This window comes from Streptococcus parasanguinis (genome assembly GCF_001074805.1).
GTDB classification, from domain to species: domain Bacteria; phylum Bacillota; class Bacilli; order Lactobacillales; family Streptococcaceae; genus Streptococcus; species Streptococcus parasanguinis_A.
Genome location: NZ_JUPI01000125.1, coordinates 1 through 43662 on the forward strand (window position 1 = coordinate 1; position 43662 = coordinate 43662).

Below are 43662 nucleotides of genomic sequence, written 5' to 3' on the forward strand. Positions count from 1 at the left end.
GGAGGTGGGACGACGAAATCGAATTCTAACGAATTACCGATTTCTGTCCCACTCTCTTTTTTATTTTTGTTTCAATTCTGTTCGCAGGGCTTCTTGTTGCTCTTTTGTCAGATGAACGCCCTTACTTGCAACAATCTGGCTAGAGACTTTGTTAGCAAATCTTAAGGCTTGCGTCATATCTAAACCTTCTAAACGAGCGGATATAAAGGCTCCCACATGGCTATCTCCAGCACCTACTGTATCGACAACTTCTGTTGGAAAACCGTCTGCTTCATACCAGTTGCCATCATAGGCAACCGCTCCGTTTTCACCCAAGGTGACAATGACTAATTGTCCCGTTCTCTGATACAAGTGTTCGATGGCTGGCTGGATCTCTCTACACCCTGAAAAAGCCAGTGCTTCAGTCTCATTAACATGGAGAATTGGATGCAGATCATAAATTGCTTCCAGTCGATCCTTTGGAATCAAGAGTCCACGTGGCCCAGGTGCGAAAACCACCTGGCCCTCTAGTTGCGAAACAGACTGGACCAATGCAAGACCAGTTGGCTCCTCGACTTCAAGGCCACACAAGTAGATGTAATCAAACCGATCTGTCTCAACCTCTTTTAGCCACTCTGCTTGGAAGCTATACTCCACTCCGTGGTCCGATAAGAAGGTCCTCTCACCATCAGACTCTACAAAGCAGTAACAGCAACCATTGGCCCCTTCTAATGAGATGCTAGAGGAAATCCCTAATTGTTTCAATTCTCTCCGAATAAAATCACCATATATTCCAGAACCGACTGGCGAGACAAACTGGTAGGGTTGCGACAAAAAATGAAGGATATTAACGACATTAAAGGCACAACCTCCCACAGACCATTGCTGGTGATCAATATGGGCATCTCCTTCACGACTCGGCAAACGATCCAAGTAAATCATCACATCACAAACTGTAGAACCAATAATTAAGGCAGCTGTCATCTTTTTCTCCTTACTTTGCCTTCTATTATACCAGAGGAAAGATAAAAAACAACCAACCCCATGTGGAGTGGTTGCTTCTCTTTTTAGTCACGATAAACAGGTTGAGGGCCAAAGGTTTGGGAAACCGGCATGATTTCAATCCGATTGACATTGACATGCTTGGGCTGTTGGATCAACCAAGCTACGGTGTTGGCAATGTCTTCAGGCTGAATGGCATGGGCACCTCGATAGAGGGCCTCTACCCGTTTTTCGTCTCCTTTAAAGCGAATAGAAGAGAACTCTGTCCCTTCGCAAAGACCAGGTTCAATATTGCTGACACGAATCTTCTTGCCAGCTAGATCCGCCCGAAGATTGAGGGAGAATTGCTTGACAAAAGCCTTGGATGCCCCGTAAACATTGGCCCCTGGATAAGGCACAGTCCCTGCTGTAGAGCCCAAATTGATAATATAGCCATCATTTCGTTCCACCATCTGGGGCAAGATTTTCCTTGTCAGATAGGTCAGGCCGACAATATTGGTCTGAATCATGGTCAGCCAGTCTGCAATCTCTGCTTCATAAGCTGGGGCGAGGCCTAGAGCTAAGCCAGCATTATTGACCAAAACATCCACTCTCTCCCAAGCTTTTGGCAAACTGGCAAGTGCATGATCTACCTGAGAAAGATCCGTCACATCCATTTGCAGGGGATAAAAGGCTTCTCCCAACTCTTCTTGAAGGGCCTGTAATTTATCGATGCGTCTAGCTGACCCGATCACACGGTATCCATCTGCTACTAAGCGACGGCAAATCGCTTGACCAAAGCCAGCTGAAGCTCCTGTTACTAAAATCGTTTCTGACATGTCATTACCTCCATGGATTGTAAAAACGTCCCTGATTGACAAAGATCAGGACAATACTCAAGACCAGAACAGCTAAGGCTGATAGAATCATCCCATAATCTTTCATTTCCATGGCTTGATGAGAATACCAGGTCCGCTTTTTATTTTTACCAAAGCGACGCAGTTCCATGGCTGTAGAAATACTGTCAATTCGTTCAAGTGAGCTAAAGATTAAGGGGGAGATAATTTGCAAATTGCCTTTGATCCGCTGGATCAGCTTGGCCTTTTTGGACAACTCTACCCCTCTGGCTTCCTGAGACAATTTAATCGTTTGATATTCTTCTTGTACGTCAGGAATGTAACGCAGAGTCAAGCTAACAGAATAGGCAATCTTGTAGGATACGCCAATTTGGTTGAGGCTTGAAGCAAACTGACTAGGATGGGTCGTCATCAAAAAAATCAAGGCTAGAGGTATGGTACAGACATACTTAAGAGCTAGATTAAAAAGATAAAAGAGTTCCTGCAAGGTGATACTATAGGAGCCCCACCCCTTCATCAGTACTGTCTTTGCCCCGTAAATCTCTACACCATACTGGGGGGCAAAGAGATAGACCATGACAACATTTAACAGTGCAAAAACAAAAGCAAATGCAAGTACAAATGAAATATCTCGAAATCGAATACGAGCTGTAGAGAATAAAAGCAAGGCGCCCACACCAATTCCTAGAAGGAGCCGGGTATCATAACTCAACATGGCCGCAAGAGATACAAAAAGAAGAAAGAGTAACTTACTCGCACCTGAAAGGCGATGAAGAAAACTCGTCCCCTCATGGTAGCCGACTAATCGATGCTTCATGACCTACTCCTTTCTGTTGCATATAAAACTGCGTTAGAGCCAAGGGATCCATTCCTAATCGATTGGCTAAGGCAAAAATCGAAGTCTCTTTGAGATTAGCCTCTTGTAAAATATCCGGATGAGTGAACAGCTCTGCAGGTGAGAGATCTGCTAGAATTTGCCCATCTGATACTACAAGGGCACGATCAGAATAATCCAACATCAGTTGCATATCATGGGTAATCATGACAATGGTATGGCCTTTTTCTTGCAAGCTATCTAGAAATTCCATGATTTCAGTGTAATTGCGCTGGTCCTGACCTGCTGTCGGCTCATCCAAGACCAAAATTTCTGGTCCTAAAACTAGTATCGAGGCGATGGTCACCCGTTTCTTTTGCCCATATGAGAGAGCAGAAATCGGCCATTTACGAAACTCATAGAGACCACAAGTTTTCAGCACTTGATAGACACGCTCTTTGATATCTTCTTCCGATACCCCCCGCAAGCGCAAACCTAGAGCGACTTCGTCAAAAATCATATTGGTCGAAATCATTTGATTGGGGTTTTGCAGGACATAGCCGACTCGCTCAGCCCGTTCCTTGACACTCTCCTGCTTGATATCTTCGCCTCTAGAGGTGTATTGCCCTTCTGTGGTAATGAATCCACAGATGGCTTTCGCAAGAGTTGATTTCCCTGCTCCATTCTTCCCGACAATCGCTAAGCGCTGCCCTTTCGGAATCGTGAGGGATATATCTTTTAAGATCGGATGATTTTCTTGATAGGCAAAGGAAATCTGCTCCAACTTCAATAGTTCTTCCGTCTCACCAGTTTTAGTAAAGGTCGCTTCTGGAATGGAACGATTCACACCAGTAAGTTCGATATCTTCTAGACGATCTAGATGCTCCAATTGATCGATATCCTGACCAAGCTGGCGAAGAGTTGTTAAATAAAGAGGTTCTCGAATCCCATTTTCAGCTAGCAGTGTCGTCCTCAACAACTCATCTGGTTGACCATTATAGAGAACTTGTCCTTGATTGATCAAGATAACCCGATCAACAGGACGGTAGAGTACATCCTCTAAGCGGTGTTCGATAATAATGGTGGTCGTCCCCTGTTCTTCATGAATCTGATCAATCAGATCAATAATATCCTGACCCGACTTGGGATCTAGATTAGCCAGTGGCTCATCAAAAAGGAGGATCGGACTTTCGTCAATCAGTACACCTGCTAAGCTCACTCGCTGTTTTTGCCCACCGGACAAATCTTGTGGCCGATGATCCAAGAGCTTCATCAAATCTAAGCGTTCTGCCCAACTCTGCACACGCTCTTTCATCGTTCCCAGATCCACCATGTCATTTTCAAGGGCAAAAGCCAAGTCTTCTGCGACACTCAAACCGATAAACTGGCCGTCTGTATCTTGCAAAACCGTACTGACCAAATGAGATTTCTCATAAATACTGAGATCAAAGGCTTCTTTCCCCTGAATGAGGAATTGTCCACTACTGGTTCCCTTATAGATATTGGGGATAATCCCATTTAAGCACTGGCCAATGGTTGACTTCCCAGAACCAGATGGCCCAACAATCAGAACCTTTTCCCCCTTATAAATGGTTAAGTTGAGATTTTTTAAAGTTGGCTCAGACTGTGCCTTGTATTGGAAGGAAAAATCCTTCAGTTCAATCATTGCTTCTTTCATTTAGTTTGCCTTTTCCCAAAAGAGCGCAAATTGGATGGCCAAATCCGCGATTCGATCCTTGCTATCTAAATCCTCATGACTAGATAAGGTTCGGATATCCCATTTTTCTTCCGAGAGGTGGTCTGCTGCGTAGAAGAAATGGCAGAGCTCAAAGCCCCTATAAGCTGCTAAGGCTGCCACTGCCGAACATTCCATATCCACACAGATGGCTCCTGCTTCCTTTCGTCGCTTCATCTTGTCGATGGTTTCCCGGTAGGGTGCATCTGTCGTCCACACTTTTCCTGACTGATAAGAAACCTTGTGACTGTCCAGAAAGGCTTGGAAGAGAGGGAGGGTTTTCTTGTTTACTTCCACTTCATCACTAGCCGGAAGATAGTGGTAGCTGGTCCCTTCATCACGAAGAGCTGCTGTTGGAATGATGATGGAGGTCGCTTCAATATCCCTGTCCAAAACCCCACAAGTCCCAAAAAGAACGAGTTTTTCCATCCCAAATTGAATCAAATCCTCAATAATTCCCACACAGGAAGCTGCCCCAACGGGCGCATTAAAGGCAGCGATCTGTTGGTCTCCGATAGTGATCCCATAAACGAAAACTTCAAAGTTGGCCATGGAGGTTCTTGTGATGACCTCATGTTCATAATTTTCAAGGAGGCGCGCAAAAGTTACTCTTGAAAAGCAAGAGATGACTACTTTGGGAAATCCTTCAATTGGTTTGTGTAAGTCTTGTGGATTAATAATAGCCTGTCGGTTGGCGTCAAATTCTTCTAACAACATCTCGGGCACCTCATTCATTCTATTTCTAGTTCTCTATTATAGCACAATTAGCCTGCTCGATGGTTTTTGCTCAAAAGAAGAAACATAAAAAAGAACTGCTCCCAGACGTTAGATTTTTCGGATCAAACGTCGGAAGGACAGTTCACTGCAATATTTTTTACTTATTCTCCAATTGTGCTAATTCTAGCAAGCGTTCTTTGGACAATTTTTTGATTTCAATTTGACTAGCATCAAGCAGCTGGAATTCATCTGGCTCTAAGGCCTCCAGTAAGTCCTTCAGAGCAAGAGAACCAATTGGATGGTAATTTTCTGGCTTATCCGGATCTCCCTCGATCGCTACCAATAGCACCCGCCAATCAATGATACCCGCTAAGCCCACGATTTCTACATATTCTGCAGGAACATGTGGCACCCGTGGCAAGACTGTATCCGTATCTTCTGTCAAGCTATAGCTGGCTAAGAAGGCTCCTGTCTCCTCCTGTTGGTAAAAACGGACTTGACTGAAATAAGCTGCACTATATTGAATCTTCTTGATAAAGGCGGAGTAGGCTTCTAGGGGATGGACATGGTTCAAGACTTCCTGCACTGTATCCCGATCCAAATAGACCGGATGAGCGAAGCCTTGTACTTCAAACTCTTTTAGATCTTTTTCCTTGGTCAAATTCCCCAGCGTTTCTAGGATAACGACTTCATAATCAAAATGGAAAATAGAATCTGGAGTATAGCTCACGCCGTCGCTAGCCACAATCTCCGTTCCCAACACTTCTGCTAAACGACTGATCCAGCGCAGGGCCAACTGCCAATCTTCTTCTATCGCAAAAGAGGGCACCTGAATTTGATAGGACTCTTCCTTATCAAAATAGCGTAACTGCAGAGGAAGACCACTCTTTCTATACACGATACAGTTCAAGCCTTCAAAATCATTTAAGGGACGATGAAGAGTAGCAGGATCATAGTTGTAGGTTGTCAACCCTTCCACCAATTTAAGAACTTCCTGTGCTGCGAGTACTTTCTGATAGCCAAATAAGCTCTTTTTATTTTTGATTGAAAACACGATACTCATTTGTTTTCTCCTTTGTGAAATCGCTTACCTAAAGTATAGCACAATTTTCAATCAATTTCCATATAAAAACAGCCTGAGCTTTCAGACTGTTTGTTTCCATTATGCAGGTGCTCCATCAAGCGTCTCACCGATAAGGGCCAAACGCTCAGCAACCTCTGCTTGTGACAAGTTGTGTTCTTCTACATAGCGATTGCGAGGGTGAACCCGGCACTCATGTGAGCAGCCACGGAGGTACTTGTCTTCGTTTTCTTCTGAGGTCAAGATGCGACGGTTACAGAAAGGATTTCCACAGTTGACATAGCGTTCGCATGGTGTTCCATCAAACCAGTCTTTTCCGACAACGCTTGGATCGACATGGTTGACATCGACTGCAATCCGCTCGTCAAAGACGTACATTTTCCCATCCCACAGTTCGCCTTGAACTTCTGGGTCTTTCCCGTAAGTGGCGATTCCGCCATGCAATTGACCGACATCTTTGTAGCCCTCACGCACCATCCAGCCTGAGAATTTCTCACAGCGGACTCCACCAGTACAGTAGACGACAACACGCTTGTCCATGAATTTTTCCTTGTTATCACGAACCCATTGTGGCAATTCACGGAAGTTGCGGATGTCAGGACGAATAGCGCCACGGAAGTGACCAAGATCGTACTCGTAGTCATTCCGAGTATCAAGGACAACGGTATCTTCGTCGAGAAGAGCTTCTTTAAACTCTTTTGGTGACAAGTAAGCACCTGTTGTTTCAAGAGGATTGATATCGTTATCGAAGTTATCATCTTCTAAACCAAGGTGGACAATCTCTTTCTTATAACGTACAAACATCTTCTTGAAAGCTTGCTCTTCTTCCTCATCAATCTTGAACCAGAGGTCTTCCATCCCTGGAAGGCTGTGAACGTAGTCCATGTATTTTTGCGTTGTTTCGTAGTCACCAGATACGGTTCCGTTAATCCCTTCATCAGCGACTAGGATACGACCTTTAAGGCCGATTGATTTACAGAAGGCCAAGTGATCAGCCGCAAATTGTTCTGCGTTTTCGATGGGAACATATTTATAATAAAGTAATACACGAATAGGTTTTGCCATGTCATTCTCTTTTCTAAGATTAAATTATCAGAATTTTTCATTCAACTATACCAGTATACTCTCCCAAGAAAACGAATGCAATTTATTTGACTGAAAAATAAAAGCCTGGGTTTCCAGACTTTTACACGACGACACCAAGGTTCCAACTTTCCTACTCTTCCTTTTCCATCTGATCCAGATAGGCTTCATAGCGTTTTTTCTCAACTTTTGCAAGGAGCATTACAAGGGTATTCATCCCCCATACAATCGGAAGATTCAGTAAAAAGGTAATAGGAAGTACTAGTAAGAATTTTGAATGGAAGGGATTGGCCTGATAGACAGCCTGGTTTAATTGAAAATTTTGAGCCCAGATGAACAAGGAGAGAATTGAGGTTACTGCTACAATTCCCGTCGCATTTAGATAGCTATAACTGATAAATCTCACACCCAATCGTTGACAACGAACAGAGTAATACAATCCTGAGACGATGAGTAAGGCTACCACCATGATTGGACTGAGCCCCACCTTAGATGTAAAAATGGATCCCACACTAAAAACAGTTAAGGCAAGGAAAAGAAAACCAGCCGTCTCAGCACCAGCCTTATTAGCTAAGCCTTCTTCTCGTTCATCTATGATTTGTTTGTTCAGCAATTGTAATCTCATTGCTTTCTCCTTATTCTTCATCCTCTAACTCTGCCTCGATCTTCTCTTGTTTTTTCCGATTGATAAGAGCAAGTGGTTTTTCAAGCAGATCTGTCAGGATGGCAAAAACGATGATTTCTAATAAAATTTTGATCAGATACTTGGGACTCAAGATAAAGCTCGTTGCCTCTCGTTTTCCAATCACATCCATGGCTATCATCAGCACAGCAAAGACTAGACCTGACCCAAGGCGACTCAACCAGCTATCTTTTTCTAACACATCTCGGATATCAATCCCTGAACTGATCCTTCTTAGCAGAGCATAAGCCCCCATGGCAATCAGAAGGAACATCTCAGGGAGATAAGCGACTAGGTCTAAGTCCAGGATACTGGACTTCACAAAGGCAGATAGGGCAATAAAGCAGGTCATGCCAAGTACAAGTTCTCCTGCGATTTTTCCATCAAGTAGCATAGTCCGTTCATCTTTTACAATTGGTTCTTTCTTTTGTTTCATATTCTTCCTCTTTCTATTATTAAAACTGTTACTCCCAGAACAGTTGATCCAGCGTCTTATCCAAGGTCTTACAGATGGCAAGGCAGAGACTGAGGGTTGGGTTATACTTTCCCGCCTCAATCAGACCGATGGTCTGGCGCGTCACTCCAATGGCATCTGCAAGATCCCCCTGGGTCATATCATGCTCGACCCGGGCCATTTTTAATTTGAGATTTTTCGCCACAGGCTTTTCCTTTCTTATTTTTATAGCTCTATTATACACTATATTTTCTATTTTGCAATATATATCTTGCATTTTGTAAAAAATATTTTTGATAAACAAAAAAAGCCTGATTTCCCAGGCTTTATTCGTTACTTCTTCTCTTTTGTTAGAAATGGCTGTAGGAGATATGACAGTCCCCATCCTAATCCAGCACCTAGTAAGACCGTGAAGACAAACCAAGTGATGGTCGTTAGATCTGGTGATACCATCACCCGATTGACATAATCTATTGATTTTCCACGATTCAGTAAAGACATGCGGTAACTTGCTGGATAGAACCACATCATGAGAATAGGTCCTGTCGTCGCAAAGGCAAAAATGACAAAAGACAAGGCATTTCGTAAATTCGAGCGAAAACGATTACTTGAAGCAAGCATCTCTGCAAAACTCCCTGCTATCAAGGCTGGAATAAAGGCACCTGCACCGTGACGCGAAAAGAGGAAGAAGGATCCAATCATACAGCCCACTAGAAAGATGGCGCCAATTGCTTTGATTCTTTCCAAGTAATAGCGGTAGATAGGCCCGCCAATAAGGGCTGAAAAGGCGGGCGCATAAAACATATTTCCTTGGTGATCCACCAGGTTTCCAACTAAGACCCCCAGTCCAATCGCAAGAAAATAGAGGAAGGCGAAGGCTACAACTTGTTTCATCTGATTACCATTTATTCTATTCATAGGACACTGATCCTAACGATGGCTAATTTTCTTGGATAGGAAATCGCCCATAAATTGGACCAGAACGATCAGAATGAGAATCAACAAGGTCGCTACAAAGATGACATCATTGTTAAACATGTTTTTCCCGTAGTTGATGGCTAAGGTTCCTAGTCCTCCTGCACCAACGGCACCCGCCATGGCGGTTTCCCCGATCAAGGAAATGATGGTCACGGTTGTTACACGGATCAAATCTGGAAGCCCTTCACGAAGGTAGACACCGACAATATCCCAGAAAGTTGCCCCACTGGCTTGGGCCGCTTCAATCACGCCTCCATCCAATTCGGACAAGACCACTTGAACTTGGCGAGCAAAGAATGGAAAGACAGCTAGGGACAATGGAACAAGGGCTGCTGTAGGTCCGATGGTATTTTTCAAGAGCAAGTAGGTCAATGGATTAATAAAGGCCAACAAGATAATGAAGGGAATGGCGCGGAACAAAGAAGTAACCTTGTCCAAAATTTGGAAAACGATTCTATTTTCGATGACGCCACCTGGACGGGTCAAGACTAATAAAAGCCCTGTCACCAAACCTAAAAATCCACCAATAATGAAGGAAATAACGGTCATATAAAGGGTCAGGTAAATAGCGGTTCCCCAACCATACTGGCCAGACCACCCTAATTTATAGACATTTGGTAAATATGTTTGAATTAACTGGATCATGCTTTTCTCCCATCTTTCACAATAGTCACGGAAACTCCTGCATTTTCTAACTCAGCTTTGGCCGTTTCCAGATTTTGAGTTTCACCTGATAAGATGACCACCAACTCTCCGACAGGAGTGTGATCAAGGATCTCGATATTCCCAAATAAAATGTTGGCAGATACTTGGTACTGCTTGTAAATATCATTGATGATCGCTGTATCTGTTACAGAACCTGCATACTTGAGATGCGCTAAAATCGAATCATCTGGCAAGTTCTTAACAATAGCTTGTTGGTTGATTTTCACCATGGCTTCATCGATTCCTGTTGCAACAGTGATAAAGTCTTGGGTCAAGCCATTTTTCGGATTGGAGAAGATATCTAAAACAGATCCTTCTTCGATCAGCTCGCCATTTTGCATGACAGCTACTCGGTTCGCTATATCTTTGACAATTTGCATCTCATGGGTGATCAAGACAATAGTTAAGCCTAGTTTTTTGTTCAATTCTTGCAATAAAGCTAGAATTTGTTTGGTCGTCTTTGGATCCAAGGCTGAAGTTGACTCATCTGAGATCAAAATCTTGGGATCGTTGGCAAGGGCACGCGCAATCGCAACACGTTGCTTTTGACCACCAGACAATTGGGCTGGGTAATTTTCTGCACGGTCAGCTAGACCAACTAGTTCCAACAATTTCGCCACTTTCTCATTCTTTTGTTCTTTGTTTAATTTAGAATGCTTGAGGGCGAAAGCCACATTTTCTGCGACAGTCATTTGAGCCATCAAGTTGAAGTGTTGGAAGATCATCCCGATATCCCGACGTTTCTCTCTTAGGGCAGCTGGTTTCAAAGTTACTTCATTTTGGTAGATCACATCTCCATCCACAGTGATGGTTCCGGCGCTAGGCACTTGCAAGAGATTGATCACCCGAACCAAGGTCGATTTTCCGGCTCCGGAATAACCCACAATCCCATAGATATCGCCTTCATTGATCTGAATGGTCACATCTTTGACAGCTTGAATCTGTCGTTTCTTTTGCTGGAAGGTCACATCAATGTGGTCCAGCTGAATCATTGCTTTACTCATAACTTGCTATTAACTCCTTTATCAATTCAATATGGGTGTAATAATCGGCGATTTTCACATTTTCGTCGCCCCCATGATCACGGCTATTGGCATTGCCAATTCCAAAGGCTGCCATCGGCACCTGCAAAGCCTCAAATACCGTATACATTGGTCCTGTTCCCGCTGTTGTTGGAAGAACTGAAACCCCTTCTTTATAGAATTCTTTGGCCAGCCGAATGACATTTAAAATCGATGGGGCACTCATATCACTTCGGTAGCTCATTTCACCGAGAGTGTAGACCAATTCGACCTGATCATAGCCATTTTTCTTCAATTGCTGCTTGATCTTTTCTAAGACATCTTTGGGATCTAGTCCTGGAACCAAGCGCACCTCCATCTTAGCACGCGCCTCTGCTGGAAGAATCGTTTTGACACCTTGACCTTGGTAACCAGAACCAAAACCTTCAATATTCAAAGCTGGTTCAAAATAGAAACGGCGCAAGAATTCTTTCCGGTCTTCCTTCAAGACGGGGAGAGTAAGACCATAGGTTTCTGCAACATCTTCTGGGCCTTTGTTGGCATATTGTTCAATCAAAGCCAGCTCGCGTTCATTGGGTTCTTGAATCTGATCGTAAATCCCATCCACCAAGATTCGACCTTCTTTGTCACGTAGACTTGCAATGGCATTTAACAAATACCAGGAAGCAGAGTCTACGACACCACCATAGCTGGAATGGATATCCACTTCTGCACTCTTCACCACCATATCAAAGGTGACGATCCCTTTGCTACCACCAGAAATTTCCAACTGACCCTGATGATTTCGGGTACCTTGTTCCCAAACTAGGAGGTCTGCCCCACGCAAGTGTTTCTTGTGTTTAGCTAAGTATTTATCCAAGTCAGTCGATGCAGACTCCTCTGCCCCTTCGATGATAAAGGTGATATTGACTGGCAAATCGCCACTTTCACGAATGTATTTTCGAAGAGCTGTGAGACGAGCTGTGATATGTCCCTTGTCATCATCAACCCCTCGACCGTACATGGTCCCGTAATGAACCGATAAGGTAAAAGGATCTCCCGTCCAAGGTTGGTCTCCATCCGCTGGTACTGTATCATAGTGGTTATAAAAGATGATGGTTTTTGCCTCTGGATTTGGGGAGAAAAATTTGGCAATCACAAAAGAGGCTGTGTAGCTATCATCAACTTCGACTTTGGCTCCTGCAGCTGTAAAAATTTCCCCCAAATAGTTGGCCACTTCCTTGAGACCTACTTGTTGAGCAAAGATGGATTTTTTTGAAATCAAGGTTCGCAACACTTCAAAATAATGTTGTGCGACCTCATCATTTTCAAATTTACGAATTTGTTCCGCTTCTGTTGCAAAAGGCATGCATTCCTCCTAATACACGATAAGAGGTAGAGAATTGCTTCTCCACCTCCTTCATACACTTGAGATCGAATCTTAAAAGACTGGTTGGTCCATTCCTTCTGAAGATTCTTCGATCACTTTCTTCACATTGTCTTTGTGATAGGCTTTGATGATTTCTTTGATCGCTTTTGCTTTATCAGATTTTTCCCAATCTTTCTTAGCAGCGATCAAATTGTACCATTGTTTTGAGTTGTTGTCTTTCTTTTCAACATAGATCGCTTTTTTGAAATCAACGCCTGCTTCACGAACGAAGGTATTGTTGATGACAGCAGCATCTACTGATGGAAGAGCAGATGGTGTTTGTGAAGCATCCAATTCAGAGATCTTCAAATCTTTTGAATTTTCTTTGATATTTGATACGTTTGCCAATTGTCCATCTTTGGTATCCAATTTAATCAAACCTGCTGATTGCAAGACATACAAGGCACGGCTTTCATTTGTTGGGTCATTTGGTACAGCGATTGTTCCACCTTTAGGAATTTCTTTGATAGAAGTGTATTTGTTTTTACCGTTTTCTGTACCAGAGTAAAGACGGATTGGAGCGATGTAAGTATCTGCTACTGCAACAAGGGCTTTGTCGTTTTTAGAATTCCAGTTATCCAAGAAGTTGTAGTGTTGGAATGCATTGATATCTACGCTACCATCTTTTACAGCCACGTTTGGTTGTGAGTAATCTGTAAATTGAGTGAATTCCAATTTGATCCCTGTTTTAGCGTCATCCAAGTTCTTTTGAACTTGATCCCAACGAGCTTTTTCAGTGTCGCTCAAAGTCATGACACCCACTTTAACTGTTGTTTCACCATCTTTGCTAGATGATTTTGAAGAACCACATGCTGCAAGAGCAAACGTTGCGATAGCTGCAAGAGCTGTTAAACCAAGAATTTTTTTCAATTTCATTTTAAAATCTCCTTTAAATATATATTATTCTTTAATATCTTTTGCTTCTGGTAGGTAAGAACCACCGAAGTATTTTTTAGACAATTTTTCAAGGGTTCCATTGTCATAGAGTTCCTTGATGCGTTTGTTGACAAATTTTTGAAGGTCTTTATCCTCTTTTGCAATAATTGGATAAACATAAGGTTGTTGGTCGCTTGGAAGCTCAATGACTTTCAAGTTGTCATAGCCTTGATCACGAATGATGGTATCTACAGAAATACGTTCGAAGATCTTGTAATCGGTACGACCATCCGCTAGATTGGCCATGATGGTTTGAATCGTTCCATCTGTGTATTGCAAGTCGGTTGGATTATCTGAATGTTTTTTATTGTAATCTTCTAATTGTTTAGCAGTAGATGTTCCTTGAACAACTTCTGTTTTCTTGCCACCAATATCATCCAAAGATTTAATAGAAGAATCTTTTGGTACGACCAATACTAGTGGATTACGAGCATATGGATTTGGATAGAGGTATTTTTCTTCCCGCTCTTTTGAGTAGCTGATGTTGTTGGCACCGATTTGGAAACGGTCACTATCTAATCCAGCAAAGACTGAAGACCACTCTGTCTTGTTAAAGTTCACTTCGTATTTGTCTGAACCTTTAAAGATTTCACGCAATACTTCGATCTCATAACCAGTTAGCTTGCCGTCTTTTTCTTCATAAGAGAAGGGTTTGGTTGTTCCAACCGTCCCAACTTCAATGGTTTTCTTCCCACTGGCTGATTTGCCAGATGAACATGCTACTAAAGCACTGGTTGCAAGGACTGCAACTAATCCTAAAGCAGAATACTTAATCATTTTTTTTAGATTCATAGGATCTCCTTTTTGGTTTCAGGCACATAAAACGCCATTTTAAAAGTATTTTTTTATTTTATCAAAAAAGCATTCACTTGCCTAATATATATTTTTTATGGAGGTGATAGTTTTTCTTTATCACACTTCTTTTTCTTTAAAATACCGCAATAAAGCTTGCGCATTTTCAACATAATAGGGAACCGACACCTGAAAGGCTGCATCATCGATGGTCATGTGATCATGATGGAGGTCTGGCGCATCCGGATCTCCATTTGAACCGATAAAGGCAAAGACTCCAGGAATTCGTTCTTGGTAAAAGGCGAAGTCTTCTCCAGCTGTAGATGGATTTGCTGGAAGCACCTCAGCCAAGTCTTGTGAAGCTTCCCAAACGACTTTGGTCAATTCCTCATCATTAAAGGTAACAGGCGGGGTCACTCCCCACTCAAAAGCCACATCCACTTCCAGGCTTTTTGCTATATGACGAATGATCGAAATAAAATGTTCCTTCAACTCTCTTTGCACACTCGGATTAAAGGAGCGAATCGTTCCTTCAAAATAGCCTGATTTTGGGAGTACATTCCAGGTTGAACCCACATCTAGATGCGTAATCGATAAAACAGCTGTTTCAAAGGGAGAAATGGTCCGTGAAATTAATAATTGTATATTCTGAACCATGGTTGTGACGGCTGTTACCGTATCAACTCCTAAATCCGGTCTTGCAGCATGGCTACTAACCCCTGTTACAGTGACCTTAAATTTCTCTACCCCTGCCATCATAGCTCCGGCATTCAAAGCAAGTTGTCCTGCTTTTAGCTGAGGCATATTATGAAATCCAATAATTCCTTGAACATCCTCCAACAGTCCTGTTGCTAGAACGTCAGAAGCACCTTCTGAAATTTCTTCTGCTGGTTGAAAGATCAAGCGTATTGTTCCTTCCAGCTGGTCTTCTTTTTCCTTGAGAAGAGCTGCTGCTCCTAGAAGACTGGTTTGATGAAAATCGTGACCACAAGCATGCATGACACCTGGATGTTGACTTTGGTAGGGCAGATTTGTTTGTTCCAAAATTGGAAGGGCATCGATATCTGCACGTAGCGCCACCACTGGTTTACCAGATCCAATTTCTGCAATCAGACCAGTTTTTAATCCACTCTCTAAAATACGAATCCCCAACTCTTCCAAACGTTCCCTTAGAAAGGCGGTTGTCTGGTATTCTTGACCAGACAATTCAGGGTGTTGGTGGATATAGTGGCGAATCTCTGCTAACTCTTCATAAGAAAAAGACACAAGCCTTCATCTCCTTTCAAACTTAAAATTATTTTATCACTAATAGGTGTTTCCGTCTAATTCTTGTTTCTTGGGTTTTGATATAGTTTCAAACTATAGATAAAAGCACTCCTAGATTCACGTTCTAGGAGTGCCAACTTCCGCATTAAGAAAGATTTCCCTCGAATTTTTCCATAAAGCTATCACTATTATAGGCTTTTTCCACTTCCCATTTGCCATCTTTCTTAACAAAGGTCAACTGGTAGTCGTACCGATCCGGCGTCGTCAAGGGGCGATCCGCAAGAGAAGCCATCATTTCCTCTCTATAGGCTTTGTTTTGAGCCTGATTGGCCTCAATGATACTCGAATAATCTTTCCGATGTTCTTGATAGAAGGTCTGCATGTGGTTTAAAATCGTCTTTTCCATGCTGACAGTCTCAGGATTTAGACTAATGACCACCTTGTCCGGGAGATATTGTTTAACCTTATAGGTTAATTTAGCGCGCTTTGCATTTTCCTTTTCATAAGCATCGATAAACTGGGTCACTTCTTCTTCTGGGAATTGGTAATCATGCAATTGACGGGTAAAATCAGCCGCAAATTTCGCACGGAAATCACTGGCTTCCTTTTTCAAATCAGTTCCCAAAACAAAAGCATTATCCTTTTTGACCTTTCGTTGGCCACTAAAGGAAACTTGATTGATGTATTCATCAGCTAGAAGGGTGGAAGCTTCCACCTTGTCCTCATACTGAGAAGAATCCACCGCAAATTTTAGAGGCTTCGTTTTTTTATCAGAGCTATAGGTTTTTCGTTCATACTGCACTTCGTATTTTTTGCCTTTTTCGACTGGGAAGACAATATAGCCGGTTAATTTTTTATCCTGGGCCAACTGATCACTCTTGAGCAATTGGAAGGCTTCCGTTTGGTCATAAATTCCTGACTGCAATTTGACCTTGTTATTCTCCGCATCGTAGATGGTGATATCTGAATCTGACACGTTAATAGATTCTTTAGCAACATTCTTAAATTCTAATTGAAGGGCTAAATAAGTGCCGTCTTCTGAGTCATTGAGGACAGGCGGTTTGATGTATTGTCCTCCTTTTAGGCTCATCTCTACTTGACCGTCAGATGCTGAGCTTTTCGCTGCTTTTTCCGTCTTTGATTGTTGCGAATTTGTCTTTTGAGCAGTGGTGCCACAAGCTACTAGACTCAATGTCGCCACAGCAAATAGGGCCCATTTAAAAATCTTTTTCATCCTTATCTCCTTAAAAAAGTTTTGTTCTATTTTAACATCTTTTTCTATCTATGTATACGCTATATAGTGATAACTCTTCCCTGTCATAAAAAGGCTAAGACCTTCGTCTCAACCTTTTTACTAAAATATGGTTGGTCTTGATTTTACAAGATGCCTTTTTCTTTTTGAATCATGAAATCCTTGAGGGAAATCAAGAGAACTGCAAGGAGGATCATGGCCATCCCTATAAAATCAATGGCAAAGAAATGTTCATCCATAATGATAAAAGAAAAGAAAACTGCTGAAATAGGTTCCATAGCTGCAAGAAGACTTCCTTTAACTGCACCGATCAGACTCGTTCCTTTCAAAAAGATCGTATAGGCAAATATGGTCCCAATCACCACCAAGCCAACTAAGCCCATCAGATTGTCCATGCTATATTGGCCATGAAAGAGTCTTCTTCCTGTGAAGGGAATCATCACAAGTCCTGGAATCAGCATACCGATACCAATCACCAACATACTGCCCCATTTTTGAATTAATTGAATAGGCAGAATAATGTAGAGGGCATAGGCAAAGGCAGAAACCAGTCCCCAAGCTAGCCCTTTAGGAGTGATTGCCAATTGATTGAGTTGACCATGGGTTGCAATGAGAAAGGTCCCTGCGATCGCTAAAACCATCGAAAAGATTTCAGATACTGTCGGAGCTACTCGGTCCTTAACACAAGAATAGGCCAAAACTCCAATGGGGCAGAGATATTGAAAAACAGTTGCCGTACCTGCATTAGTCGCATCAATCGCTTCTAGATAAGTCAATTGGGTCATTAACAACCCTAAAAAAGCAAATAAGAGTAAGGGAAGGTAGGACGAGCGGTCTCTTAGAAAGGCCTTTACTTTTTCCTGGTCTGCTAGATAAGCAAGAAGCAGTAGTACAGCCCCTGAAAACACTAAACGAATCGTTGTCAAACCAATTGCTGTAAATCCATGAGCCAGCAGGTACTGGCCACAGGCTCCTGACAAACCCCAAGCGATCCCAGCAATCAAGGTCATGAGTGTTCCTTTCATCGTCTTTGACATAGTCCCCTCCCAAATCTGTTCCTTACTTTTATTGTATCATAAAAGGCCGAAACGAAACGTTTCAGCCTCATATATTTCATATAAATTTATTCGCTTATTCAGGTTGAACCAAAATCTTGATTTGAGATTTATCTTGTGTTAATTCAATAAATCCTTCTTCAACGATATTTTCCAATTTAATTTTCTTGGTAACCAATTTTTCAGCAGAGAAGTAGCCTTGTTCCATCAATTCCAACACTTTAGGGAAGATATGACGGTAGGCAATAATTCCTTTGAGAGATTTTTCTTGGATAGCGAATTCATTTGGATTGATGCTAGCTTCACGTTCCCAGATAGATACGACCATACATTCCCCGGCTTTATGAACAGCTGCCAAGGCTTGACCTAAAACAACTGGAACCCCAGTAACTTCATAAGAAACATCTGCTCCACCACCTGTTAAACGATGGATGGCTTCGACGATTGTTTCTCCTTCTTCTGGGCGAACAACGATTGCTCCCAATTCTTCCGCTTTCGCTTGGCGTTCAGGAGATAATTCAACCGCATAGATTTTTGATGCTCCTGCTGCACGAAGGGCTTCAACAATCAAAAGACCGATTGGACCCAAGCCAAAGATAACGGCTGTATCCCCAGTTTTCAATGCAGATTGACGAACGGCATAAACAGCCACAGCTGCAGGTTCTGTAAGCGCTGCTTGCTCGTAGCTCAAGCTATCTGGAATCACATGCACAAGATCACCATCAAGCACACAATACTTCGCAAAACCACCATCTGCTGCTAAACCAACAAAGTTCAAGTTTGGATCAAGGTTGTAGTCACCGATTAGGTTATGTTTTGCCAAAATTGGTTCAATCGTCACACGATCCCCAACTTTGACACGAGTCACATCACTTCCGACTTCTACAATTTCACCAGAGAATTCATGTCCCAAAGTAACCGGTGCTTTTTGACCAGAATACACATGTTCTTCAGTTGGGATGAAGATCGGTCCATCCAAATATTCATGCAAGTCCGTCCCACAGATCCCTGTGAACTTAACTGCCACTTTTACTTGATGTGGTTGTACTTCAGGTACTTCCACTTCTTCGATACGAACGTCTTTTGCTGCATGCCAGCGAGCTGCTTTCATAGTAGCCATAGGATAATCTCCTTTATATTTCCATGATTTGCATTTTCCTTTTCAGGAAACTCAACAAATCTATTGTAAGCCTTTTCACAAACTTTGTCAAGAAAAAACTGAAGATGAAAAAAGAGCCGCCCTTCGCCTGCTCCTTCTTACCTCTTCTTGATTCGTGAATTCTCTATTCTCCAGCCCACAATCCAACCAAGGACAAGGAGATAATTTTCAAGCGCACCAATCCCATTGACCGGCAGATGATAGTGAAAATAACTGAAAAGATGATTGGTCCCAATTCCAAACCCACCAATGATCAAGGCCACTAGTACCGTCCGAAGATAAAACCAATCGTATTTGAGATTGACGGCAATCAAGATCACAAGGACTGCCATATTCCAAATCCCAATCTCCCGTTGCCAACCGACAGAAATACCATATCCCGAATGACTTCCCATATAGGATGGAAAGAATAGTTGGAAGATAATCGCTCCAGACATAGCGATAATGACTAGGATAAATAAAACTCTTAAAAATTTGTTCATGTGACTCCTCCTAATGCTAGTTGATATGTAATGGTCTTTCCTATTCTAACACAATTTTATGGATAGTAAAAACCAACCTCTCGGCTGGTTCTTTTTCTATCAATCTTCTTTCAACTTCGCCAATTCTTGGGCAAGTAACTTGAGGGCTACTTGTGGGTTGGCTTGGCCTTTGGTTGCTTTCATAAGAAAGCCTGTGAAGGCCTTGTCCGCATTCCGTTTCCCTGACTTGAAGTCGGCTACGGCTGCTTCATTGTCTGCAAAGACTTGGTGGATGATTGGAATCAAGACTTCTGGATCTGAAATCTGTACCAATCCAGCTTTTTCGACGTATTCACGCGCACCGCCACCGTTTTTCGCCAAGTGAACGAAGACTTTCTTGGCAATCTTAGATGAGATGGTGCCATCTTCAATGATGGCAATCATTTCGACCAAGTTTTCTGGTGTCAATTGGATTTCTTCCAGCGTTTTACCTTCTGCGTTCAAGAATTGAGCCACTTCACCTTGGAGCCAGTTAGACACTTGCTTGGCATCTCCACCAAGGGCTACGGCTGCTTCAAAGAAGTCAGAAGTGACTTTCGTCGCTGTCAATTGGTTGGCATCATAGTCAGACAAGCCAAGCTCTGCCACATAGCGAGCACGGCGGTCTTTTGGAAACTCTGGCAACTCCATGCGTATTTCCTCAATCCACTCATCTGAGATTTCAAACAATGGAAGGTCTGGTTCTGGGAAGTAACGGTAATCCGCTGCCCCTTCTTTGACACGCATAAGAATCGTGCTCTTGTTGGCCTCATCATAACGGCGTGTTTCTTGACGAATGACACCACCTGAACGCAAAATTTTTGCTTGACGCTCCACTTCGTATTCAAGTCCTTTACGCACGTTTGAGAAAGAGTTCAAGTTCTTCAACTCCGTCTTGGTACCAAATTCCTCTTGACCGTATGGGCGAAGAGAAATGTTGGCATCGACCCGCATCGATCCTTCTTCCATCTTGACGTCAGAAATACCTGTGTATTGGATGACTTCTTTCAAAGCTGTCAAATAGGCGTAGGCTTCTTCCGGAGAACGCATATCTGCTTCAGATACGATCTCAATCAATGGAACTCCTTGACGGTTGAGGTCTACATAAGAGAAGCCATCTGTTCCGTGGGTGTTCTTACCAGCATCTTCTTCCAAGTGGGCCCGTTCAATCCCGATTTTCTTGGTTGAGCCGTCTTCCAATTGCACTTCAATCCAACCGTTGTATCCGATTGGCTCATCAAATTGCGAAATTTGGTAAGCTTTTGGATTATCAGGGTAGAAATAGTTCTTACGGTCAAAGTGCATGTGCTGGTGGATATCCATATTCAGGGCCAAAGCAGCCTTGATCCCAGCGTCCACAACACCCTTGTTCAAGACAGGAAGCACCCCTGGGAAAGACCAGTCGATCACATTGGTATTGGCATTTTGCTCGTTCCCAAAGTGAGCAGAGGTTGGTGAGAAAATTTTTGAGTTTGTATTCAATTCAACGTGGACTTCAAGTCCGATGACTGTTTCAAAGTTCATTAATTGTCACCTCCGAAAATAAGGGGTTGTTGCTTGTGGTAATCCGTCATTGCTTCAAAGGCAGCTGCAGCTTGGTAGATGGTTTCTTCAGAATACTTAGGACCAATTAACTGCAAACCAACTGGAAGACCTTGCGCAAAACCTGCAGGAATTGAAATTCCTGGAAGACCTGCCAAGTTAACTGGAATGGTCAACAAGTCCGCCAAGTACATGGCAACAGGATCATGGTTGAGCGAATCCAAATCAAAGGCCACGCTTGGAGCTGTAGGACCAAGGATGAGGTCGTAATCCGCAAAGACTTTTTCAAAGTCTTGGATAATAAGTGTCCGGACCTGACCAGCTTTCTTGTAGTAAGCATCGTAGTAACCAGATGACAAACTAAAAGTACCCAGCATGATACGGCGTTTGACTTCGTCACCAAAACCTTGGCTACGAGTGTTCACGTAGATATCATCCAAGTTCTTGGCATCTTCCGCACGGAAACCATAACGAATCCCGTCAAAACGTTGCAAGTTTGAAGAAGCTTCAGATGAAGCGATGATGTAGTAAACGGCAACCCCATATTTAGAATGTGGAAGGCTGACTTCTTCGACAGTTGCTCCCAACTTTTCAAAGTGTTTCGCAGCATTAAGAATTGTTTCTTTGACTTCTGGGTCGATCCCTTCCCCAAGGTATTCCTTCGGAAGGGCAATCTTCATGCCTTTGATGTCTTGACCAATCTTAGAAGTAAAGTCTGCTACACGAACAGGTGCAGAAGTCGAATCCTTGTCATCTGCACTGGCAATGACATTGAGCAAGAGCGCATTTTCCTTAACGGTTGGAGCAAACGGTCCAATTTGGTCGAGTGAGCTACCAAAGGCAATGAGACCGAAACGAGAAACTGTTCCATAGGTTGGCTTGAGTCCAACAATCCCATTGAAGGCAGCAGGCTGGCGAATAGAACCACCGGTGTCTGAACCAAGAGACAAACGGACTTGCCCTGAAGCGACAGCTGCAGCAGAACCACTTGAAGATCCACCAGGCACCTTGCTCTGGTCCCAAGCATTCTTGGTTGGCCCATAGTAAGAAGTCTCACCAGATCCACCCATGGCAAATTCGTCCATGTTGGTCTTCCCGATGACAATCATATCTTTGGCTTTCGCATTGGCAACAGCTGTCGCATCAAAGATTGGCTCGTAGTTGTAGAGCATTTTTGATGCCGCAGTCGTCAAGATACCGTCAGTAGAGATGTTATCTTTCACTGCCAATGGAATCCCTGATAGAAGATTATCTGCATTGATTCCTTTTTCGTCAATAGCCTTAGCTTGGGAAAGCGCTGCTTCTTCAGCCACCGTCACAAAGGCATTGACCGCTTCTTCACGCGCCTTGATGTCGTCAAGTGTCGCTTGGGTCAATTCGGTTGCTGAAATTTCCTTAGAGACAAGGAGGTCGTGCAACTCTTCAATGGTTTTATGGTTGAATGACATTAGGCATCTCCTCCATCTTCTAGGATAGCTGGCACCTTGATGTAGTAATTGTCTTTTTCAGGTACATTTTTAAACAAACGGTCGCGGTCAGTGCCTTTTTCAGCGACATCCGGACGCAATACGGTCTTACGATCCGCCATGGTTGTTGTTGGGGCCACATCGGTTGTGTCCACTTCTTCCAACAATTCCACCATGTCGACAATCTTCGACAAGGTTGTCGCAAACTCAGCTGTCTCTTCTGGAGAGAATTTCAATTTTGAAAGATTGGCAACGTGGGTTACCTCTTCTTGCGTAATTTTCATCTTGCTTCCTTTCGTGAATTGATGATTTTTCAATACCCTCTATTTTACCATAATTTAGCTCAATTTGCTTGCCTTAGAAAAAATCTGTAGGACTTTTTTGTCGCTACAGATTCTTCATTTTATATTGCTTTTTCGCCTAATTGTCCCATCTCTATTAGAGTTTCTTTCCAGAGTTCCTGGACATGAGATGCGAGGTAGCAAGAAGCCAAGTCATAAGAAGCCTGATGAAATGGTGCAAGGTCTCTTTCAAAGAGCTGGACCAGCTTGTCTGCCAACTCTTTCACCAATTGTTCTTCGGGCACTGTCTCGCTATAAGGTACCAAAAAGCCATTTTCACCCTCTTTTATAAAAGTTGGATTGCCATAACGAGCATCAAAGCCGAGCAAGGCTAACCCTGCTCCAGCCGCCTCCATCAAGGTCAATCCAAAGGTCTCCCACTGAGAAGTGGTGAGGTAGGCTTGGTAGCAAGGATAAATCTGCTTAAGATCCGCATGACCACGTAGATGAATAAAGTCTTGCGCTTCAAGCTCCTGAATCAGGTGTCGCAAGTTGTCCGCTTCGCCACCTTTCCCATAAATATCAAGCTGAAGGGCTGGGAGTCGTTTCTGTGCTTGAGCCACTACTCGAATGGCCAAATCGATGCGTTTTCTTGGATCCAAACGGGAAGCTGTGATCACACTAAAGGGAGGTCTATCTCCTTGTGATTCCGTCAATTCTTCTAGATGCCCCACTGGAATACTATAGATCGGAATTCCTTGGCAACCTTGTTTGGCAAGTGTCTGCTCCAAGACTTCTTTTTGAAGTTCCGTCGCCGTGATGAAGTAATCGAAGCGTTTGGCATACTTGAACACATAATAGTACTCATAGTTGAGATGGCCATTTTCAAATTCATGCTCCGAATGAAACACCATGGCGAGCTTGGAAGGATTATCTTTCTCCAACAAAGGGCGGGCAAAATCCATGCGCGAAGCCCGATCAAGCAGAATCAGATCCCCTTCTTTGAGCGAAAGTTTCGACAGAAAACGCCTCATCACTTCTGTATGGTTGGTCAAAATCTCAGGCCCCAGTTTATAGAGCCAGCTTCCACCTAACTTCAATTCTTCAAAGGCGATACTTCCATCTTGATTGTGATAGGTCCGTCTGACAACACTACTATACTGAAAATACTCTGTAGCAAGTTTACAAGCTCCATAATACTCTCGCTTGATCATATTTCCAGATAAAAGATAATCCACATAGCGGACACAGTCTGGATGATAGGGGTCCAGATGAAAGGTCAGTGCGTTTCTATCCGCAAATTGATAGCGAATAGCTTCTTCTGTTTTTTCAACAACATCTAGACGAGTCAGTTGAAACTCCATTTGCAAGGCCCCCACCGTCTTTTGAGGGACTGTAGTCTGTTGATCTGAAAAAGCTAAATGAGCAAAAAGCAACTCCTCATCCCGATGCCCCAAAGAGAGGTAATAGGCCAATTTTTCTGGAGTGGGCCAAGTGGTAAAGACAAACTTCGCTGTCGCTCCTAGAATCCGGAGCATCTTTGCCCGAGAGGCTTGTGCAACATCGACCCCATTGGGTTCAAATCCCACTAACAGATTAAAGGTATAAATGGTCATGCTGTTCCTCCCTCTAATCGCTTAAAGATCTCTTTCAGAGCATCTTTTTCTGGCAGTTCCAAGATCCGCACTTGCTCTCTTAACATTTCTTTGAAGGCCTCTGGATGCTGGAGCAATATTTCTAGTTGCTGTTTCATTTCTTCGACTGTATCGGTAATCGTGCTCAATTCTTTATAGGCTTCCTGGTGCACCGTGCTCTTTAAACCAAACAAGACTAGCCCATTTTCAAGAGCACGTATACTACTGTTCATCACTTCTTCCCCTTGGTTGCAATCCAGATAAATAGAGCATCTAGCTAATAAACTCTCATAATTTCCCAGCGAAACCCCTGGATAGAGGCGTACATTTGGTCGAGCCGCTAAATCTGTTAATTTCGGACCCATAGCTGTCAAAGCAGCAATGTGAAAGGTCACTTGTGGGAATTGATGGACCAGGCTAGATAAGCCTTCGACCTCTTGAGAAGCCGTCATGACCAGGGCTTCTGGTTGAAAACTATCCTGCTCCACGTCTACTAGCCCCGACAGAGCCGTGATTCCGTCTTTTTTCTCACTCAAAAGGCCATCTTCTACCAACAAAATCTGGCCAACCTGCTCTTTGATCTCATCTAGAGCATGAGCTTCACGAGCACAGTAGGCTAGTCGCTCCTTTGGTATCTCTTTCACAACATCTAACAATGTTTTATCCATCAAAAGGATGGCTTCATCTTCCGGCAAGACTTGTTTCAGAACAGCTCTTTGTAGCTCTTCCTTACTGGCATACAGGCGATCCCGTCCCTTAGGAGTTTGATGCAAAAAGATCCCTTGCGAAATATAATGAAGCAGGACTTCTTCTTGCTGACGGTTCAAATAAATGTCTAAATAAGGTTGACCAGCATCAGTAAGGAGACTTTGCTTGCTTCTCCAGCCATAGCGGTTGTAAACATCAATGGATACGATCTCTTCTCCCCGACCAAACCACTCCACTCTTTCAACCGTTCGTGACAAGATATCCTCTCGCAAAACCACATTGGCACGACGCTCCTCTCCATCAAAAAGATAGGTTGTGATCCCAAGCGTCCAACATTCCCATAATTCTGTAACCTCTAAATCATTGAAAAATAAAGGGTTCCCAACTTTTGATGCCGGGTCTTTTTGGGTAAAAAAGGTCGCCAGACTCTCTGTCTGTTCAGCTACATCTGTTTCCAGATTGGTCACAAACACACGGTAGGGCTGGCCAAGTTTGTCCAACAATTTTCGCAAACGATCCAGCTCTCTGGTCTGCTCTGATGCAATAATGAACATGCTGATCCTTTCTCATCAATAAGTTCTTAGTCCATGGTTTCAACGAAACTGAGGTTGATCACCACGCGCTCATAGGTTTCTGACTCTTGTAAGCCAGCTTCTTCTAGTTTTTCAAGAGCCCGTTTCAACCGCGTTTTATAGATATAGCGGTGCCAGGTCAGATCATAGCCCAACATCCCAAGAAGAGCCAATTTTTCTTGCTTGGCTTCCATCTCATCCAGTACCCGCTTTTCTGTCCAAACCTGGGACAGAGTATCTGAACGACCCACGCGATACCAATAAATACATTTCTCCGTATGGACCACCCGATTGGCTTTTAAGAAGAGCTTGTACATGAGAAAGTTATCTTCAACATTTTTTCCGACCGGAAAACGAAGCCCTTCAAATAGGTTACGCTTATAGAGCTTCATCATAGCACAGGCCCAGGCCATATCTCTGGTCTCCTGAATGGCATCGTGGTCCATAATTGCTCGCCCCTCATAAAGGGTCTCTGAATAATCATCGTCCGTTACCTTGATCAAGTATTTGCTACTACTGTCATCATAGAGGTTATAGTTGGCTACCGAGACATCCGCATCATACTTCTTCAGTTGGCGATAGAGCACTTCTACATAGTCCTCCGTCACCCAGTCATCTGGATCAATAAAGGTGATGTAATCACCAGTCGCTAACTCAATCCCTGTATTGCGAGCAGCAGATAAGCCCCCATTTTCTTGGCGGACGTAGCGGATTCGCGCATCCTTCCTAAAAAATTCTTTGCAGATCTCCTCTGACTGATCTGGCGAACCATCATTGACCAGAATAATTTCCAAATTTGGATAGGTCTGATGGATAACCGTCTCCAAACATTGCCTCAAATAAGCTTCTACATTATAAATAGGAATAATGATACTGACAACTTCATTTGCTTCCATGATTGTCCTCACTTTTCTTTAAATAAGCGCGAATCGCTGTCACCATCTCCTGCACCTGATCATCCCTAAACACCCGATTCTCACCATTCTGCACATGATTGGTTCCCTCAAAAGAAAAAATAGGGACGCCTTGTTGGCTGAGTGTTTGCGTGATTTGATCGACCTCATCATAGGGATTGATATCCAGATACAAATCCAATTTTTCTATAACCTTCCGACTAGTCAAAGGATCAAAGGAAGGGTATAAAAAGAGGTTGGGGTAGCGTTCCAATTGCACCAGGTTAAAACCAAAATGACTATGGGCAAGAACATGAATCGCGACATCTGGCAACTCTTTTAACAACGTCTCCAACTCGTGGATATCTGCTGTATGAGTATAAATAGCCGCATGATAAGGAAAAGTTCCCACTAGATCTTGATAAGTTTGCTTCAAAATCGGTTTTCGAAGCAAAATTTCCTCCCAAGAGAGGGCATAATAAAACCACCATAGATCGCGGAAACGATTGAAACGTTTAGAGGTCCATGGTTTATTATGAGAGGTGTAATGAATGACCGCAGGAATCCCTTGAAAGGCCTCATACCAGTCCAAGTCCCCATAGAGGTACTGGTCCTTATCAGATCCTACTTGTAGATTATAAGTCCAAGGCAATGGATACCAAGCATCTTTGAAATACATATTTAAAATCCCTTGATCTCCATAAACATGCTGATGGTGCTCACGAGTGAGGTCAAAAAGAGCCTCTGTCACTTGGTGCTCTTGCCACCAAGCCTTATCAATCAGCAAAAGTCCAGCATTAAAACCATCTGTCGTTGTCGGCTTATCTACCACTGCACCCAGTCCATAACCTTTTAGATCGACCTCAAATAAAGGCGATAAATCCTGTGTAAAGATCATATCACAATCGAGATAGAGGATTCGCTCTTCTTCCACAATCTCTGGAATAGCGTAACGGAAATAGGTTGCATAGTGAATATGGTCACTTGGAAGCGAAAAGCACTGGAATTGCTCGGGTGATATCCGACAATTGATCACTTCTGAATCCAACTGGCGTAAGCGCTGATTCATGATAGCAAACCACTCAGTTGGTAGATCTTCATTTAAGACATAAATTTTCAACTGGTCCTGATGGGCACACAGTGACTTCATAGCGGTTTCCAACTTTTCCATATAAGACAGATTGGCTGAAAACACGACAGCTTTTTTACTCATAACTTCCCCTTTTTTCTTTCATTAGAATACCATTTTCAAGAGAGGAAAACAATTTCTAAACCCCAAAAAGAGGCCTAGACAAGTGTCTATGACCTCTTTTACATCGGTTTCTTATTTTTGGTCTAATACAGCTAGTGTATCGTCTACCAAACTTGCCCCTAAGACATGCTTGAAGTGATTCAAAGCAAACTGGTGATTTTCAGGAGTGAGCGACGCCACTGCAGGTTCCACAACTTCGATCTGATAACCCAGATTGTAGGCATCAACCGCTGTATGAAGGACACAGATATCGGTCAAGACACCCGTCAAAATAACGGTATCCACATGACGTTCACGAAGGCGGATATCTAGATCCGTCCCTGAAAAAGCAGAATAATGACGTTTGTCCATCCAAAAGACGCGTGGATCCGCTTTGTGCTCCCGATAAAAATCTTCTAAAGGGCCGTACAAATCACGTCCACTAGTCCCAATGATATTATGGGGTGGGAAGAGCTTGCTTTCAGGATGAAAAGGATCGTCTACATCATGCGCATCAATGGCAAAAAAGACATAGGCTCCTTGGTCAAAGGCCAATTGGGTCACCTGAGCAATGCTCTCAGAAATGGCTTGGGCGGGAGCCCCTGCCGTTAGCTTACCTTCATCCGCTACAAAATCAACGGTGTAGTCAATTGAAATTAATGCTTTAGCCATTAGTAATCTCTTTTCTTAATTTCTTCAAAAATATCTGGTATCAACACTTTAAGATAAGTTCCCTTCATTCCAAGAGAACGGCTTTCAATAATGCCAGCCGACTCCAATTTCCGAAGTGCATTGACAATCACAGAACGGGTAATGCCAATCCGATCTGCGATGATAGAAGCAGTCAACTGACCTTCATTGCCTTTCAATTCACTAAGAATGGCAGAAACAGCCCGCAATTCAGAGTATGACAAGGTATTGACAGCCATATTCACCGCTGTGCGACGACGAATATTCTTCTCGTCCTCCTCACGTTGGTAGTTCAGCATTTGAATCCCTACCACGGTACTAGCAATCTCAACCAAGATCAAATCATCATCCGCAAACTGTTTATCATTGCGCCAAATGATTAAGGAACCCAACCGAATCCCAGAAACATGAATAGGCGCAATGGTGGTCAAGCCATCAGGAAATTCAGACTTGGTTTCAACCGGAAAGATACTCAAATCATGGTCCACATCTAAATTAGCTTCTGTATCGTAGACCAAACTAGCCGCCTTGGCATAATCTTCTGGTAGTTTTTTGTTTTGGAAGAAAGCTTCTACCCGGTCATTGTTGGTCTTATAACGCATGAAATAACCAAGGAGGGTTCCCTTACTGTTAATGATACAGGCATTACAGTGAATAATATCCGCCAATTGCTGGGCAATATCATTATAAGGCATCTCAGCCTGCAACTGTTCATCTGTCCGTTTCAAGATGGATGTAATTTTACGTGTCTTTTCTAATAAGTTTGCCATAATAAACCTCGCATATAGTCAGCTCAAGTATATCATATAAGTGTGGGAATTTCAATCAAATTATCTGAAAATTATTTATTTTTTCTACAATTATGCACAATTCAGAAAAATGGCGATGAGATAACATGGATTTTATAAAATGAAACAAAAAAAGATTGAAGACCTTCATCTTCAATCCTTTAGCTAATTAGCGTTTGTATTGTTTCAAGAAACGAGTCATTTTTTCTTGAATTTGAGCCAATTCATCCACACGTGGGAGGTAAACGATCCGGAAGTGATCTGGGTCCTTCCAGTTAAAACCACGGCCATGAACCAAAAGAATCTTTTCTTGCTTCAAGAATTCTAAAACAAATTGTTCATCGTCATCCACACGGTACATATCCCGATCAATCTTAGGGAAGATATACAATCCAGCCTTTGGCTTAACAGCTGAGAGGCCTGGAATCTCATTGATGGCTTTGTAAATAAAGTTCCGTTGTTCGTAGATTCGACCACCTGGAAGCAAGAGTTCATCCACAGATTGATAGCCTCCAAGAGAGGTTTGCACAACATGTTGAGATAAAACATTTGAGCAAAGACGCATATTGGACAACATGTTCAAGCCTTCGATATAGCCCTTCACATGATGCTTCGGACCAGACAGAACCATCCAACCAACACGGAAGCCTGCGATGCGGTGTGATTTGGACAAACCGTTCATGCTGACACAGAAAAGATCAGGCGCTAAGCTTGCAATAGCCGTGTGCTTTTCGCCATCCATGACCAAGCGATCGTAGATTTCATCCGCAAAGATGATCAAGTTATTTTGGCGAGCAATCTCTACAATCTCAAGCAAGATCTCATCTGGATAGAGGGCACCCGTTGGGTTATTCGGGTTGATGACAACGATGGCTTTGGTATTTGAGGTAATTTTCGACTTGATATCCTCGATATCTGGATACCAGTTTGCTTCTTCATCACAAAGATAGTGAACCGCATTCCCACCAGCTAGGCTGACAGCTGCTGTCCAAAGAGGATAGTCCGGCATAGGAACCAAGACTTCATCGCCATTGTCGAGCAGTCCTTGCATGGACATGACGATCAGCTCACTCACTCCATTTCCAAGGTAAATATCATCAATATCCACATTTGGAATTTTTTTCAACTGGCAGTACTGCATGATGGCCTTGCGGGCTGAAAAGATCCCTTTTGAATCTGAATAGCCTTCACTATCACGCGCATTCATGATCAAATCATGGATAACTTCATCTGGAGCTGTAAAACCAAATTCAGCAGGATTCCCTGTATTCAAACGAAGAATTTTTTCTCCATTTGCTCGCATGCGCATGGCTTCTTCCAAGACTGGACCACGAATATCGTAAGCGACATGTTCGAGTTTGCTTGATTTATTATATTCCTTCATATTCTGCCTCGATTCACGAAATTATCTCTATTATACCACTAGTTCAAATAGAGTACAAATTGAGGACTTTAAAAATTCTGTAAAAATATACCAGAAAAGTGAGACTTTACCTTTACATTCTAGCTTAAAAGGAATAAAATATAAGTGTATAAAGAATAGAAAAACTTCTGTTCTATCCATGTTTTCAAGCTATAAGGAGGTAGGGTTATGTCTCAAAAATACGAAAACATCATGGTCGCCGTCGACGGTTCTCATGAAGCGGAATTAGCCTTTGAAAAAGGGGTTAATGTTTCTCTTCGCAACGGCTCTAAATTGACTATTGTCCACGTCATCGATACCCGTGCCCTTCAAAGTGTCTCAACCTTTGATGCTGAAGTCTACGAAGAATTGCAAGAAGAAGCCAATGAATTGCTCAAAGGCTACAAGGAACGTGCTGAAAAAGTCGGGGTTCAAAATATTGCGACTGTTGTAGAAATGGGAAATCCAAAGGTCCTCTTGGCCAATGATATCCCAAGTAAAGAAGGGGTTGACCTTATTATGGTCGGTGCTACTGGACTCAATGCATTCGAACGCTTAATGGTCGGATCCTCCTCAGAATACATCCTTCGCCACGCCAAAGTAGACTTACTAGTGGTGCGCGATAAGGATAAAACCATGTAAGAAAGAAAAAGTTTGGAACCTTTGTTCCAAACTTTTTTAGTTGTCTTTTTTTGCTTCTTTTTGTTTCGCGTGTTTTTCGTAGGCCTTGAGCTGGCGATCGAGTTCTTTTTGGATAGCTGGTTCTGGGGCGTATTTTTCTTCCCAATCATCTGGCTTCAATATCTTGTGAGTCACTGGATCAAAGTGCGCTCTTCCATCTGGGAAAATCTTACCCATATTTGCCCGATGAACAATCTCAAAGACCTCTTCAGGATCCACTCCCATTAGAACAAAGCTACCATAAGTCAGATAGAGGGTATCGATTAAGGCATCGACCTGTCCCACCATGGAAATCTCAGCCGGATGCTTGCTCCGCACCTTATCTGCAGCCTTATCCAAAGCTTCGTGAAGGGCTGCTACCGAGCGATCAAATTCTTCCTCACTTGAGCTAGCTGCTCGAACAAATTCCACCAGTTCCTCTTGCTTGAACATAGTCCGATAAAGGGCATCTTGAGGTTGCCAGACCACTGGTTTCTCCTGGGTTTCCCCATCCATTACACCATGGAAGGTTTTGACCTTATTGAAGTGATCATCCTTAGAAAGAAAGAGTTCTTTCTCTGAGAGAATACCAAAGTGTTGCAGGGCTTTTTGAATGCCATCCTTGCCATTACTAGTCGTGGTATGCTTGGCAATTGCTTTAACACTAGTGGTTCCATTTCCCATCGCAATGGACAAGCCAACTCCCGAAAGCATTTCTAAATCATTATCCGAATCCCCAAAAGCCATCACTTCATCGATGTCAAAGCCAAATTCCTGGCCAACGATGCGGATGCCTTCTAGCTTCGAAATGCCTGGGTTGAGGACGTCTGCTGCAAAGGGGCTGGAACGTGTAAATTTCAGATGTGGAAACTCTTTTTCAATTTTTGCAGTCTCTTCCGGACTCGATAAGATCAGTACTTGGTAGATTGGTTCTTGCGCTAGTGCATAGAGGGTGTCCTGATCCTGTGGGACGACCTTGCTGACAACTTTGTTAAATCCTCGACTGACTGTTCGGGCCATTTTGCGAGGCACAAAGCGACTGGACCAGGTTGAAATAGGACTCATCCCAAAACTCATGATCCGAGAACCAAATACTCCATCCTTTGTCCCAAGAGCAATTTCCTTACGGTGTTCTCGAGCATAGTCGATCAGCTGGTGCAGGCTCTTTTTGTCGATTGGGCTGGTAAACAGTACGCGATCCTTGGTCAAAATATATTGACCATTATAGGTTACTGCAAAGTCAAAGCCATAGCGTTCCATAAAGGGTTTGACAAAGGCAGGTCCCCGCCCTGTCGCAAGGCCTACATAGATTCCTTCTTCCTTCAAAGATTGAATAGCTTTTTCTGTTGATTTTAAGACCGCTCGACTATCATTGACCAGGGTCCCATCGATATCAAAAAAGACTGCTTTTATTTCCATGTCTACTGTTTCTTTCTTTTTATGATAAAATAAATTATATCACATATTCCAAGGAGCTTCACATGTTTAAAAAAATTTTAGCACTTCATACAGGAGGGACTATTTCCATGGCTGCTGATGACTCTGGGGCAGTAATTACTAATGAAATCAATCCCATGACCCAAGTTATTTCTCCAATTGAAGGAATTGAAGTCACCTCTGAGGATATCTTCAATCTACCAAGTCCACAAATGACACCGCATCACATGTTAGCTCTATACCAAAGAATCAAAGAGGCAGCCAGCCACTTCGATGGCATCGTTATTACACACGGGACCGATACGCTGGAAGAAACAGCTTATTTTTTGGATACCATGGAGTTACCTGAAATCTCCGTGGTGATTACAGGAGCCATGCGAAGTTCTAACGAACTTGGAAGTGACGGTGTCTATAATTTCTTAACAGCCCTCCGAGTGGCAGCCAATCCAAAAGCACGTGATAAGGGTGTCTTAGTCGTCATGAACGACGAAATTCATGCGGCCAAGTACGTCACCAAAACCCACACCACCAATGTCAGTACCTTTCAGACACCAACCCACGGCCCTCTGGGGTTGGTCATGAAAAAGGAAATCCTCTTCTTTAAAACAGCTGAGCCACGAGTGCGCTTCGATCTCGATAAAATTGAAGGTTTCGTTCCCATTATCGCTACTTATGCTGGTATGAAAACTGATCTGTTAGATCTACTGGATCACTCAAAAATTGATGGCCTCATTATTGAAGCCTTTGGAGCTGGAAATATCCCTAAAGAAACTGCCCATAAACTCCAAGAATTCATAGATGCCGGACTTCCAATCGCTTTAGTGTCCCGCTGCTTCAACGGGATCGCAGAACCAGTTTACGCGTATGAAGGAGGTGGCGTCCAACTCCATCAAGCCGGTGTCTTTTTCATCAAAGAATTAAATGCCCCCAAAGCTCGCATCAAACTTCTCATCGCCCTCAATGCCGGCCTAAAAGGACAAGAACTCAAAGAATATATCGAAGGGTAAAACAAGATACAAAGCCCGTAAAATGCCAAGTGAAAATAGGAAATTGTCGCCGGGAGCGAAGCTCACAAGAAAATTTATCTTTTTCACACAGCATTTAGGGCGTGTTCAATTCGTGTAACGGCAAGCACTAGGGTGCCTTGCCTACACGACTCACTAACTCCTCAGGTGGATGGTATCTATCCACCTTCGTCCTGTCGCAATTTAACAAGATACAAAGGGCGTTAAATGCAATCTTAAAAGTGAGTAGCGTAGAAACAACACATTTCCACTCTACTCACTTTTTATGATCTAATCTAAATGTTCTTGCTTCTCCAGATAAAGAGAGAGCAAATGCCAGTCTGGGTGTTCTCGCCAATCTGGAGTGGCTACGATCTGGCTAGCGACTTTCCGCGCTTCTTCAAGAATAGGATAATCTTCTACTAAATCGGCTACCTGAAATTCTGGAATTCCTGATTGACGGGTTCCAAAAATTTCACCTGAACCCCGCATTTTCAAATCTTCCTCTGCCAGCACAAACCCATTAGTCGTCTCTGTCATGATTTTCATGCGCTGTTTGCCACTATCTGTTTTAGGATTGGCCACTAGAATAGCATAGGATTGCTTATTTCCCCGACCAACCCGGCCTCGAAGCTGATGGAGTTGGCTAAGGCCAAACCGATCTGCATCCATGATGACCATGACAGTCGCATTAGGCACATTGACTCCTACTTCAATAACGGTTGTGGATACCAAAACATCGACTTGGTGCTCTTTAAAGGCCTGCATAATGGTCTCTTTTTCTTCACTTTTCATCTTTCCATGAAGAAGAGAAACGCGTGCCCGCTGACCAAAGAAGGCTTCTAACTCCTCCTGGAGGGCAAGGGCGTTTTTCAGATCTAGTGCTTCTGACTCCTCAATCAAGGGAGAGATAAAGTAGGCTTGAGAACCTTTTGCGAGCTCTTTTACCAACCATTCGAGGACCACTTCTAACTGCTCATGCTTGACCCAGCGCGTCTTAATTTCCTTGCGTCCCGCAGGCATCTGGTCAATGATGGACACATCCATATCCCCGAAGGCTGTAATGGCCAAGGTCCGAGGAATAGGGGTGGCCGTCATCATCAGGACGTCTGGATTTTGTCCCTTTTCTCGAAGAATACGACGTTGGGAAACCCCAAAACGGTGTTGCTCATCAATAATGACCAAGCCCAGATCTTGGTAGTGAACTCCCTCTTGAATCAAGGCATGTGTCCCCACAATCAGTTGAGCTTTTCCTGATGCTATCTCCTCTAAGACTTCTCGTTTCTCAGCCGCCTTTAATCCTCCCGTCAGAAGAGCAATTGGCAAGTCCGGAAAAAGATTTTGCAAGCTTTCCTTGTGCTGCTCTGCCAAAATCTCCGTCGGAACCATCAAGGCAGCTTGCTTACCAGCGCTTAAAGCTGCATACATGGCAAGACCGGCCACGACTGTCTTCCCGCTTCCCACATCCCCTTGAAGCAAGCGATTCATATGATAAGGAGAGGCCATATCTGTCAAGATTTCATTCAAGCTGTTTTCTTGAGCTTGCGTTAGTTCAAAAGGAAGCTGTTTTTTTCGTTCTGCTAATTTTTCTGTATCCCAGGCCAGGGAAATTCCTTGGCTGGCATCGTGATTTTCTTCTTTTAGCACTTGGAGCTGTAGCTGGAAAAAGAGGAGTTCTTCAAATTTCACCCGGCGAAGGGCTTGCTTGTACTCTGCTAGATTCTTAGGAAAATGCATAGCCTGCACTGCTTGAGAGCGTGACAAGAGTTGATAACGCTCCCGCAAAACTTGGGGCAAATTCTCTTCTAAAAGCTGATCCAAGCCCTGATCGAATGCCATTTTGATCAATTTCACCAGGCTGTTTTGGCTGACTCCTTGCGTCACCCGATAGACTGGCTGCAAATCATCTTCCACTTGAGCCAGGAGCTTCATTCCTGTCAAACTACCTTTTGCCTTGTCCCATTTCCCAAAAATCGCTACTGTTTGCTGAACCTCAATTTTGTCTGCTAAATAGGGCTGGTTGAAAAAATTAACCGCAATCACTTGGTCTCCTTGTTTGATTGAAAAGCGCAAGCGATTTCGTTTGTAACCATAATATTGGACATTGGCCGGCGTTGCTACCACCCCAGAAATGACTGCTTTTTCGCCATCTTCTAGCTCTAAAACATTGCGGGTTTTGAAGTCTTCATACCGAAATGGAAAATACAAGAGTAGATCTTCTAAGGTTTCAATCCCTAATTTTTTAAATTTTTCCGCCGATTTTGGACCGATGCCAGGCAGTACGGATAAGGGTTGGTGTAAATTCATCGCTCCTCCTTTCATCTATAAAAAAGCAGGCCCTTCAGGGAAATCCCACCTGCTTTTTTTATTCTTCACCTGCATAGTCACGAGGAATCCGATCACTCAAGAGACAGACTACTTCATAATTAATGGTACCACGGTAGTCCGCAATCTCTGTTGCCGTAATTTCTTTCTCGCCCTCTCGGCCAATCAGGGTAACCTTGGTTCCCAGAGGTAATTCTTCTGGAAGGCGAACAGTAATCTGGTCCATCGAAACTCGGCCAACAATGGGACAATACTCACCCTTAATTAGCACTTGGAAATTTTGCATCTCTCGGATCCAACCATCCGCATAGCCAATAGGAATCGTTCCAATCCATTGGGCATCTTCCGTCGTATAGGTTGCCCCGTAGCCAATATCTTGACCGGCTTCTAACTGTTTGACATGAACTAACTCACTTATCAAACTCAAGGCTGGCTTGATTTCATAAGGCAAAGCTAGCACCGAACCACTTGGATTCAAGCCATACATGACATCTCCCAGACGAACAGCTGTGAAAATCGTATCTGCATGCCACAAAGAGGTGGCTGAATTACTAGCGTGAACAATCGGAGGAAGGGTTTCAAGTGCAGCCAATACTCCTTTGAAAAAGTGATATTGCGCTTGAAATTTTCGATCATCTGCTTCATCTGCTGTCGCAAAATGAGTAAAGATTCCCTCAATTTCAGCACCAGCTGCTAAGAGAAGGCGTTCAGCTTCTTGAATATCCTCGATTCTACGAAATCCAATCCGCCCCATTCCTGAGTCCACCTTAATATGGACCTTCAATCCTGATAAATCTTCTTCTTCTCCAAGCAATTGATTCAACCAAGCAAGACTAGCCACCGTTAAGCGGATGTCATGCTCTTTGGCCAGACTCACTGTTTCGCTTGGTACCACTCCCAAAATCAAAATAGGGTGTTGCAAACCTACCTCACGGATTTCAAGGGCTTCATCCATATTGGAGACACAAAAGCCATCTACTTTAGCTGCCAATTTCTTCGTCACTGCAACGACCCCATGACCATAGGCGTTGGCCTTTACGACTGCATACTTTAAGGTTTGACCCGGAATATGTTCACTGACTTGTTGCACGTTAAAGGCAATGGCATCCAAATCGACTCTTGCAACAGTTGGTCTATGTTTACTTGCTTTCATTTTCTTCCTCCAAAATGACACTGGTCGAGACTAAGTCTCCCTTGTGACTGATCGAAATCCATACCTTCCCAGAAAAAGGAGACTTGGAAAAATAAGGAGCTCCTTGGGCATCATTTAAAATTTCTAAATCTTGAAAACCAACCGGTCCAATCCCTGTTCCCATTGCCTTTGAAAAGGCTTCTTTAGCAGACCATCGGCCCGTTAAATATTCCATTTTCCGCTTTCCGGACAATTCCTCAAAGCGCGCCCGCTCAGCCTCAGTTAAAACTTTTTCTACAAATCGTGCATTCTTTTGATAGGCTTTTTCAATCGCGGTGATCGATTCAATATCGATCCCATGTCCTTTGATCATCTTGTTTTATCCTTATTTGCTGTCTCAATATCTCTTTACTAACAAAAGAGAAGGGGCCAAAGAATCACTCCTTCCGCCCCTGCCTTTTATTTATTCATCGTTGCAATTTCTTTGACCAAGGCCTGTGTTTTTTCCCAACCCAGGCAAGGGTCTGTGATCGATTGACCATAAACCACCGGTTCATTTTGACGGCCATCTTCTAAGTAAGACTCAATCATGAAACCACGAACTAAGGATGCTAAATCTTTATTCCAAGCACGGTTCATCATGGTTTCTCTCACGATGCGTACTTGCTCTTTAAATTGTTTTCCAGAATTATCATGGTTGGTATCCACCAGGATGAAGGGATGTTGCAAGCCCATTTCGCTATAGCGTTTTGATGCCGCTAGCAAATCTTCATAATGGTAATTTGGAATATTCTTACCACTTGCATCCAAACCTCCGCGAAGGATCGCATGGGCCAAAGGATTTCCTGATGTTTCCACTGCTTGGGCATTGAACAAGAAATTTTGTGGATGTTGGGCCGCATAAATCGCATTAAACATGACGGAAAGATTTCCAGATGTTGGATTCTTCATGCCTGTTGGAGCAGAGATCCCACTAGATACAAAGCGGTGCTCCTGGTCTTCGACTGAGCGCGCTCCAATGGCATGATAAGAAATCAAATCTTCAACATAAGGAAGACTGCCTGAGTAAAGCAATTCATCCGCAGTCGTCAAACCAGTTTCTGTAATCACACGATAGTGAAGATGGCGCACAGCTTTTAAGCCATCGACAAAGCTTGGTGCGGCCTGTGTATCTGGTTGGTGCATCAAGCCTTTGTAGCCATCCCCATTGGTCCGAGGCTTAGCCGTATAGACCCGCATCACAATAAAAATCTGATCTTTCACTTGCTCTTGCAGGTCTGCCAAGCGACGGGCATACTCCATCACCGCTTCTTCATTATCAGAAGAACAAGGCCCGATCACAAGAAGAATCCGTTGGTCTTCTCCTTTGATAATCGCCTCTAACTCTCGATCACGCGCTTCTTTACGCTCCAAGGCTGCACCTTCCAAACGGTACAACGAAGTGATCTCTTGCTCATCAATCTTATTGCTCTTCGTAACGAATACCATACGGCCTCCTTCTACTACCTAGCCCCTTCCTCTCTATGTTTAAGAGGAGATCTTAACCTTTACGTCCGTGACAGTTTTTAAATTTCTTACCTGAACCACAAGGGCACAAATCATTGCGTTTCACTTGTGACAAATCAATTTCTGCTGGAATATCTTGTTGTTGCGCTGCAATATTGCGAGTAGCAGTTGTTGAAATGCTGTGTTCTGTACGTGGACGTTCTTGTTCGTGAATTTGGGCTTTCATCATGAGACGAGTGACATCAAATTCAATTGATCCAATCATATCGTTAAACATACGGAAACTTTCTGATTGGTATTCCACCACTGGGTTATTTTGCGCATACCCACGAAGTCCAACTGCATTTCGCAATTGATCCAAGGCATCGATGTGGTCTGTCCACTTGCTGTCCACCACACGAAGGATCAAGACTTTTTGGAATTCTTGCACAGACTCTTCGTCACGCAATTTCGCTACTTGGCTAGCATAGATTTCTTCTGCACGTGCATACAAGTAATCGATAACTTCCTTGTCAGATTTTCCTTCAATATCGCTTGCAGAAATCGTATCTTCCGGAACCAAATTGTATTTGGCAAAGTTCAGAATCGCTTCAACGCGTTCTTCCTTGCTTGAGTGGCTGGCCCCTTCAACAATCCGTTTGATGGTCCGTTTGATCATGGCCTTGATTTCAGGTGCCAAGTCACGGTTAGCTGTGATAACATCATAGCGTTCAGCGTAGATAATTTCCCGTTGTTCCCGCATCACGTCATCGTATTGAAGGACTTGTTTACGGGTATCGTAGTTGTTTCCTTCAACCCGTTTTTGTGCACCCTCTACTTGACGTGTGAACATATTTGAACGGATCACCGATTCTTCTTCGCTCAACTTGAAGCGATCAAGCACTGCTTTGATACGCTCTGAACCGAAACGACGCATCAACTCATCTTCAAGAGAAAGGTAGAATTGAGATTCACCTGGGTCCCCTTGACGTCCAGAACGTCCACGCAACTGGTTATCAATACGACGGCTTTCGTGACGCTCTGTACCAATCACACAAAGTCCACCAAGTTCACGAACTCCTTCACCGAGCTTGATATCGGTACCACGTCCGGCCATGTTGGTCGCGATGGTAACAGCACCACGTTGACCAGCGTTCATGATGATTTGCGCTTCTTTGTAGTGGTTTTTCGCATTCAAAACTTCGTGAGGGACACCTGCTTGAACCAACAATTGAGAAAGGTAATCACTGGTTTCAACGGCAACGGTACCTACGAGGACTGGTTGACCTTTTTCATGACGAGACTTGACATCTTCCACAACAGCCTTGAATTTTGATTTCAAGCTTGGGTAGAGAAGGTCTGGATGGTCAATACGAGCAATCGGACGGTTGGTTGGAATTGGAATCACGCGAATGTTATAAATTTCACGGAATTCTTCTTCTTCAGTTTTCCCTGTCCCTGTCATCCCTGACAACTTCTTGTACATACGGAAGAGGTTTTGGTAAGTAATCGATGCAGATGTTTTGGTTTCTTCTTGAACTGGAACACCTTCTTTGGCTTCGATCGCTTGGTGAAGACCATCAGAATAACGACGACCTTCCATGGTCCGACCAGTAAATTGGTCGACGATCAAGATTTCTTGATCTTCGCTGACCACATAGTCGATATCCAAAATCATGATGTAGTTGGCACGAAGGGCGTTGTCGATAAAGTGAGTCAAAGCTACGTTTTCAATATCGTACAAGTTTTCAAGATTAAAGTAGCTTTCTGCTTTATCGATTCCTGAATCAGACAAACCGATGGTTTTAGATGGGACATCGATAATGTAATCGTCCTCTGTCAAGGTCTTCACATAAGCATCCGCCATGTGATAGAGCTGGCTCGTATCAGAAGCTGTCTGACCAGAAACGATCAACGGAGTACGGGCTTCGTCAATCAAGATGGAGTCTACCTCATCGACCAAGGCATAGTTCAATGGACGTTGAACCATGTTTTCTGCACGCACAACCATGTTGTCACGCAAGTAGTCAAAACCAATCTCTGAGTTGGTTGAGTAAGTGATATCACAGAGGTAAGCTTCTTTTTTCTCAGCTGGAGATTTTGCTGCAAGGTTGATCCCTACTGAAAGGCCAAGCCATGAGTATAGTTCTCCCATCTCTGTTGCATCCCGCTCTGTCAAGTATTCATTGACGGTGACAACGTGCACCCCTTTGCCAGACAAGGCATTCAAGTATACCGGCATGGTTGCTGTCAGGGTTTTTCCTTCCCCTGTACGCATCTCTGGTACGTCACCATGGTGAAGGACGATTCCCCCCATGACCTGAACCTTGTATGGGAACAAACCAAGAACCCGTTTTGCAGCTTCACGAACAACTGCAAAAGCCTCGTACAAGAGATCATCCAAAGACTCACCATCTTGGTAGCGTTGCTTAAACTCAACTGTTTTCGCTTTTAATTCGTCATCCGTCAAAGCTGCCATTTGGTCTTCATAAGAAAAGACCTTGTCAGCCATTTTTTCAAGGCGTTTGATTTCGCCTCGATCATTTTCAATAATTGTTTTTAATAAATTTGCCATTTTTTTCCTTACTTTGAATTTTTCAAAATCTAAAATGTTCTTTTTATTCTAGCATTTTTTAAACATTTTTTCAAGATCAAGGCTGTATCTTACAAGACTTTCGAGTGGTTTTTTTCGTGTGAGAAAATCTAAAAAGATGCCTGCTCAAGCAGACATCTTTTCTATATACGGTGTTTATTCAGACAAATGGTAAGAATAGCTTGCCACAACCACTTCTTCATGCCAACGAAGTGCATACTTCAATTTCAAACTCATTTGGTTGTGGAGAATATTTTGCCAATGTTTTTTAGGAATAAATTGAGGGACTAAGACTGTAACGGTGTTGCCTTTTTCCTTGGCCTCCTCAGCTACTTTTGAGACAAATTCAACTGTTGGCTGGATAATATCCCGGTAACTCGTCATGACATTTTCAAAGCGAATATGAGGGAAATAATGCTTAAATTCTTCCGCCACTTCCGCATCTTTAACCTTGGTTTCTTCCGTTGAGACGTGCATAGCTATAACATCGTTTCCTAGGCTATTTGCATAACTCATAGCTCCCACACTTACCTGAGTGACATTCCCAACAAGGACAATCACGGTATTGCCCGCATAACTTGTCTTTTCAATCTTACCACCCAAGCGCAATTGAGCCGCAACTTTATCATAGTGATTACGGATACTCAAGAACATCCAAAGCAAGAGACCAATAATAGGGAAGAAGGGCCAGATCTCACGCAAACGGAATAATAAGAGGATCAAGACAATCCCATAACAGATGGCTGCCCCCAGGATATTGGCAAGGGAATACTTAAGAAATCCTTTTTGATATTGGCGTTTCCAGTGGATCACCATCCCTGTTTGAGAAAGGGCAAAAGGAATGAAGACCCCAATGGTATACAGCGGAATCAAGCTTTCTGTTTGCCCATCAAAGATCAAGAGCAAGACGATGGCACCAATCGCCAAGGTCAAAATCCCATTAGAATAGCCCAGACGATCCCCTTTTTCCATATACATGTGTGGCATGTATTTATTTTTAGCCATGTTAAAGGCCAACATTGGAAAGGCTGAGAAACCGGTATTAGCTGCAACTGCCAAGATCAAGGCTGTTGATAATTGGAAGACGTAAAAGAAGGCTTGACCGACTGGAGAATTCCCTAAGATGGCTTGGGCCATTTGGGCTAGAGTTGTTACCCCTTTAGCCGGAACGACACCCACCCAGTAATTGAGGAAGGTAATCCCTGCAAACATGATCCCCAAAATCAAAGCCATAATGGTCAAGGTAGAGGCTGCATTCTTTGCTTTTGGTTTCTTAAAGAAAGGAACCGAATTGGAGATGGCTTCAACCCCTGTTAGGGAAGCGGATCCACTCGTAAAGGCCCGCAATAAGAGAATGACACTAACCCCTGAAATGGTTTGACCCACATGAGCAGTTGCATTATAGGCCAAGTGACCCGTCAAAATTTGGATCACACCATAGCCGATCAAGGCAATGGTACTGACAATGAAAAGGTAGACCGGAATCATCAACGATGTCGCTGATTCGCGTAGCCCCCGAAGGTTCATCAGCATCAAAATCAAGACCAATAAAATGGAAATGTGAAGATTATAAGGATGAAGAGATGGAATCGCTGACGTGATGGCATCTGCACCGGAAGACACAGATACTGCTACTGTCAGCATGTAGTCAACCAAGAGACTACCACCAGCGATCAAACCCGCTTTGGGAGACAAGTTCTCCGTAGTCACCATATAGGCCCCTCCCCCTTGAGGGTAGGCATGAATGACCTGGCGATAAGAAATCGTTAAACTGGCTAGGAGAACCAGGACCACAATCCCAATCGGAATGGACCACCAAATGGCTCCCGCTGAAACAGTCATCAAGACCAGGATAACTTGCTCTGGACCGTAGGCGATAGAAGAAAGCGCGTCACTAGAGAGCATGGCCAAGGCCTGCATTTTCCCAAGCAATCCGCCTTCACCTTCTGCACCAGATTTCAACGGACGGCCAATAAACCATTTTTTCAATGTTGAAAACATAAAAAACTCCTTGAAAAAAGATCATGAGGCCGGGAATTCCCTGCCTCTTTTTCATAAAACAGGGGTTATTCTACTCCTTTTTTTCAAGACTGTCAACTAAAATTGTGAAATTTTCGTAAAGCTTTCATTGTGTTCATTCATTCAAGCTCTCTTAGATCAGCCAGCTTCTTTTCAAATTGATCCAAGCAAAAAACGAGGCTGGGACAAAAATCCTAACCTCTCAATTATTTTTGGATTGTCGAACAAGACGCAGTGGTTGAGTGGGCTCTACTACGCTGATTTCATCAGCTTATACAGCTCTACTCAACTGTGCGGAGGTGGGACGACGAAATCGAATTCTAACGAATGACCGATTTCTGTCC

Annotated in this window: 40 protein-coding genes; 2 read left to right on the forward strand and 38 right to left on the reverse strand. The window is 43.3% G+C overall.

Going from position 1 to position 43662, the window contains the following annotated elements; all coding sequences use genetic code 11:
- Window positions 1-60: 60 nt before the first annotated feature.
- From ADI76_RS08710 to ADI76_RS08860, 31 genes are all read right to left on the reverse strand, one after another.
- On the reverse strand, window positions 61-963 hold the full coding sequence (locus ADI76_RS08710; RefSeq protein ID WP_049507094.1) for a carbohydrate kinase family protein: 903 nt from the start codon (window positions 961-963) through the stop codon (window positions 61-63).
- 83 nt (window positions 964-1046) lie between these two features.
- Complete coding sequence (locus ADI76_RS08715) at window positions 1047-1799, reverse strand: SDR family oxidoreductase (protein ID WP_049507096.1); 753 nt, start codon at window positions 1797-1799, stop codon at window positions 1047-1049.
- A gap of 4 nt (window positions 1800-1803) precedes the next feature.
- On the reverse strand, window positions 1804-2634 hold the full coding sequence (locus ADI76_RS08720; RefSeq protein ID WP_049507098.1) for an energy-coupling factor transporter transmembrane component T family protein: 831 nt from the start codon (window positions 2632-2634) through the stop codon (window positions 1804-1806).
- Complete coding sequence (locus ADI76_RS08725; protein ID WP_049507100.1) at window positions 2606-4309, reverse strand: ABC transporter ATP-binding protein; 1704 nt, start codon at window positions 4307-4309, stop codon at window positions 2606-2608. The genes ADI76_RS08720 and ADI76_RS08725 overlap by 29 nt, the downstream gene beginning before the upstream one ends.
- Window positions 4310-5083, reverse strand: a complete 774-nt coding sequence (locus ADI76_RS08730) for a nucleoside phosphorylase (protein ID WP_049515856.1) — start codon at window positions 5081-5083, stop codon at window positions 4310-4312. It abuts the gene before it with no gap.
- Window positions 5084-5240: 157 nt separating this feature from the next.
- On the reverse strand, window positions 5241-6146 hold the full coding sequence (locus ADI76_RS08735; protein WP_049515858.1) for a DUF4299 family protein: 906 nt from the start codon (window positions 6144-6146) through the stop codon (window positions 5241-5243).
- Between the two features lie 99 nt (window positions 6147-6245).
- Complete coding sequence (locus ADI76_RS08740; protein ID WP_023918940.1) at window positions 6246-7229, reverse strand: rhodanese-related sulfurtransferase; 984 nt, start codon at window positions 7227-7229, stop codon at window positions 6246-6248.
- Between the two features lie 151 nt (window positions 7230-7380).
- Window positions 7381-7872 (reverse strand): DUF6773 family protein, encoded by a 492-nt coding sequence (locus ADI76_RS08745; RefSeq protein ID WP_049515861.1) that lies wholly within the window; start codon window positions 7870-7872, stop codon window positions 7381-7383.
- Window positions 7873-7882: 10 nt separating this feature from the next.
- Window positions 7883-8365, reverse strand: coding sequence for a DUF6773 family protein (locus ADI76_RS08750; RefSeq protein WP_049492393.1), 483 nt, complete (start codon window positions 8363-8365; stop codon window positions 7883-7885).
- 28 nt (window positions 8366-8393) lie between these two features.
- Window positions 8394-8588 carry a helix-turn-helix transcriptional regulator gene (locus ADI76_RS08755; RefSeq protein ID WP_003005328.1) on the reverse strand — a complete coding sequence of 65 codons (195 nt, stop codon included), beginning with the start codon at window positions 8586-8588 and terminating at the stop codon, window positions 8394-8396.
- A gap of 128 nt (window positions 8589-8716) precedes the next feature.
- Complete coding sequence (locus ADI76_RS08760) at window positions 8717-9301, reverse strand: MptD family putative ECF transporter S component (RefSeq protein WP_049515864.1); 585 nt, start codon at window positions 9299-9301, stop codon at window positions 8717-8719.
- A gap of 12 nt (window positions 9302-9313) precedes the next feature.
- Window positions 9314-10006 (reverse strand): methionine ABC transporter permease, encoded by a 693-nt coding sequence (locus ADI76_RS08765; RefSeq protein ID WP_049515866.1) that lies wholly within the window; start codon window positions 10004-10006, stop codon window positions 9314-9316.
- Window positions 10003-11070, reverse strand: a complete 1068-nt coding sequence (locus ADI76_RS08770) for a methionine ABC transporter ATP-binding protein (RefSeq protein ID WP_049515867.1) — start codon at window positions 11068-11070, stop codon at window positions 10003-10005. The genes ADI76_RS08765 and ADI76_RS08770 overlap by 4 nt, the downstream gene beginning before the upstream one ends.
- The gene (locus tag ADI76_RS08775; RefSeq protein ID WP_049515869.1) at window positions 11063-12436 is read right to left on the reverse strand and encodes a M20/M25/M40 family metallo-hydrolase; all 1374 of its coding nucleotides are present in this window, start codon (window positions 12434-12436) and stop codon (window positions 11063-11065) included. The genes ADI76_RS08770 and ADI76_RS08775 overlap by 8 nt, the downstream gene beginning before the upstream one ends.
- A gap of 72 nt (window positions 12437-12508) precedes the next feature.
- Window positions 12509-13372, reverse strand: coding sequence for a MetQ/NlpA family ABC transporter substrate-binding protein (locus tag ADI76_RS08780; protein WP_049515872.1), 864 nt, complete (start codon window positions 13370-13372; stop codon window positions 12509-12511).
- 24 nt (window positions 13373-13396) lie between these two features.
- Window positions 13397-14224 (reverse strand): amino acid ABC transporter substrate-binding protein, encoded by an 828-nt coding sequence (locus ADI76_RS08785; protein ID WP_009731556.1) that lies wholly within the window; start codon window positions 14222-14224, stop codon window positions 13397-13399.
- 120 nt (window positions 14225-14344) lie between these two features.
- The gene (locus tag ADI76_RS08790; RefSeq protein ID WP_049515874.1) at window positions 14345-15490 is read right to left on the reverse strand and encodes an amidohydrolase; all 1146 of its coding nucleotides are present in this window, start codon (window positions 15488-15490) and stop codon (window positions 14345-14347) included.
- Window positions 15491-15635: 145 nt separating this feature from the next.
- Window positions 15636-16724 carry a DUF4352 domain-containing protein gene (locus ADI76_RS08795; RefSeq protein WP_049515877.1) on the reverse strand — a complete coding sequence of 363 codons (1089 nt, stop codon included), beginning with the start codon at window positions 16722-16724 and terminating at the stop codon, window positions 15636-15638.
- A 143-nt stretch (window positions 16725-16867) separates the two neighbouring features.
- On the reverse strand, window positions 16868-17779 hold the full coding sequence (locus tag ADI76_RS08800) for a DMT family transporter (RefSeq protein ID WP_049486352.1): 912 nt from the start codon (window positions 17777-17779) through the stop codon (window positions 16868-16870).
- A gap of 94 nt (window positions 17780-17873) precedes the next feature.
- Window positions 17874-18917: a 2,3-butanediol dehydrogenase gene (locus ADI76_RS08805; RefSeq protein WP_049515879.1), complete on the reverse strand. Its 1044-nt coding sequence runs from the start codon at window positions 18915-18917 to the stop codon at window positions 17874-17876.
- Between the two features lie 137 nt (window positions 18918-19054).
- On the reverse strand, window positions 19055-19438 hold the full coding sequence (locus ADI76_RS08810; protein WP_003013311.1) for a hypothetical protein: 384 nt from the start codon (window positions 19436-19438) through the stop codon (window positions 19055-19057).
- A 99-nt stretch (window positions 19439-19537) separates the two neighbouring features.
- Window positions 19538-20980 (reverse strand): Asp-tRNA(Asn)/Glu-tRNA(Gln) amidotransferase subunit GatB, encoded by a 1443-nt coding sequence (gene gatB / locus ADI76_RS08815; protein ID WP_049515881.1) that lies wholly within the window; start codon window positions 20978-20980, stop codon window positions 19538-19540.
- Window positions 20980-22446, reverse strand: a complete 1467-nt coding sequence (gene gatA, locus ADI76_RS08820; RefSeq protein WP_049515883.1) for an Asp-tRNA(Asn)/Glu-tRNA(Gln) amidotransferase subunit GatA — start codon at window positions 22444-22446, stop codon at window positions 20980-20982. The genes gatB and gatA overlap by 1 nt, the downstream gene beginning before the upstream one ends.
- Entirely contained in the window at window positions 22446-22748 is a 303-nt protein-coding gene (gene gatC / locus ADI76_RS08825) for an Asp-tRNA(Asn)/Glu-tRNA(Gln) amidotransferase subunit GatC (RefSeq protein WP_006595708.1), read from the reverse strand. Before gatC ends, gatA begins: the two co-directional genes overlap by 1 nt.
- A 119-nt stretch (window positions 22749-22867) precedes the next feature.
- A complete protein-coding gene (locus tag ADI76_RS08830; RefSeq protein WP_049515886.1) occupies window positions 22868-24361 on the reverse strand; it encodes a glycosyltransferase in 1494 nt (497 codons plus the stop codon).
- On the reverse strand, window positions 24358-25641 hold the full coding sequence (locus tag ADI76_RS08835; RefSeq protein ID WP_049515888.1) for an accessory Sec system glycosyltransferase GtfB: 1284 nt from the start codon (window positions 25639-25641) through the stop codon (window positions 24358-24360). The genes ADI76_RS08830 and ADI76_RS08835 overlap by 4 nt, the downstream gene beginning before the upstream one ends.
- Window positions 25642-25667: 26 nt before the next feature.
- On the reverse strand, window positions 25668-26555 hold the full coding sequence (locus ADI76_RS08840; protein ID WP_049515893.1) for a glycosyltransferase family 2 protein: 888 nt from the start codon (window positions 26553-26555) through the stop codon (window positions 25668-25670).
- Window positions 26542-27765, reverse strand: a complete 1224-nt coding sequence (locus tag ADI76_RS08845; protein ID WP_049515895.1) for a glycosyltransferase — start codon at window positions 27763-27765, stop codon at window positions 26542-26544. Before ADI76_RS08845 ends, ADI76_RS08840 begins: the two co-directional genes overlap by 14 nt.
- Before the next feature lie 111 nt (window positions 27766-27876).
- Entirely contained in the window at window positions 27877-28455 is a 579-nt protein-coding gene (locus ADI76_RS08850; RefSeq protein WP_049515897.1) for a cysteine hydrolase family protein, read from the reverse strand.
- Window positions 28455-29243: a GTP-sensing pleiotropic transcriptional regulator CodY gene (gene codY, locus ADI76_RS08855; RefSeq protein WP_003005668.1), complete on the reverse strand. Its 789-nt coding sequence runs from the start codon at window positions 29241-29243 to the stop codon at window positions 28455-28457. Before codY ends, ADI76_RS08850 begins: the two co-directional genes overlap by 1 nt.
- A 187-nt stretch (window positions 29244-29430) precedes the next feature.
- Window positions 29431-30645 (reverse strand): pyridoxal phosphate-dependent aminotransferase, encoded by a 1215-nt coding sequence (locus ADI76_RS08860; RefSeq protein WP_003008537.1) that lies wholly within the window; start codon window positions 30643-30645, stop codon window positions 29431-29433.
- A 207-nt stretch (window positions 30646-30852) separates the two neighbouring features.
- Here ADI76_RS08860 and ADI76_RS08865 point away from each other — a divergent pair, with 207 nt between their 5' ends.
- Complete coding sequence (locus tag ADI76_RS08865; protein ID WP_023918966.1) at window positions 30853-31305, forward strand: universal stress protein; 453 nt, start codon at window positions 30853-30855, stop codon at window positions 31303-31305.
- A 36-nt stretch (window positions 31306-31341) separates the two neighbouring features.
- Here ADI76_RS08865 and ADI76_RS08870 read toward each other — a convergent pair whose 3' ends face one another.
- On the reverse strand, window positions 31342-32742 hold the full coding sequence (locus ADI76_RS08870) for a Cof-type HAD-IIB family hydrolase (RefSeq protein WP_049515899.1): 1401 nt from the start codon (window positions 32740-32742) through the stop codon (window positions 31342-31344).
- A 62-nt stretch (window positions 32743-32804) separates the two neighbouring features.
- Between ADI76_RS08870 and ADI76_RS08875 the strand changes: the two genes are divergently transcribed.
- A complete protein-coding gene (locus ADI76_RS08875) occupies window positions 32805-33767 on the forward strand; it encodes an asparaginase (RefSeq protein WP_049515902.1) in 963 nt (320 codons plus the stop codon).
- Between the two features lie 288 nt (window positions 33768-34055).
- On the opposite strand, the gene recG is transcribed toward ADI76_RS08875, so the two are convergent.
- The 6 genes from recG to ADI76_RS08905 all read right to left on the reverse strand — a co-directional run bounded on the left by recG (window position 34056) and on the right by ADI76_RS08905 (window position 43300).
- On the reverse strand, window positions 34056-36071 hold the full coding sequence (gene recG, locus ADI76_RS08880; protein ID WP_049515904.1) for an ATP-dependent DNA helicase RecG: 2016 nt from the start codon (window positions 36069-36071) through the stop codon (window positions 34056-34058).
- Between the two features lie 58 nt (window positions 36072-36129).
- Window positions 36130-37242 carry an alanine racemase gene (gene alr / locus ADI76_RS08885; protein ID WP_049515907.1) on the reverse strand — a complete coding sequence of 371 codons (1113 nt, stop codon included), beginning with the start codon at window positions 37240-37242 and terminating at the stop codon, window positions 36130-36132.
- Window positions 37229-37594 carry a holo-ACP synthase gene (acpS, locus tag ADI76_RS08890; RefSeq protein WP_049515909.1) on the reverse strand — a complete coding sequence of 122 codons (366 nt, stop codon included), beginning with the start codon at window positions 37592-37594 and terminating at the stop codon, window positions 37229-37231. The genes alr and acpS overlap by 14 nt, the downstream gene beginning before the upstream one ends.
- Window positions 37595-37680: 86 nt before the next feature.
- Window positions 37681-38709, reverse strand: coding sequence for a 3-deoxy-7-phosphoheptulonate synthase (locus ADI76_RS08895; protein WP_049515912.1), 1029 nt, complete (start codon window positions 38707-38709; stop codon window positions 37681-37683).
- Window positions 38710-38761: 52 nt separating this feature from the next.
- On the reverse strand, window positions 38762-41281 hold the full coding sequence (gene secA, locus ADI76_RS08900; RefSeq protein ID WP_049515914.1) for a preprotein translocase subunit SecA: 2520 nt from the start codon (window positions 41279-41281) through the stop codon (window positions 38762-38764).
- A gap of 174 nt (window positions 41282-41455) precedes the next feature.
- A complete protein-coding gene (locus tag ADI76_RS08905) occupies window positions 41456-43300 on the reverse strand; it encodes an APC family permease (RefSeq protein WP_049497760.1) in 1845 nt (614 codons plus the stop codon).
- Window positions 43301-43662: the final 362 nt, after the last annotated feature.

Excerpts from the sequence above, each read along its gene's own strand:
- ADI76_RS08800 (WP_049486352.1), bottom strand. The coding sequence starts at position 17,779 with ATGTCAAAGACGATGAAAGGAACACTCATGACCTTGATTGCTGGGATC.
- ADI76_RS08760 (WP_049515864.1), bottom strand. The coding sequence starts at position 9,301 with ATGAATAGAATAAATGGTAATCAGATGAAACAAGTTGTAGCCTTCGCC.
- ADI76_RS08780 (WP_049515872.1), bottom strand. The coding sequence starts at position 13,372 with ATGAAATTGAAAAAAATTCTTGGTTTAACAGCTCTTGCAGCTATCGCA.
- ADI76_RS08785 (WP_009731556.1), bottom strand. The coding sequence starts at position 14,224 with ATGAATCTAAAAAAAATGATTAAGTATTCTGCTTTAGGATTAGTTGCA.
- ADI76_RS08765 (WP_049515866.1), bottom strand. The coding sequence starts at position 10,006 with ATGATCCAGTTAATTCAAACATATTTACCAAATGTCTATAAATTAGGG.
- ADI76_RS08710 (WP_049507094.1), bottom strand. The coding sequence starts at position 963 with ATGACAGCTGCCTTAATTATTGGTTCTACAGTTTGTGATGTGATGATT.
- ADI76_RS08875 (WP_049515902.1), top strand. The coding sequence starts at position 32,805 with ATGTTTAAAAAAATTTTAGCACTTCATACAGGAGGGACTATTTCCATG.
- gatA (WP_049515883.1), bottom strand. The coding sequence starts at position 22,446 with ATGTCATTCAACCATAAAACCATTGAAGAGTTGCACGACCTCCTTGTC.
- ADI76_RS08740 (WP_023918940.1), bottom strand. The coding sequence starts at position 7,229 with ATGGCAAAACCTATTCGTGTATTACTTTATTATAAATATGTTCCCATC.
- ADI76_RS08870 (WP_049515899.1), bottom strand. The coding sequence starts at position 32,742 with ATGGAAATAAAAGCAGTCTTTTTTGATATCGATGGGACCCTGGTCAAT.
- ADI76_RS08845 (WP_049515895.1), bottom strand. The coding sequence starts at position 27,765 with ATGAGTAAAAAAGCTGTCGTGTTTTCAGCCAATCTGTCTTATATGGAA.
- gatB (WP_049515881.1), bottom strand. The coding sequence starts at position 20,980 with ATGAACTTTGAAACAGTCATCGGACTTGAAGTCCACGTTGAATTGAAT.
- codY (WP_003005668.1), bottom strand. The coding sequence starts at position 29,243 with ATGGCAAACTTATTAGAAAAGACACGTAAAATTACATCCATCTTGAAA.
- ADI76_RS08810 (WP_003013311.1), bottom strand. The coding sequence starts at position 19,438 with ATGAACAAATTTTTAAGAGTTTTATTTATCCTAGTCATTATCGCTATG.
- ADI76_RS08865 (WP_023918966.1), top strand. The coding sequence starts at position 30,853 with ATGTCTCAAAAATACGAAAACATCATGGTCGCCGTCGACGGTTCTCAT.
- ADI76_RS08770 (WP_049515867.1), bottom strand. The coding sequence starts at position 11,070 with ATGAGTAAAGCAATGATTCAGCTGGACCACATTGATGTGACCTTCCAG.
- ADI76_RS08805 (WP_049515879.1), bottom strand. The coding sequence starts at position 18,917 with ATGGCTACTATGAAAGCAGCTCGCTGGCATGCAGCAAAAGACGTTCGT.
- ADI76_RS08775 (WP_049515869.1), bottom strand. The coding sequence starts at position 12,436 with ATGCCTTTTGCAACAGAAGCGGAACAAATTCGTAAATTTGAAAATGAT.
- ADI76_RS08715 (WP_049507096.1), bottom strand. The coding sequence starts at position 1,799 with ATGTCAGAAACGATTTTAGTAACAGGAGCTTCAGCTGGCTTTGGTCAA.
- ADI76_RS08745 (WP_049515861.1), bottom strand. The coding sequence starts at position 7,872 with ATGAGATTACAATTGCTGAACAAACAAATCATAGATGAACGAGAAGAA.
- ADI76_RS08750 (WP_049492393.1), bottom strand. The coding sequence starts at position 8,365 with ATGAAACAAAAGAAAGAACCAATTGTAAAAGATGAACGGACTATGCTA.
- ADI76_RS08830 (WP_049515886.1), bottom strand. The coding sequence starts at position 24,361 with ATGACCATTTATACCTTTAATCTGTTAGTGGGATTTGAACCCAATGGG.
- ADI76_RS08795 (WP_049515877.1), bottom strand. The coding sequence starts at position 16,724 with ATGAAAAAGATTTTTAAATGGGCCCTATTTGCTGTGGCGACATTGAGT.
- ADI76_RS08860 (WP_003008537.1), bottom strand. The coding sequence starts at position 30,645 with ATGAAGGAATATAATAAATCAAGCAAACTCGAACATGTCGCTTACGAT.
- ADI76_RS08905 (WP_049497760.1), bottom strand. The coding sequence starts at position 43,300 with ATGTTTTCAACATTGAAAAAATGGTTTATTGGCCGTCCGTTGAAATCT.
- ADI76_RS08850 (WP_049515897.1), bottom strand. The coding sequence starts at position 28,455 with ATGGCTAAAGCATTAATTTCAATTGACTACACCGTTGATTTTGTAGCG.
- ADI76_RS08835 (WP_049515888.1), bottom strand. The coding sequence starts at position 25,641 with ATGTTCATTATTGCATCAGAGCAGACCAGAGAGCTGGATCGTTTGCGA.
- ADI76_RS08720 (WP_049507098.1), bottom strand. The coding sequence starts at position 2,634 with ATGAAGCATCGATTAGTCGGCTACCATGAGGGGACGAGTTTTCTTCAT.
- ADI76_RS08725 (WP_049507100.1), bottom strand. The coding sequence starts at position 4,309 with ATGAAAGAAGCAATGATTGAACTGAAGGATTTTTCCTTCCAATACAAG.
- ADI76_RS08895 (WP_049515912.1), bottom strand. The coding sequence starts at position 38,709 with ATGGTATTCGTTACGAAGAGCAATAAGATTGATGAGCAAGAGATCACT.
- alr (WP_049515907.1), bottom strand. The coding sequence starts at position 37,242 with ATGAAAGCAAGTAAACATAGACCAACTGTTGCAAGAGTCGATTTGGAT.
- ADI76_RS08730 (WP_049515856.1), bottom strand. The coding sequence starts at position 5,083 with ATGTTGTTAGAAGAATTTGACGCCAACCGACAGGCTATTATTAATCCA.
- secA (WP_049515914.1), bottom strand. The coding sequence starts at position 41,281 with ATGGCAAATTTATTAAAAACAATTATTGAAAATGATCGAGGCGAAATC.
- recG (WP_049515904.1), bottom strand. The coding sequence starts at position 36,071 with ATGAATTTACACCAACCCTTATCCGTACTGCCTGGCATCGGTCCAAAA.
- acpS (WP_049515909.1), bottom strand. The coding sequence starts at position 37,594 with ATGATCAAAGGACATGGGATCGATATTGAATCGATCACCGCGATTGAA.
- ADI76_RS08840 (WP_049515893.1), bottom strand. The coding sequence starts at position 26,555 with ATGGAAGCAAATGAAGTTGTCAGTATCATTATTCCTATTTATAATGTA.
- gatC (WP_006595708.1), bottom strand. The coding sequence starts at position 22,748 with ATGAAAATTACGCAAGAAGAGGTAACCCACGTTGCCAATCTTTCAAAA.
- ADI76_RS08735 (WP_049515858.1), bottom strand. The coding sequence starts at position 6,146 with ATGAGTATCGTGTTTTCAATCAAAAATAAAAAGAGCTTATTTGGCTAT.